Annotated in this window: 51 protein-coding genes and 1 other annotated feature (2 of these 52 cut by a window edge); of the genes, 19 read left to right on the forward strand and 32 right to left on the reverse strand. The window is 42.1% G+C overall.

Annotation, left to right across the window (positions count from 1 at the left end):
* The 3 genes in view from udk to asmA are tightly spaced (at most 58 nt apart) and all read left to right on the forward strand, a layout consistent with a single transcriptional unit that may run on beyond the window.
* A protein-coding gene (gene udk, locus EAE92_RS09560; RefSeq protein ID WP_118985326.1) for a uridine kinase crosses the window boundary here: on the forward strand, nucleotides 1-468 show its 3' portion. The gene continues 174 nt to the left of window position 1, outside the view; only the last 468 of its 642 coding nucleotides appear in the window; its start codon lies off the left edge, out of view; the stop codon is at nucleotides 466-468.
* Nucleotides 469-526: 58 nt separating this feature from the next.
* The gene (dcd, locus tag EAE92_RS09565) at nucleotides 527-1,108 is read left to right on the forward strand and encodes a dCTP deaminase (RefSeq protein WP_214067914.1); all 582 of its coding nucleotides are present in this window, start codon (nucleotides 527-529) and stop codon (nucleotides 1,106-1,108) included.
* Nucleotides 1,109-1,166: 58 nt separating this feature from the next.
* The gene (gene asmA, locus EAE92_RS09570) at nucleotides 1,167-2,999 is read left to right on the forward strand and encodes an outer membrane assembly protein AsmA (RefSeq protein WP_214067915.1); all 1,833 of its coding nucleotides are present in this window, start codon (nucleotides 1,167-1,169) and stop codon (nucleotides 2,997-2,999) included.
* Between the two features lie 149 nt (nucleotides 3,000-3,148).
* Here asmA and EAE92_RS09575 read toward each other — a convergent pair whose 3' ends face one another.
* A complete protein-coding gene (locus EAE92_RS09575; RefSeq protein ID WP_214067916.1) occupies nucleotides 3,149-3,586 on the reverse strand; it encodes a GNAT family N-acetyltransferase in 438 nt (145 codons plus the stop codon).
* Between the two features lie 287 nt (nucleotides 3,587-3,873).
* Nucleotides 3,874-5,445 carry a TerC family protein gene (locus tag EAE92_RS09580; protein WP_036777931.1) on the reverse strand — a complete coding sequence of 524 codons (1,572 nt, stop codon included), beginning with the start codon at nucleotides 5,443-5,445 and terminating at the stop codon, nucleotides 3,874-3,876.
* A 246-nt stretch (nucleotides 5,446-5,691) separates the two neighbouring features.
* Between EAE92_RS09580 and gndA the strand changes: the two genes are divergently transcribed.
* Nucleotides 5,692-7,098 carry an NADP-dependent phosphogluconate dehydrogenase gene (gene gndA, locus EAE92_RS09585; protein WP_214067917.1) on the forward strand — a complete coding sequence of 469 codons (1,407 nt, stop codon included), beginning with the start codon at nucleotides 5,692-5,694 and terminating at the stop codon, nucleotides 7,096-7,098.
* 182 nt (nucleotides 7,099-7,280) lie between these two features.
* Here gndA and EAE92_RS09590 read toward each other — a convergent pair whose 3' ends face one another.
* The 3 genes from EAE92_RS09590 to EAE92_RS09600 all read right to left on the reverse strand — a co-directional run bounded on the left by EAE92_RS09590 (nucleotide 7,281) and on the right by EAE92_RS09600 (nucleotide 10,354).
* Complete coding sequence (locus EAE92_RS09590) at nucleotides 7,281-7,910, reverse strand: beta/gamma crystallin domain-containing protein (protein WP_214067918.1); 630 nt, start codon at nucleotides 7,908-7,910, stop codon at nucleotides 7,281-7,283.
* An 837-nt stretch (nucleotides 7,911-8,747) separates the two neighbouring features.
* Nucleotides 8,748-9,368, reverse strand: a complete 621-nt coding sequence (locus EAE92_RS09595; protein WP_036814691.1) for a beta/gamma crystallin domain-containing protein — start codon at nucleotides 9,366-9,368, stop codon at nucleotides 8,748-8,750.
* Nucleotides 9,369-9,862: 494 nt separating this feature from the next.
* Nucleotides 9,863-10,354 (reverse strand): YbaK/prolyl-tRNA synthetase associated domain-containing protein, encoded by a 492-nt coding sequence (locus EAE92_RS09600; RefSeq protein ID WP_214067919.1) that lies wholly within the window; start codon nucleotides 10,352-10,354, stop codon nucleotides 9,863-9,865.
* Nucleotides 10,355-10,651: 297 nt separating this feature from the next.
* Here EAE92_RS09600 and yiaY point away from each other — a divergent pair, with 297 nt between their 5' ends.
* Entirely contained in the window at nucleotides 10,652-11,803 is a 1,152-nt protein-coding gene (gene yiaY, locus EAE92_RS09605; RefSeq protein ID WP_214067920.1) for an L-threonine dehydrogenase, read from the forward strand.
* Nucleotides 11,804-12,031: 228 nt separating this feature from the next.
* Here the strand turns inward: yiaY and EAE92_RS09610 are convergent, their stop codons facing one another.
* From EAE92_RS09610 to hisG, 9 genes are all read right to left on the reverse strand, one after another.
* Nucleotides 12,032-13,669, reverse strand: coding sequence for a bifunctional metallophosphatase/5'-nucleotidase (locus EAE92_RS09610; protein WP_214067921.1), 1,638 nt, complete (start codon nucleotides 13,667-13,669; stop codon nucleotides 12,032-12,034).
* Between the two features lie 712 nt (nucleotides 13,670-14,381).
* On the reverse strand, nucleotides 14,382-14,987 hold the full coding sequence (gene hisIE / locus EAE92_RS09615; RefSeq protein ID WP_214067922.1) for a bifunctional phosphoribosyl-AMP cyclohydrolase/phosphoribosyl-ATP diphosphatase HisIE: 606 nt from the start codon (nucleotides 14,985-14,987) through the stop codon (nucleotides 14,382-14,384).
* Nucleotides 14,981-15,757 carry an imidazole glycerol phosphate synthase subunit HisF gene (gene hisF / locus EAE92_RS09620; protein WP_214067923.1) on the reverse strand — a complete coding sequence of 259 codons (777 nt, stop codon included), beginning with the start codon at nucleotides 15,755-15,757 and terminating at the stop codon, nucleotides 14,981-14,983. Before hisF ends, hisIE begins: the two co-directional genes overlap by 7 nt.
* The gene (hisA, locus tag EAE92_RS09625; RefSeq protein ID WP_214067924.1) at nucleotides 15,739-16,476 is read right to left on the reverse strand and encodes a 1-(5-phosphoribosyl)-5-[(5-phosphoribosylamino)methylideneamino]imidazole-4-carboxamide isomerase; all 738 of its coding nucleotides are present in this window, start codon (nucleotides 16,474-16,476) and stop codon (nucleotides 15,739-15,741) included. The genes hisF and hisA overlap by 19 nt, the downstream gene beginning before the upstream one ends.
* Nucleotides 16,477-16,481: 5 nt before the next feature.
* Entirely contained in the window at nucleotides 16,482-17,087 is a 606-nt protein-coding gene (hisH, locus tag EAE92_RS09630) for an imidazole glycerol phosphate synthase subunit HisH (protein WP_214067925.1), read from the reverse strand.
* Nucleotides 17,087-18,154, reverse strand: a complete 1,068-nt coding sequence (gene hisB / locus EAE92_RS09635; RefSeq protein WP_214067926.1) for a bifunctional histidinol-phosphatase/imidazoleglycerol-phosphate dehydratase HisB — start codon at nucleotides 18,152-18,154, stop codon at nucleotides 17,087-17,089. The genes hisH and hisB overlap by 1 nt, the downstream gene beginning before the upstream one ends.
* On the reverse strand, nucleotides 18,154-19,257 hold the full coding sequence (gene hisC / locus EAE92_RS09640; RefSeq protein ID WP_214067927.1) for a histidinol-phosphate transaminase: 1,104 nt from the start codon (nucleotides 19,255-19,257) through the stop codon (nucleotides 18,154-18,156). Before hisC ends, hisB begins: the two co-directional genes overlap by 1 nt.
* Nucleotides 19,258-19,259: 2 nt before the next feature.
* On the reverse strand, nucleotides 19,260-20,576 hold the full coding sequence (hisD, locus tag EAE92_RS09645; protein WP_214067928.1) for a histidinol dehydrogenase: 1,317 nt from the start codon (nucleotides 20,574-20,576) through the stop codon (nucleotides 19,260-19,262).
* 6 nt (nucleotides 20,577-20,582) lie between these two features.
* The gene (gene hisG, locus EAE92_RS09650) at nucleotides 20,583-21,482 is read right to left on the reverse strand and encodes an ATP phosphoribosyltransferase (RefSeq protein WP_214067929.1); all 900 of its coding nucleotides are present in this window, start codon (nucleotides 21,480-21,482) and stop codon (nucleotides 20,583-20,585) included.
* Nucleotides 21,483-21,508: 26 nt separating this feature from the next.
* Nucleotides 21,509-21,632, reverse strand: a sequence feature (His leader region).
* 307 nt (nucleotides 21,633-21,939) lie between these two features.
* Between hisG and EAE92_RS09660 the strand changes: the two genes are divergently transcribed.
* Entirely contained in the window at nucleotides 21,940-22,767 is an 828-nt protein-coding gene (locus tag EAE92_RS09660) for an SDR family oxidoreductase (protein ID WP_214067930.1), read from the forward strand.
* Nucleotides 22,768-22,773: 6 nt separating this feature from the next.
* Here EAE92_RS09660 and EAE92_RS09665 read toward each other — a convergent pair whose 3' ends face one another.
* Entirely contained in the window at nucleotides 22,774-23,394 is a 621-nt protein-coding gene (locus EAE92_RS09665) for a glutathione S-transferase family protein (protein WP_214067931.1), read from the reverse strand.
* Between the two features lie 305 nt (nucleotides 23,395-23,699).
* On the opposite strand from EAE92_RS09665, the gene EAE92_RS09670 reads away from it, so the two are divergent.
* Nucleotides 23,700-24,899, forward strand: a complete 1,200-nt coding sequence (locus EAE92_RS09670; RefSeq protein WP_214067932.1) for a serine hydrolase — start codon at nucleotides 23,700-23,702, stop codon at nucleotides 24,897-24,899.
* 92 nt (nucleotides 24,900-24,991) lie between these two features.
* Here the strand turns inward: EAE92_RS09670 and EAE92_RS09675 are convergent, their stop codons facing one another.
* The 3 genes from EAE92_RS09675 to EAE92_RS09685 form a co-directional block, all read right to left on the reverse strand.
* Entirely contained in the window at nucleotides 24,992-25,846 is an 855-nt protein-coding gene (locus EAE92_RS09675) for a hypothetical protein (protein WP_214067933.1), read from the reverse strand.
* Between the two features lie 559 nt (nucleotides 25,847-26,405).
* Nucleotides 26,406-26,744, reverse strand: a complete 339-nt coding sequence (locus EAE92_RS09680) for a hypothetical protein (RefSeq protein WP_036780031.1) — start codon at nucleotides 26,742-26,744, stop codon at nucleotides 26,406-26,408.
* Between the two features lie 1,023 nt (nucleotides 26,745-27,767).
* Complete coding sequence (locus EAE92_RS09685) at nucleotides 27,768-28,082, reverse strand: hypothetical protein (RefSeq protein WP_036814664.1); 315 nt, start codon at nucleotides 28,080-28,082, stop codon at nucleotides 27,768-27,770.
* 889 nt (nucleotides 28,083-28,971) lie between these two features.
* Here EAE92_RS09685 and EAE92_RS09690 point away from each other — a divergent pair.
* Entirely contained in the window at nucleotides 28,972-29,796 is an 825-nt protein-coding gene (locus EAE92_RS09690) for a hypothetical protein (protein WP_214067934.1), read from the forward strand.
* A gap of 77 nt (nucleotides 29,797-29,873) precedes the next feature.
* On the opposite strand, the gene EAE92_RS09695 is transcribed toward EAE92_RS09690, so the two are convergent.
* The 3 genes from EAE92_RS09695 to EAE92_RS09705 all read right to left on the reverse strand — a co-directional run bounded on the left by EAE92_RS09695 (nucleotide 29,874) and on the right by EAE92_RS09705 (nucleotide 33,383).
* Nucleotides 29,874-31,172, reverse strand: coding sequence for an HAAAP family serine/threonine permease (locus EAE92_RS09695; RefSeq protein ID WP_214067935.1), 1,299 nt, complete (start codon nucleotides 31,170-31,172; stop codon nucleotides 29,874-29,876).
* 815 nt (nucleotides 31,173-31,987) lie between these two features.
* On the reverse strand, nucleotides 31,988-32,596 hold the full coding sequence (gene ybjG / locus EAE92_RS09700) for an undecaprenyl-diphosphate phosphatase (protein WP_214067936.1): 609 nt from the start codon (nucleotides 32,594-32,596) through the stop codon (nucleotides 31,988-31,990).
* 526 nt (nucleotides 32,597-33,122) lie between these two features.
* Nucleotides 33,123-33,383, reverse strand: a complete 261-nt coding sequence (locus EAE92_RS09705) for a GrxA family glutaredoxin (RefSeq protein WP_214067937.1) — start codon at nucleotides 33,381-33,383, stop codon at nucleotides 33,123-33,125.
* A 159-nt stretch (nucleotides 33,384-33,542) separates the two neighbouring features.
* Here EAE92_RS09705 and EAE92_RS09710 point away from each other — a divergent pair, with 159 nt between their 5' ends.
* From EAE92_RS09710 to rlmC, 3 genes are all read left to right on the forward strand, one after another.
* Nucleotides 33,543-33,875: a YbjC family protein gene (locus EAE92_RS09710; RefSeq protein WP_246545113.1), complete on the forward strand. Its 333-nt coding sequence runs from the start codon at nucleotides 33,543-33,545 to the stop codon at nucleotides 33,873-33,875.
* 91 nt (nucleotides 33,876-33,966) lie between these two features.
* Nucleotides 33,967-34,479, forward strand: a complete 513-nt coding sequence (locus EAE92_RS09715; protein WP_046395495.1) for a type III secretion system chaperone family protein — start codon at nucleotides 33,967-33,969, stop codon at nucleotides 34,477-34,479.
* 24 nt (nucleotides 34,480-34,503) lie between these two features.
* The gene (gene rlmC / locus EAE92_RS09720) at nucleotides 34,504-35,637 is read left to right on the forward strand and encodes a 23S rRNA (uracil(747)-C(5))-methyltransferase RlmC (protein WP_214067938.1); all 1,134 of its coding nucleotides are present in this window, start codon (nucleotides 34,504-34,506) and stop codon (nucleotides 35,635-35,637) included.
* A gap of 54 nt (nucleotides 35,638-35,691) precedes the next feature.
* Here rlmC and artM read toward each other — a convergent pair whose 3' ends face one another.
* From artM to EAE92_RS09745, 5 genes are all read right to left on the reverse strand, one after another.
* The gene (gene artM, locus EAE92_RS09725) at nucleotides 35,692-36,360 is read right to left on the reverse strand and encodes an arginine ABC transporter permease ArtM (protein WP_036814655.1); all 669 of its coding nucleotides are present in this window, start codon (nucleotides 36,358-36,360) and stop codon (nucleotides 35,692-35,694) included.
* Entirely contained in the window at nucleotides 36,360-37,076 is a 717-nt protein-coding gene (gene artQ, locus EAE92_RS09730; protein WP_214067939.1) for an arginine ABC transporter permease ArtQ, read from the reverse strand. The genes artM and artQ overlap by 1 nt, the downstream gene beginning before the upstream one ends.
* A gap of 14 nt (nucleotides 37,077-37,090) precedes the next feature.
* Nucleotides 37,091-37,825: an arginine ABC transporter substrate-binding protein gene (gene artJ, locus EAE92_RS09735; RefSeq protein ID WP_214067940.1), complete on the reverse strand. Its 735-nt coding sequence runs from the start codon at nucleotides 37,823-37,825 to the stop codon at nucleotides 37,091-37,093.
* Between the two features lie 19 nt (nucleotides 37,826-37,844).
* Nucleotides 37,845-38,573, reverse strand: coding sequence for an arginine ABC transporter ATP-binding protein ArtP (gene artP / locus EAE92_RS09740; RefSeq protein WP_214067941.1), 729 nt, complete (start codon nucleotides 38,571-38,573; stop codon nucleotides 37,845-37,847).
* Between the two features lie 243 nt (nucleotides 38,574-38,816).
* The gene (locus EAE92_RS09745; RefSeq protein WP_214067942.1) at nucleotides 38,817-39,716 is read right to left on the reverse strand and encodes a LysO family transporter; all 900 of its coding nucleotides are present in this window, start codon (nucleotides 39,714-39,716) and stop codon (nucleotides 38,817-38,819) included.
* Nucleotides 39,717-40,057: 341 nt separating this feature from the next.
* On the opposite strand from EAE92_RS09745, the gene macA reads away from it, so the two are divergent.
* Together macA and macB are read left to right on the forward strand one after the other, a co-directional pair.
* On the forward strand, nucleotides 40,058-41,173 hold the full coding sequence (gene macA / locus EAE92_RS09750; protein ID WP_214067943.1) for a macrolide transporter subunit MacA: 1,116 nt from the start codon (nucleotides 40,058-40,060) through the stop codon (nucleotides 41,171-41,173).
* Nucleotides 41,173-43,116 (forward strand): macrolide ABC transporter ATP-binding protein/permease MacB, encoded by a 1,944-nt coding sequence (gene macB, locus EAE92_RS09755; protein ID WP_214067944.1) that lies wholly within the window; start codon nucleotides 41,173-41,175, stop codon nucleotides 43,114-43,116. Before macA ends, macB begins: the two co-directional genes overlap by 1 nt.
* Nucleotides 43,117-43,199: 83 nt before the next feature.
* Here the strand turns inward: macB and cspD are convergent, their stop codons facing one another.
* Nucleotides 43,200-43,421, reverse strand: a complete 222-nt coding sequence (cspD, locus tag EAE92_RS09760) for a cold shock-like protein CspD (protein ID WP_036814644.1) — start codon at nucleotides 43,419-43,421, stop codon at nucleotides 43,200-43,202.
* Nucleotides 43,422-43,764: 343 nt separating this feature from the next.
* Between cspD and clpS the strand changes: the two genes are divergently transcribed.
* Complete coding sequence (gene clpS, locus EAE92_RS09765) at nucleotides 43,765-44,085, forward strand: ATP-dependent Clp protease adapter ClpS (protein ID WP_214067945.1); 321 nt, start codon at nucleotides 43,765-43,767, stop codon at nucleotides 44,083-44,085.
* A 31-nt stretch (nucleotides 44,086-44,116) separates the two neighbouring features.
* Entirely contained in the window at nucleotides 44,117-46,393 is a 2,277-nt protein-coding gene (clpA, locus tag EAE92_RS09770; protein ID WP_214067946.1) for an ATP-dependent Clp protease ATP-binding subunit ClpA, read from the forward strand.
* An 83-nt stretch (nucleotides 46,394-46,476) separates the two neighbouring features.
* Here the strand turns inward: clpA and infA are convergent, their stop codons facing one another.
* The 5 genes from infA to trxB form a co-directional block, all read right to left on the reverse strand.
* Entirely contained in the window at nucleotides 46,477-46,695 is a 219-nt protein-coding gene (gene infA, locus EAE92_RS09775) for a translation initiation factor IF-1 (RefSeq protein ID WP_002211347.1), read from the reverse strand.
* Nucleotides 46,696-46,851: 156 nt separating this feature from the next.
* Nucleotides 46,852-47,544 (reverse strand): leucyl/phenylalanyl-tRNA--protein transferase, encoded by a 693-nt coding sequence (gene aat, locus EAE92_RS09780; protein WP_214067947.1) that lies wholly within the window; start codon nucleotides 47,542-47,544, stop codon nucleotides 46,852-46,854.
* 6 nt (nucleotides 47,545-47,550) lie between these two features.
* The gene (gene cydC, locus EAE92_RS09785; RefSeq protein WP_214067948.1) at nucleotides 47,551-49,299 is read right to left on the reverse strand and encodes a heme ABC transporter ATP-binding protein/permease CydC; all 1,749 of its coding nucleotides are present in this window, start codon (nucleotides 49,297-49,299) and stop codon (nucleotides 47,551-47,553) included.
* Between the two features lie 2 nt (nucleotides 49,300-49,301).
* Nucleotides 49,302-51,071: a heme ABC transporter permease/ATP-binding protein CydD gene (cydD, locus tag EAE92_RS09790; protein ID WP_214067949.1), complete on the reverse strand. Its 1,770-nt coding sequence runs from the start codon at nucleotides 51,069-51,071 to the stop codon at nucleotides 49,302-49,304.
* Nucleotides 51,072-51,205: 134 nt separating this feature from the next.
* Entirely contained in the window at nucleotides 51,206-52,165 is a 960-nt protein-coding gene (trxB, locus tag EAE92_RS09795; RefSeq protein WP_214067950.1) for a thioredoxin-disulfide reductase, read from the reverse strand.
* A 500-nt stretch (nucleotides 52,166-52,665) separates the two neighbouring features.
* Here trxB and lrp point away from each other — a divergent pair, with 500 nt between their 5' ends.
* From lrp to EAE92_RS09815, 4 genes are all read left to right on the forward strand, one after another.
* Entirely contained in the window at nucleotides 52,666-53,160 is a 495-nt protein-coding gene (gene lrp / locus EAE92_RS09800) for a leucine-responsive transcriptional regulator Lrp (RefSeq protein ID WP_011145896.1), read from the forward strand.
* A 147-nt stretch (nucleotides 53,161-53,307) separates the two neighbouring features.
* A complete protein-coding gene (locus EAE92_RS09805; protein ID WP_214067951.1) occupies nucleotides 53,308-56,661 on the forward strand; it encodes a DNA translocase FtsK 4TM domain-containing protein in 3,354 nt (1,117 codons plus the stop codon).
* Nucleotides 56,662-56,739: 78 nt separating this feature from the next.
* Nucleotides 56,740-57,351 (forward strand): outer membrane lipoprotein periplasmic chaperone LolA, encoded by a 612-nt coding sequence (gene lolA / locus EAE92_RS09810; RefSeq protein ID WP_214067952.1) that lies wholly within the window; start codon nucleotides 56,740-56,742, stop codon nucleotides 57,349-57,351.
* A gap of 7 nt (nucleotides 57,352-57,358) precedes the next feature.
* On the forward strand, nucleotides 57,359-57,671 hold the start of the coding sequence (locus EAE92_RS09815; RefSeq protein ID WP_214067953.1) for a replication-associated recombination protein A. The gene runs 1,031 nt beyond the window's last position; only the first 313 of its 1,344 coding nucleotides appear in the window; its start codon is at nucleotides 57,359-57,361; its stop codon lies beyond the right edge, outside the window.

The following is a 57,671-nucleotide window of genomic DNA, read 5'->3' on the forward strand; positions in this document are numbered from 1 at the left end:
GAAGAGCGTTATAAGACTAATTATGACCATCCAAGCTCAATGGATCACAATCTGCTCTTTTCTCACCTGCAAGCGCTGAAAATGGGTGAATCAATTGAATTACCACAATACGATTATGTCGCCCATACACGTAAACTAGAATCGATTCATTTTGCGCCGAAAAGAGTTATTATCCTAGAGGGTATTTTGTTATTGACTGATAAACGCTTGCGTCAGGAGATGGACTTCTCTATTTTTGTTGATACGCCACTGGATATTTGCCTTATGCGTCGTATTAAACGGGATGTGCATGAACGGGGACGCTCTCTGGATTCGGTGATTGAGCAATATCATAAAACTGTGCGTCCAATGTTCCTGCAATTTATTGAACCATCAAAGCAATATGCAGATATTATTGTGCCGCGCGGGGGTAAAAACCGAGTAGCGATTGATATATTGAAAGCCAAAATTGGTCAGTTCTGCGAATAATAAAACTTTGCTTGTCAGGCATTGAATTGATAAGCATCATCGTATTTGAGAGGAAATAATGCGACTCTGTGACCGCGACATAATTAAATGGCTTGATCAAGGTAAATTGATCATTGCTCCACGTCCGCCGATTGAACGCATTAACGGGGCAACTGCTGATGTGCGCCTTGGGAATCAGTTTCGTGTTTTCTGTGGTCATACTGCGGCATATATTGATTTGAGTGGCCCGAAAGATGAGGTCGGCGCTGCGCTTGATCGTGTGATGAGTGATGAAATTATCCTGTCTGACGATGAGGTTTTTTTCCTCCATCCTGGCGAGTTGGCACTGGCTGTTACGTTGGAGTCCGTCACATTGCCGGACGATTTAGTAGGCTGGCTTGATGGCCGTTCTTCTCTTGCTCGTCTTGGGTTGATGGTGCACGTGACGGCACATCGGATTGATCCGGGTTGGCATGGTCAGATTGTTCTCGAATTCTATAACTCCGGTAAGTTGCCTCTGGCGTTACGTCCGGGGATGGTTATCGGCGCTTTGAGTTTTGAGCCGTTGTCTGGTTCCGCTGACCGTCCATATAACCGTCGTCAAGACGCGAAATATAAAAACCAACAGGGTGCGGTGGGTAGCCGTATTGATGAAGATTAATATTTTTATCGGCTACTGAGTTGTATTGACTGTTTTGACAAAAAAAGCTGAGGAAGTCATGAAGAGATTACTGACGACACTGATTATTTTGCTGGTTGTGATTCTTACTGGTCTGGCAGCATTAGTCGTGTTAGTAAACCCGAATGACTTTCGAGCTTATATGGTCGAGCAGGTGCAAAAGAAGAGTGGCTACCAACTCGTCCTGCGAGATGGTATGCGCTGGCATGTCTGGCCAAAACTGAGCATTATTACCGGGCGTATGTCATTAACGGCCCCAGGAGCGGCGCAGCCAACAGTGACGGCAGAAAATATGCGTCTTGATGTGGAGTTGTGGCCGCTTCTTTCTCATCAACTTGCTGTGAAAGAGGTGATGCTGAAAGGGGCGATATTGAGAGTAACCCCGGAGAGTCAATCTCAGAAAAAAGAAAATATCCCTATTGCACCAAAAGGGAGTGCGGCCAATCCTGTTGCGAAGGGTGAGGGTTGGAAGCTTGATATTGCCAGAATTAAAGTCGTGGATAGTTTGCTTATTTGGCAGCGTGATGAGCATGAGCAGTTAAATGTCCGCGATATTAATCTGCTGATGGCGCGGGATAACCAAAACCATATCAGCGTGGAGTTAAGTAGCAAAGTCAGTAAGAATCAACAAGAACTGGCTTTTAATCTTAATGCTGATGTTGATATTACTGATTATCCATATCGTGTTGCTGGTAATATTGACTCTTTTGATTATCAATTCCAGGGCGCGGGTATACCTACGGGGGGAATTAGTGGTTCAGGAAAAGTACATGCTGTTTATCAAAAAGAGACGGCAGATGAACCGCAAATCGTTTCTTTACAGATGTTGAGTTTCACCGCTAATGAGAGTGAACTGCATGGCAGTATAAAAGCCATGTTGGGGACTCACGCAGATTATCAGATAGATTTATCTTCCCAAAAACTGAATTTAGATAATCTGATGGGATGGGATTTGCTTCCTAAAGAGGGTGCGGAAGTTAAACGTTATTACCGGATAGAGAATAGTTCGGCCAAACCGGTGATCGCCGTTTCAAGCCCTGTCCAGCCTGATTATAGCGCTGCATTTCTGAATGATTTTAATGCTAATGTGGCTATTAATGCGGACAAATTTGTTTATCGAGGAATGGAGATCGATAACCTGATATTGAAAGCGGCAAGTAATAGTGGTGTCGCTGAAATTTCTACTCTGAATGGGAAATTATTTGGTGGTGATTTCTCTATTCCGGTTTTTTTAGATGCAACGGGTAATCAACTTAAGTTACACGCAAAACCTTTGCTGCGGAATATAGAACTGGAACCGGTACTCAAAGCATTTTCTTTACCACAGGCATTTAGTGGTAAATTCAATCTGAATGGGGATCTTTCTGGTAAAGGATATGATGGTTATGCGATTTCGCATATTTGGCAGGGTGATCTTAATTTCAGTTTAGTTAATGCCAAAATGTATGGATTAAATATCCCACAATTAGTCCAGCAATCCGTTGCTCGTGTAACGGATAAAGTGAATATTCCTGATAATATGGATAAATTTACCCGCGCTAAAAAGCTTGATGTTAAAGCGGTGCTGAATCGAGGTGATATAAAAATCAGTCGGCTTCATGCGGTATCCGATCTGCTAAATATTGATGGACAGGGTAAGGCTAATCTACTTAAACAAAATGTTGATGTCGCTTTAAAAGTACAGGTAACACAAGGATGGGGCAAAGATAATGAATTGGTTAGCCGTCTGCGAAAAATGAAAGTACCACTGAGAGTTTATGGTCATTGGGATAATCTGCAATACAATTTGGATATTGAACAACTGCTACGTAATGAGTTGGAGGACAAGGTAAAACAGGCTATTAACGATTGGGTTGAACGTAGCAGTCATTAGCTGTATTAATAACTCATGCCTGATTTGACCGCTCAATCTGGCAGTTGGCTATTATGCTTAACCAGGTGCTTAAATGAATTCTTATCGTTGCCTGAGCATAGTTGTCTGAGCAGTCAATTTCAGTACAAGGGTAGATTTCAACTTGTGAGTTAAATTTTAATAATTGCTAACATCTCTTCATTTTTTTCATCCATGCCGACTTCAACAAAGCCAAAACTGGCGTAAAAGTTTCTTGCTACAGTGTTGCTTGGCTTATAACAGATTTCTATTTCTTTTAATCCATTTGTTTGCCTAATTTCATTAAGGGCTAGCAGCATTGCCTGGCGTCCAATGCCTTTGTTTTGATGTTGTTGATCCACCATAAATCGCCAAATTGATGTCTTTTGCTCTGTTTCAGGCACCCACATAAAAAATCCGACAGGTTTGCCATCTAAGCAAATTGCACGTGTTTGGTATGAGGGATTGAATTTTGATTCAACCAGTGACCACACGTTATCTGCGACATATTCATATTGGTCATCGGTTACTGTTAGATCACAGACATCTTCATAATTGTCTTTATCAACATCAGCGAGGGTTATATTCATGTAATATCCTTGTGAGTTAATGAATAATATTATTGATTGGCAAGTGTATATGAAGTTTATTGAATTGAGAAGCTATGGATTTTTTGTTCTAAATACAAAGTTATTTAATTTAGTTAGATAAATCATTAACAGTATTCGCATAGAGTTCCGCATATAATAGTTCCGAATATAGTATTGATAGCAAAGGCTAAAAAAATCCCGGTACAGTTTAAACTGACCGGGTTTTATTTTGTTTCCGAGGAAAAACTCAGTGATGGCAAATATGATTAGTGATCAATAACACTGAGTTATTCTTTATTTTCTTCCTCTGACGCCAGAGGGGTGATTTTTACCTTATTAATTCGGTGACTGGTCACTTCCAACGGTTCAAACAGATAATTATCAATCTGTAATTGCTCGCCTTGTTGTGGAATATGTTGTGAATGTTCCATCAATAAACCTGCCAAGGTTTGATATTCACGTTTTTCATCCAGTTGCAAAGGAACATAAAGGATCAAATCATCCAGCGGCATATAACCATTGGCGATCCAACCACCATTTTCAGTCGCCTGAATATCATGGCGGGCATCAGTTTCTTCGCCATCTACCGGCAAATTACCCGCGATAGTTTCCATTACGTCGGTCAAAGTCACCACGCCTTCCACAGAACCAAATTCATCGACAACAAACGCGAAGTGAGTTTGTGCCTGGCGGAACTGCTCCAATGCCTGAAGTAGTGAAAGCTGTTCAGGGAAAATCAGCGGTTGTTTTATCAGCGAGTGTAAATCGAAAGGCTGTTGGTTAAGCTGTTGATTCAATAAATCAATAACATGGACAACACCTAATGGTTCGTCACTGATATTTTCATCTGTTACCACAATGCGTGTGTGAGGACTTTTACTCAGTATTTGCGTCAGATTTTCAGTTGGTGCATGAATATCAAGGTACTCCACGTCGTGACGGGAAGTCATGATACTGTTGACGTTACGCTGCGCCATACCCAGAACTCTGGCAATCATTTGACGTTCTTGTGGATCAAACACTTCTTGATTATCAGAAATTAGATTAGATGTATGATTGTCCAATTCTGCGTTTTCATGCTTACCACTCAGGATACGTAAAACAGCTTCCGCTGTTCTTTCACGTAGCGAACGGGAAGCAGTAAGAAATCTGCGGCGGTTAAACTGGGCAAATTGGTTTAAGGATTCAATCATAATGGAGAAGCCGATAGCGGCGTACAAGTAGCCTTTTGGTATGTGATAACCAAAACCTTCGGCTACCAGACTGAAACCGATCATCAATAAGAAGCTCAGACAGAGAATAACGATAGTCGGGTGAGCATTGACGAAAGTGGTCAGCGGCTTACTTGCCAGTATCATCAGGAACATCGCAATGGTGACTGCCGCGATCATGATACCGATGTTGTCTACCATACCAACAGCAGTAACCACTGAATCCAGTGAGAATACAGCATCAAGGACAATTATCTGAACGACAACCGTCCAAAATTTAGATGTTTTGCGCTGTTGTCCTGAGTGGGCATCTTTACCTTCCAGCCGTTCATTAAGCTCCATCGTCGCTTTGAACAGTAAGAAAAGACCGCCTATCAGCATAATCAGGTCGCGGGCGCTAAATGGATGTTCCCAAAGCGTAATTAATGGATGAGTTAGCGTTATCAGCCAGGAAAGACTAAAAAGCAGTACGACACGCATCAGTAATGCGCAACTCAGACCTGTAATTCTTGCTTTGTCTCTTAGTTTTTCAGGAAGTTTATCTGCCAGAATGGCAATAAAGACCAAGTTGTCGATTCCAAGGACAATTTCTAGAACGATAAGAGTAACCAGTCCAGCCCATATCGTCGGATCAGCGATCCATTCCATACAGTTTGTTTTACCTTCTAATTATGACGGCTTATGCCGAATAATGAATAATGGGCATTGCCTCATCAAATTTCAATAGTTGATTTTTCATCTTGGGAAGTTTTTTCCAAAAAATGAGGTGTAGCGGCATCGGTGGCACCAATAACTATCCATTAGGACGCATCCTGAGTTAACATGTGATCACATTAACAAATTGCACACTAATATATATTGGTGAGCCGAATTATCATCAGACAGGAGTTATTCATGTCCAAGCAGCAGATTGGTGTTGTCGGTATGGCGGTGATGGGGCGTAACTTGGCGCTAAATATTGAGAGCCGTGGTTATTCCGTATCTATATTTAACCGTTCAAGTGATAAAACTGACGAAGTGATCGCCGAAAATCCGGGGAAGAAATTAGTTCCAAGTTACACTATCGAAGAATTTGTCGATTCACTGGAAAAACCGCGTCGTATTCTGCTCATGGTTAAGGCTGGTGAAGCAACCGATAAAACTATTGCTTCACTGACTCCACATCTGGATAAAGGTGATATTTTGATTGATGGGGGTAATACCTATTTTCAGGATACTATCCGTCGTAATCGAGAGCTTTCTGCTCAGGGTTTTAATTTTATCGGTACTGGGGTTTCCGGTGGTGAAGAAGGGGCATTGAAAGGCCCATCTATCATGCCTGGTGGTCAAAAAGAGGCGTATGAATTGGTGGCGCCAATTCTGCAAGAGATCGCGGCTAAAGCGGAAGGTAAACCTTGTGTGGCCTATATTGGCCCGGATGGCGCCGGCCATTACGTGAAAATGGTTCACAATGGCATTGAATACGGTGATATGCAGCTTATTGCTGAAGCCTATTCCTTACTGAAAAACGCCCTGAATCTGAGCAATGAAGAACTGTCTGAGATTTTCACTGACTGGAATAACGGCGAATTAAGCAGCTATTTGATTGAGATAACTGCTGATATTTTCCGTAAGAAAGATGAAACAGGCCAATATTTGGTTGATGTGATTTTAGATGAAGCAGCAAATAAAGGCACGGGTAAGTGGACCAGCCAAAGCTCTCTGGATTTAGGTATTCCAGTGACATTGATCACAGAATCGGTATTTGCACGTTATATCTCTTCTCTAAAAGATCAGCGAATGGCTGCGGCTAAAATTTTGAGCGGGCCGGAAGCACAACCATTTAAAGGCGAGAAAGCCGAATTTATTGAGAAAGTCCGCCGTGCGCTTTATTTGGGTAAAATTGTCTCCTATGCTCAGGGTTTTCAGCAATTGAAAGCGGCATCTGATGAGTACCAGTGGGATCTCAATTACGGTGAAATTGCCGGGATTTTCCGGGCGGGTTGTATTATTCGCGCTCAATTCCTGCAAAAAATTACTGACGCGTATAACGAAAATGCGGATATTGCTAACTTGTTGTTGGCGCCTTACTTTAAGAAAATTGCTGATGAATATCAGCAAGCGCTGCGTGATGTCGTCTCTTATGGGGTGCGGAATGGTATCCCAACCCCGACTTTCTCTGCCGCGATTTCTTACTACGATAGTTATCGTTCAGCAGTCCTGCCTGCTAATTTAATTCAGGCTCAACGTGACTATTTCGGCGCTCATACTTATAAGCGTACTGATAAAGAGGGAATTTTCCATACTGAATGGATGGAATAAGCCCAGTTATCACCGGTTGATCTAGAGAATGAAGATTTCACATCTGACATGATGTGGTCTTAATTTCGATGATCGTCTGTAATATGCCGTTGCGGTTTTTCTAACAAATGTACCGCAACGGTGTAGCTTAAATTTCAGAATATGACTTGTCTGAGAGTGATGATTGTCACATTAATCCCGGATTAAGCAATAGGATCAGTACTGATAATGTGAAAATCAAAACGATTATTCCCTACATGAACCAGATTCAAGTTTTTAGGGAAATTGAGACCTTCATCGACAGTTGCAATACCGACAGCATCATAAGAAAAATAGAATGACCCGTTACCAATATATTCTCCGGTGTTGACATTTCTTACATAAATTGAAGTGACTATCTCTTTCTGTACCAATAGTTCGTTAACGACAGTATAATTATCATCTGTTGTTGCGTTAACGTCGATTGTTTCTTGTTCTTCTCCATTAAATATCTTAACGGTCATAGAGAATTTTATATCTGAATGAGTATCATCGATGATTCTTAGTGCAACCAGTTTCGTATCTTTCTGCATAATTCTGAATTTAGATAATCCTCTAATTTCTCTATCGATATCTGGATTATCGACTACCCACTCATAATATTTACTCTCTGGATCGTTGTAATGGCGCCACGCATGGACTTTTGATAACTTGCCGATTTTTACTGAACGGAATTTATCGTTAAGGTTGGAAGGGAGCGATATAATTTTATCAAGTTCTGGGTAATCATGTGACTTACCCTGATAGTTTTTCTCTTCGAAAAATGTGACTCCTGTAATTAATTCTTTTGTCATTCTTTTACTCCTTAAAGTTAATGTAAGTAATATATAGGTTGCCAAGAAATAATGTTTCTGCTAATAAACTCCTATGTAATGTTTTTCTGGAAGTATACTTGGTTGTATTAATGCGAAGTATATAGTATTTGCTTGTTTCTATTATTTTTACAAATTGGCTTTTCCTATGTGATATTTGTTACTAATAATTCATTAGTTCCTCATTTTTAGATGTGATATATCCAGTCAAGAAAGGAATAATATTCGATAGATTAATATTAAAATTAGCATAAAAATTCATAAAGTAAAGCTGTTTAAAAAACGCCGAATAATATCTTGATAATAATATTAATATAGTCAAACTGACTGTTTGAAATATGAAAATTTGATACTTATAGTGAGTCTTGTATCTTAAGCTTAGTATTCAATTTAATTGTGAATATTTTTCATGTTTGGTGTTTTGCGCAGATATTATAAGATTGTTTTTTATTAATAATATTATGAAAATATCTATAATTGGATATGTAATAATGTAATGGTTGGACATTTCTATAATTTTTAGAATTAATCGTTAGGGAGGTATTTATCTCAAAGGAAATAGCTTATGATCATTGTTCCTGATGGATCTTAATTTAATGTTTTTTTAGATTAAATTATTATTTAACTTTTTAGTTATAAATTTTTATCAAAAAAGACAAAGAAAAGTGAATGGCAAACTCATTGTTAAAAATTTATTTTATTGGCAAAAATGAATACACCGTTGCGGTTTTTGATGATGTTCCGCAACGGTGTTGCTTAAATTTTCAGAACGTAGCCTGTCTGAAAACAATGGTTAATTATTGTTACATTATGACCGGATTAGTTAGAAAAATCGGTACTGATAATATGAATATCGAAACGATTGCCACCTACATTAACTATTCTGAGATTTTTAGGGAAATTAGCTTTCTCATCAATAGTAACAACGCCATTTGCATCACGATAGAAATAGAATGATCCGTTATTAATATATACTCCAGTACTGGTATTTCTTATTGCAATGGCAGTGACTAACTCGGTCTCAAATGGCAGTATACCAACCAGTGCATAATCATCATCAGTTGTTGTTTCAACTGGACCCACACAATGTGTATTCGTGAACATTGAGAATTTAATACCTGAATAAGTATCATCAATAAGTCTTAATGCAACCAGACAGGTATCTTTTGGTGCTACTTTGAACTTAGATAGTCCTCTAATTTCTCTATCAATATCTGGGTGATCGTATTCCCATTCACGATAGCGTTGACCTGGTTCACAATCGCTCTGATGACGCCATGCATAAACTTTTGATAGTGTTCCAATTCTTACTGAGCGGAATCTGTCGTTGAGATCATAAGGCAATGGAATAATAACATCATTTTCTGGATAATGGTGCGCTTCACCCAGAAAGTATTTTCTATCGAAAAAAGTTGCACCTGTAACTAACTTATTAGTCATATTTTTCTATTCCTTAAACTTTATTTTAAAAAAAATGTCATCTTTCTTTTTGAAAGCAATATGAGAATACAGTGAGTGTGGGTTCTTGTATTTAATAAAATATAATGAATAGGCATATTAAATTGTTGCCGATATAACACCAATATAATTGACATATCATTTTATGCTGATAATTGAAATAAAGATTCTGAAATTAAAAATAATTGAAGATTCCTATCAAAAGACACCTTTATTGGGGTAGGGAATTATCCCCTAATGTAATTGATAATTTTTTGTATATGGCTCAGTAGTGAATAATTAGATATTCATGGTATTTGATAATTATACCTCTCTGTTTAATGTTTAGATAATGTGGAAATAAGAATGGCTTTATCTCGTGATATAAATTTATGGGGGCGGGATAGTTACCACTTTAAATGAATATGTTTAAAATATTATCTTAAATAGCCTATTTCTATAGGCTATTTGACAAATATCATTTTTCACAATGGTATTTATTCTACCCGGTGAAAACTCACTAATTCAGGTTTTGCGATTCGGTGATAATCTTGAGTGTTAAGAATCACTGAGCGTTCAAGACTGCCAGCATTGAAAGCTAGTTCATCGAAACGTTCAAACAATAAAGGGTCTGCGACTAGTTTCAGATTTGGATGGAAACTAAAAGGTGGAATAGCGCCAAACACACATTGAGTCAGTTCAAAAACTTCTTTAGGGCTTGCCAGTGAGGCGCGGTTGCCACCGATCTGTTTTGCCAGTGAAGAGAGGTCGGCTTGTTGATCCGCAGGTAGTACAGCGAGTACGTATTGACGGAACCTTTCCCCTTTAACATGGCAAACTAACCCTTTTGCCCCTTGTCCAAGTTGCGTACCACGGATTTTTGCAACTTCTTCGGAACGTCCGGCGGTTGGATGTTCCACCACCCGATAACTGGCATGATGATTATCGAGTAATGCAGTCAGGCGGTTAAATATTTCGTTAGAGGGCAAAATAAACTCCTAAGTAATAATCTTGTGAATTGATATATTAATCTTATCGATTATTGTATTTATTATATTGCTAATTACATATATTACCAATAGGAAAAATTATCAAATACTATTTTAATAAACATCATCTAACTCTACCGATGTATATATTTATATTTTTTGAATTATGTGGTTTAAATAGAACTATTATTTATGTTTATTGCAAGAGCAATGATCTGTAGTTCTATTAGGTGATTTTTAAATTTTAATTTTCATATATTTTCATTCTAAAACTATTTTAATATTAAGGAATTATCAATGATGACTACGACTTTTTTTATGGCATCAGTAAATATGTTTGGTGCGGGTTGTTTGGTTAAAGCGATAAATACGATGAAAGTTGATGGTTACAAACGAGCATTGATTGTGACTGATCGTGTTTTAAGTAAAATTGGAGTGGCGGCAAAAGTTCAAGCTCTATTATCTGATGTTGATATTGAGAGTGAAATCTATGATGGAACCCATCCGAATCCGACGACAGTTAACGTTGAGGAAGGTTTGGATATTCTGCGTCAGCATAATAGTGATTGCGTTATTTCTTTAGGCGGTGGGTCGTCACATGATTGTGCAAAGGCGATTGTGTTAGTCGCTGCTAATGGAGGAGATATCCGGGATTATGTAGGTATTGGTCGTTCATCTAAACCGCATTTGCCATTAATCTCTATCAATACGACTGCGGGTACTGCGTCAGAAATGTCACGTTTCTGTGTCATTACCGATACTGAAAGCCATATTAAAATGGCCATTGCTGATAAGAAAATAACACCTGTTTTGTCTGTGAACGATCCAGAATTGATGGTGGGAATGCCGAAAGGGTTAACCGCCGCAACCGGAATGGACGCAATGACTCATGCGGTTGAAGCCTATGTTTCTACTGAGGCTAACCCAATAACGGATGCTTGTGCACTGAAAGCAATCTCGATGATTAGTCACTCTTTACGCCAGGCAGTCGCAGATGGGAACAATATAGAAGCACGTGAAAACATGGCTTATGCACAATTCTTGGCGGGTATGGCGTTTAATAGTGCATTACTGGGGTATGTTCACGCCATGTCTCACCAATTGGGTGGTACTTATAATTTACCACACGGTATATGCAATGCTGTTTTGCTACCACACGTTCAAGAGTTCAACGCTAAAGCAGTTGCGGGGCGTTTGAAAGATATCGCCGCCGCGATGGGGGTAGATGTAAGCGCTATGAATGATCAGCAAGGGGCTGCGGCATGTATTGCTGAAATTCGTAAGTTATTAAAAGATACTGGCATTCCGGCTGGTTTGGCTGAATTGAATGTCAAACTAGAAGATTTACCAGAGTTAGCAACTAATGCCTTGAAAGATATATGTTGTTTGACTAATCCGGTTCAGGCTACCCACGAGGAAATTGTTGCAATCTTTAAAGCTGCTATGTGATTTTGGCATCCTTTTTCAGATAGGGGAGCAGTGCCTAAAAGGCGACGTGGACGTCTACGTCGCCTGATAGTCGTTTTTCGTGTGACTGTTTTTGCCTTTTTCATCTACCGGAAAAGGGCGGTGGATCGCGGTTACAGGGGACAACGAAAAATATAAAATTGTATGTATCCGCTGTACCTATTTCGTTGGGCGTGATTAATAAAATAACCTAACGAAATAGGCTGTTAATTATTCTTCGCTCACATTAACGATACGATCTTGTTTAGGATAAGCAATAGGAGATTTTTCAGCGAAATATTTCATTACTGCATCAACGTCAGGCACGCTATATACAGGATCAATACCTTCGTTAAACACAGAAAAGTTACTTCCCCCTGTTGCTAAAAATTCGTTAGCAACCACACGGTATTTTCGATTGAATTCAACAGGTTCACCATTGATTTTTATTGAGCTGGCAATAACACGATCGCCTATTGGTTTGGTGCTATCCCACTGATATTCAAAACCATTAGAAACCGCTAAAACTTGCGAACGTGAGCGCTCCCATTGTTGTTCCAGCAGACGTTTAATTTGTTCACCGGTTAGTGTCTTAATTAATAATATATTGGAGAATGGCTGAATAGCGTAGATAGCATTGTAAGTTACCTCACCGCTAGTCATGTCAGCACGAATACCGCCGCTGTTCATAAATGCAATTTGGGCGCCGCCACTCTCTTTAGATGCAGCAGTATACAAATGTGCATCTGCAATCACTTTACCCAATGAAGATTCACCAGCACGATTAGTTTGCCTATTCAGGTCGCTATCCAACTTACCAATGATCCGGTTTGCCAATGGAGCGGCTATTTTTTCATATGCATCCAATATTTTAGTTACTTCTGGATCTTTTTCATATTTACGGTTATCAACCCAAATATTTTTTGCTTTAAAATCCACAATATCCTTAGTGTATTTGTCTAGTTTTAGATCCAAATTGGTTATTAACGCGCCGTTAGCTTGTGCGGAAGTGACTGGCTTACCATTAACCACACAGTTGTATGCTTGATGCGTGTGACCAGTAATGACGAAATCAATTTCTTTATCCAATTGGTTAACAATGTCTAGAACCTTACCGGTTAGATCATTACAGGCATTCACATTAATACGCTTTCCATCACGTTTCTGTTCAGCGCCTTCATGAATCAGAACACCTATTGCTTTAATACCTTGTTTCTGTAGTTCAGGCACTAAAGCATTAATGGTTTTAACTTCGTTAGCAAAGCTTAAACCTTCGGTTCCGCTTGGTATCACGATCTTTGGCGTACCTTCCAGAGTCAGACCAATGAAAGCCACCGGAATGCCTTTAAATTTTTTAATGATATATGCAGGAAATAGGGTTTTACTCGTTTGATTGACGGTGACATTTGCTGCCAGATACTGAAATTTCGCCCCCGTAAATGGTTCTGGCCCTTGACAACCAGTTTCGGAATGACAGCCGCCATTTTGTTTACGCAACAGCTCATCCTTACCTTTATCAAACTCATGATTACCGACAGCAGTTGCTTCCAAACCTACTTTGGATAGTGTTTCAATCGTTGGTTCGTCATGGAACATTGAAGAGAGTAATGGGCTTGCACCGATCATATCACCAGCACCAACGACAATATTGTTAGGTTTCTCTTTCTTTAACTCCTTGATTAGCGTGGACATATATTCAATGCCACCTGATTTGTTGGGATCTGGTGCTTTCAGGGCGCCATGAAAGTCATTCATAGCCAGCACACGAACATCAATAACATCTGTTTTATCGTGACCGGGTTTAATGACACATCCGGTCAATAGGGTACTGCCAATCGCCAAAAAAATTAATTTATGCTTATTATTCATCTTATTATCTCTTGGTATTGAGTTCACGTTTTGGACAGTCAATCACTTTTAAGTCTTTGCTGTAATAAATGTAAAACTCATCACGATTGATCTGAATGGTTTTATCTTTAATATGGTACTTCGACGAACAAAAGCAGATTATTGTACTTGGAAATTGCAAAATATTTATTTAAATCAATAGCGTAGGTTTGTTTTTTATAATTAAAGGTATTTGTATTTACATCATGCAGGTAGTAACCCGCAGATAGATTACTTTCGATGCGATTCCAGTGCTATTTCACATCAATACCATACAAATCCATTTTCTAAATAAGATCGGTTTTTGTGGGGGAAGATTTTGATCTTGAAATAGGCAATTGGTTCGATTTTTTATCCAGAATTCAGGTTAGTAATTCAAATCCTATTTGAATGAAACCTTCTCTTACTGAGAAGGTTGTATTTAAATGAAATCATATAAATTTTAAAAAACTATTCGGGCCAAATACCTATCTTTTTATTTAATGTGGAATTAATTGTCTCCCCACAAACCTATTAATGGGCTGTGTCTAAAAATAACAGCCGATTCGCAAATCGGCTATTTTCGGGCGAAGTTGTTTTTCAATGGTGAAGCTGGAATGGAAAATCAATTGTATTGACGGGATAAGGAGCTAAAATTAGACTGTCCTCTGTCCTCTGTCCTCTGTCCTCTGTCCTCTGTCCTCTGTCTTCTGCTTCATCTTTCCCGTAATCGACGAATAACACAGCTGAGATCCAGCTCTTGATCCTGTAGTAGAACCATCAGGTGATACATCAGATCTGCCGCTTCATTCGTTAGTTCTTCTCTGTTATTAACTACCGCTGCCAAAGCAGTTTCTACTCCTTCTTCACCCACTTTCTGAGCGATTCGTTTCGTACCGCTGGCATATAATTCTGCGGTGTATGAGTGGTCAGGATCGGCTGCTTTGCGACTTGCCAGCAATTTTTCAAGCTGATAAAGAAATCCCCATTCAGTTTGTGCCGGAGCAAAGCAACTGCATGTACCAAAGTGGCAGGTAGGGCCGATTGGGTCTGCAAGTGCCAACAGGGTATCATTGTCACAATCAGGATAGATATTGACTAAGTTAAGGAAGTGGCCGGAGCTTTCACCTTTGGTCCACAGACGTTGTTTACTGCGGGAAAAGAAGGTTATTTTGCCTGAACTGATAGTGATATTCAGTGCTTCTTTATTCATGTAACCCATCATTAGGACATCGCCGGATATAGCATGTTGCACAATAACCGGCATCATATAAGCGACTTTTTCCCAATCCAGTTTTTCGATTTGTTGTGCGGTCAGCAAGTTCTTATCTCCACGCCTTGTTGTGAAAGGTAATGTTTTAATTCACCAATATTGATAATGTGTTTATGGAATACAGATGCTGCTAGTGCGCCATCGACATTTGCCTGTTTAAAGGCATCAAGAAAGTGTTCTGGCGCGCCTGCGCCGCCAGAGGCAATGAGAGGGACATGGCAAACGTCGCGTACCTGTTTTAGTTGAGTCAGATCGTAGCCATTGCGGATACCATCCTGATTCATCATATTGAGTACGATTTCACCTGCGCCTCGGCGTTGCGCTTCTTTTACCCAATCGAGGGTTTGCCATTGAGTGGCCTTTGTGCGTTTTTCGTCACCGGTAAACTGATAAACATGATAGCGGCCGGTGTTTTCATCAAACCAAGTATCAATCCCTACGACGATGCATTGAACGCCATAACGATCGGCTAAACGGGTAATTAAGGTAGGATCAGTCAGGGCAGGGGAGTTGATAGAGATTTTATCTGCCCCAAATGAGAGGATTTGCCCTGCATCTTCGACGGTTTTAATTCCACCGGCAACGCAAAAAGGAATATCGATCACTTCCGCAACTTTGGCGACCCAACTTTTATCAACTACCCGTCCATTAGATGAAGCGGTGATATCATAGAAAACCAGTTCATCTGCCCCTTCCTCCGCATAACGTTGAGCGAGTGGCACAATATCGCCAATAATTTCATGATTGCGAAATTGAACACCTTTAACCACTTGCCCATCACGAACATCAAGACAAGGAATTATGCGTTTTGCCAGCATTGAATTGCCTCCGTCAGGGTAAATTTCTCATCAAGTAATGCACGACCAATAATAACCCCGGCTACACCGCTGGCTGGCAGAGAAGCGATATCATTTAATGTGCCGATGCCCCCCGAAGCCTGAAACGCGATTTGAGGATAGTATTGGCAAATTGCCCGATATAATTCGACATTTGAGCCAGTTAGCGTGCCATCGCGGGAAATATCTGTGCACAGTACATATTTCAACCCGTAAGGCAGATATTGCTCAATAACCTGTTCCAGTGTGACAGAGGAGTTCTCTCGCCAGCCATTGATGGCAACCTGTTTTATGCCTGTATCGTTAATACGGATATCCAGCGCCAGCACAATATTTTCCGCACCATAACGTTTAAACCATTGGGTAACCAGCGCCGGTTGTTTTACGGCGATAGAGCCAATCACGATCCGGTTGGCGCCTGCATCAAGTAATGTTTTCACATCTTCTTCTGTACGGATGCCGCCGCCAACTTGAACAGGTATAGAAACCGCTGCAAGTAATTTGCGCAGTAAAGGGATCTGGCGGGCGGATGGATCTTTAGCACCGGTCAGATCGACCAGATGGAGCCGTTTTGCTCCCTGTTGTTCATATTGTTGAAAGTGGGACAGAGGATCGTGTTTATAATCCCGTTGCCGAGCATAATCCCCCTGATGTAACCGTACTACTTTGCCATCAATCAAATCTAATGCCGGTATGATCATTGTGCTTACATCTCCAGAAAATTCTTTAATAGTCTGGCTCCGGCAGCACCGGAACGTTCAGGGTGAAACTGCACGCCAAAGAAGTTATCTTTGGCGATTGCGCTGCTGAAAGTATTGCCATATTCAGTTTGCGCGATGGTGTAGGTATTCAGTGGGATCGCGTAGCTATGGACAAAATAGAAATAGGCATTGTTTTCAATACCACGGAATAATGGGTGTCCGGCTTTTGGCAGAACTTGATTCCAGCCCATGTGTGGCAATGGAAGCCCATGAGTAGCCATTTTTTGGACGGGGGAATCAATAATTTCGAGTAGGGTGATATTATCACTTGTAACATTATCGCTTTCTTCGCTGGTAGCAGCGAATAGCTGCATGCCGAGGCAAATGCCTAACACAGGTTGGCTGAGTACTTTAATTAACGGTATAAGCTCCCGTTGTTTCAATTGATCCATTGCGGCGCTGGCGGTGCCGACGCCAGGCAAAAGTAGTTTATCTGCTGCCAGGATCGTCGCTGCGTCCTGACTGATTTGAGGTTGATAGCCTAATTTTCGGATGGCATAAGCTACCGATGATAAGTTGGCGCAGCCAGTATCGAGAATGACGACTTTCATCACAGAACCCCTTTGGAACTAGGCAATGTATCGCCTTCTACCCGAATCGCCTGACGTAGTGTGCGGCCAAAGGCTTTAAACAGGCTTTCTGCTCTGTGATGATCGTTGCTGCCTTTCGTTTTCAGATGCAGTGTACAGGCCATTGCATAAGAGAGTGAACGAAAGAAGTGCTCAATCATCTCGGTACTTAGATCGCCCACCCGCTGGTGTTTGAATTCAGCTTTATATTCCAGATGAGGGCGACCAGAGATATCGAGAGCACAGCGGGCAAGGCATTCATCCATTGGCAACACAAAACCAAAGCGGCGGATGCCTCGTTTATCTCCCAAAGCCAGCTTCAATGCTTCCCCCAATGCCAGACCGGTATCCTCAACGGTATGGTGGTCATCAATACAGAGATCGCCTTTAACCTGAACATGCATGCGGAAACCGCCGTGGGTAGCAATCTGATCCAACATATGGTCAAAGAATCCAACACCGGTATTGATATCGCTGCCGCCTTCATGATCGAGCCAAACGTCAATATTGATGGATGTCTCTTTCGTGACACGTTGGATGTGAGCGTGGCGATCTTTACGGGTCAGTTGTTCACTGATAGCGGGCCAGCCAAGGTTTTTCGGATGATAACGTAATCCCTGAATGCCCATATTTTTTGCCAGTTGCAGATCGGTTTCCCGGTCGCCAATTACATAGCTGTTAGCGGTATCCATCGAACCTTCTGCCAGATATTTTTCCACTAGTTTGATTTTTGGCTTACGGCAATGACAGTTCTCTTCTGGTTTGTGAGGGCAGATTAAAACTTCATCAAAGTGGATGCCTTGAGAACTGAAAATCTGCATCATCAGGTTATGTGGCGGTTCAAACTGTTCTAATGGAAAACTGTCTGTGCCAAGACCATCCTGATTGGTGATCATAATTAGCCTGAACCCCGATTTTTGCAGGGCAAGCAGCGCAGGAATAACCCCGGTTTCCAGTGCCAGTTTATCCAGATGATCAATCTGAAAATCTGTTGGCGGTTCAGTGATCAGCGTACCATCCCGATCAATAAAAAGGAGTTTCTGGTTCATCAGTTTGTTGTCTCCTTTGGTTGTTCATTTATAGTGGAAAGGTTGTTGATGGCTTCAACCACCTGCTCACACTCTTTACGGCTGCCGATGGTGATCCGCAGACAACCCTCTAAACCGGGCTGTTTGCGCTGATCGCGCAGGATAATGCCCTGATGCCATAATGTTTTGAAAACAGTTTCTGCGTCATAAAATTTCACCAATATATAGTTGGTTTCACTGGGAAATACCTTTTCAACAATAGCCAATTTACTCAAGGTTTGTTGCAAATAATCGCGGTTCTTCCTGGTCTCAATGACGCGTTTTTGCATAATGGCGATGCCTTTTGCTGTCAGTGCTTGTGCTGCAATATCCGCAACGGGAGTAGAAAGCGGGTAAGGTGCGATCACTTTTAACAACAGAGTGATGATATCCACAGACGCGAGAGTAAATCCACAGCGCAGACCGGCTAAAGCAAAAGCTTTCGAGAGGGTTCGCAAAATGACTAAATTTGGATAGTTTTTTAGCCAGCTTGCGATACTATTTTCCGGGCAAAATTCAATATAGGCTTCATCGATAGTGACAATTGCACGATTGGCGGTCAGTTCCAGAATTTTACGCAATGAATCAGGATTAATTGAGTTTCCTGTTGGGTTATTAGGGCTACAGATATAGATTAATTTTACCCGGTCAAGGTTGTTTTCGATCGCTTCGATATCCAGTTGCCAATTTTCCAGTGCGGCAATTTTCTTTTGTTCGACACCAAAAGTTTCAGCGCTGACACTGTACATACCATAAGTCGGAGGGCAAAACAGAACCGCATCTTGTCCGGGTTCACAAAATACGCGGATGAGAAGTTCAATGGATTCATCAGCACCCCGACAGGCTAGCACTTGCTCAGGTTGTAATCCGACATAAGCGGCATAACGACGGATAACCGAGGCTGGCTGGCAGTCGGGATAGCGGTTTAACGTTCGCTCTGTGAATTGGAAATCAGGCGCTAGTGGATATTCATTGGCATTCAACCAAACATCGCCATTGCCGCCAAGGCGACGGGCAGACATATAAGGTGTTAATTTGCGGATATTTTCTCGTGCCAACAGATTGGCATCAAAAATGTTATTCATGTTCACTCCTTATCTGCAATATTTAGCGCGGCCACACGTAAAGTGACGGCGTTTTTATGGGCGGTCAGTTGTTCTGCTTGCGCCAGTGTTTCAATGGTCTGAGATAGGTTCAGTAGCCCTTGCGGCGTTAGTTTCTGGATCGTCATACGTTTTAGGAAATCTGCCAGACCAAGGCAGGAATAGGTTGAGGTGTAGCCATAAGTTGGTAATACGTGATTGGTTCCTGATGCGTAATCTCCCGCAGATTCCGGCGACCAGTCACCGAGGAAAACAGAACCGGCGTTAGTGATTTTTTCAACCAATTGTTCTGGCTGACGGGTTTGGATAATCAGGTGCTCTGGGCCATAGCGGTTGCTGATTTCTACGCACTGTTGCAGGCTTTTTGTCACAATAATCCGGCTGTGCGCTAGTGCTTTGGCGGCAATTTGGTTGCGGGGAAGCAGGGGAAGCTGTTTTTCGATTTCCGCTATCACTTTCCTGGCTAACGTTTCATCAGGTGTAACCAATATCACTTGTGAGTCAGGGCCATGCTCTGCTTGTGAGAGTAAATCGGCAGCTACAAAGATGGGGTTTGCTTCCATATCGGCGATAATAAGCAGTTCCGATGGGCCGGCAGGCATATCAATGGCGGCGCCATCTACGCGCTGACTAACTTGTCTTTTGGCTTCGGTAACATAAGCGTTACCTGGGCCAAAAATCTTATCTACTTTGGGCACGGATTCTGTTCCAAATGCCATAGCGGCGATGGCTTGAGCGCCACCAATCTGGAATATTTCCGTAATTCCACACAGTGCGGCTGCATAGAGAATTTCATTGGCAATCGGTGGTGGGGAACAAAGTACGACTTTATGGCAACCCGCTATTTGAGCAGGTGTTCCAAGCATCAAAACGGTAGAAAGTAATGGTGCGGAACCGCCGGGGATATAAAGCCCGACAGAATCAATAGGCCGTGTTACTTGTTGACAATAGACCCCGGGTTGGGTTTCTACTTCGATCTTTATAGGCTTCTGTGCTTCGTGGAAGACGCGGATATTATTCATTGCCCGTTGCATTGCCTGTTTAATGTCGTCATTCAGGCTGTTTTCCGCGGCGGCGATCTCTTCCGGCGAAATACGGATATTTTCAATAACCATTTTGTCGAAACGGCGGCTGAATTCACGCAGAGTGTGATCGCCGTACTCTTTTACCTCATGCAGAATTTGCTCCACTGTACGGGAGATTTCTTCGGAAGCTGAAATAGCAGGGCGTGTCAGTAAAGCGCTTTGCTGTTCATCATGGCATTTTTGCCAATGGATCAGGGTATCGAAACGGCTAGTCATTTTCGTTTACTCCATCATCTTTTCAATTGGCAATACTAAAATGGAGCTGGCGCCAAGGGATTTAAGTTTCTCCATCGTTTCCCAAAACAGTGTTTCACTGCTTACCATGTGCATGGCAACGCGGTTCTGATCCCCCGCCAGCGGTAGAATCGTTGGTCGTTCTGCCCCTGGTAGCAGAGCAATCACTTCTTCCAGCTTTGCACTTGGTGCGTGCAACATGATGTATTTGGATTCACGGGCCTGAATCACCCCTTGAATGCGAGTCAACAGTTTCTCAATCAATTGCTGTTTATCGGCGGGCATTTCACCATCACGTTGAATAAGACAGGCTTTGGAACGGTAGATAATTTCTACTTCCCGCAGGCCATTCGCTTCCAGTGTTGCGCCAGTTGAAACCAGATCACAGATAGCGTCTGCTAACCCGGCGCGTGGGGCAACTTCAACTGAGCCATTTAGCAGACAGGATTTAAAGTGGACTTTTTTCTGATCGAGATAACGTTTTAGCAGGTGAGGGTAAGAGGTTGCGATACGGGCGTTTTGTAAACATTCGGCGCCGGTATAGTTGTAGTCTAGAGGCGCGGCCAATGAAAGGCGGCAGGTGCCGAAATCAAGGCGGCGTAAAGTGAAATAACGTGGATCTTCTCCTTGAGCGCGGCGGTTTAATAGCTCTTCTTCCAGCACGTTTTCACCGATAATACCCAGATCGACAACGCCATCCATAACCAGTCCTGGAATATCGTCATCACGTACTCGCAAGATATCAATTGGCATATTCTCTGCGAATGCAATTAGGCGCTGTTGTTGCAGATTGATTTTAATACCACAGCGAGCCAGTAATTCTCGTGAATCTTCGCTTAATCGGCCTGATTTCTGCATTGCGATACGTAAACGTGATTTATCTAACATTTTTATCCCCACTTAAAATCGTAAACATAAAAAAACCCTCGGAAGGATTCTTCCGAGGGTTTTCATCGCATTCATGCCACCGGAAGACCCGCTAAACGTCTTCCAGCACACAACCGCCTGAAAGACTAATCAGGATGATGATGGTGGTAATGGCTAAATTGAATGCGGATCATAATGGTTTCTCTTTATTTATTATTGCTATTGGTGACTGTTTGCTGCCGGTTGCTTTTATTCACTGACCAGCAGAGGTTAAATTTTTTGTTCGCTATTCAACCTATACGATTTGACGGCCTAAAAGCAATCTATTTTTTTAACAATCAATTTATATTGTAATAATGTTTTGTTTTTACTCGAAATATTGTTTTCTTTGAGAGAGATACAGGACCAATAATAACAGTGGCTTAATGTTCGAATTATTTGCATAATCAAAATAATATCAGGCATATAAGGAGTGGTGATGAAAAAAGTTTCCATTATCGGTCTGGGGTGGTTGGGGATGCCATTAGCCAAGGCATTGAGTCGCAGTGGTATGCAAGTTGTTGGCAGTAAAACGACGCCAGATGGTGTAGAGGCAGCACGTATGTCTGGTATCGAATGTTATTTGTTACAACTGGAACCTCAGATCAATTGTGCGCTTGATGCTTTAGAGCAACTGATGGTAGCCGATGTGATGATCATCACTTTACCGGCAAGCCACACGGCGGGGGGCAGTTATAACTATGTTAAGGCAGTTCAGTTAATTGTCGATACCGCTCTTTCATACTCCGTGCCAAGGATTATTTTCACCAGTTCTACCTCTGTTTATGGTTTTGTTGCTGGCGATCTCAATGAAGATGCGCCTTTTTGCCCTGAAACGCCTTCCGCTCAGGCATTGGTTGAATTAGAGAATTGGTTGCACAAACTACCAAATATTTCCGTTGATATTTTACGTTTAGCCGGTTTGGTAGGCAGTAATCGTCATGCCGGGCGTTTTCTGGCGGGCAAAAAGGCAGTTAAAGGGGGGAATCAGCCGATCAATTTAGTTCATCAGGATGATGTGATTTCAGCCATTAACTTATTAATTCAGAGGAGTAACGGTGGGCATATTTATAATTTATGTGCGCCTGTTCACCCAACCAAAGCTGAATTTTACCCTAAGGCCAGTAATCAGCTTGATTTAGTTCCACCTGAGTTTTCCAGAGAAGAAACTCAGGTGCGCGGCAGAATTGTTGATGGCAGCCGTATTTGCCAGGAGTTAGGATTTAAGTATCAATATCCCGATCCTAGATGGATGCCAATGAGCTGATTTTTCTCAACTTAACTCAATCATAACAATTTCTTTGAACGCTGGTCTTTCTGCCATTAATTGATACCAGCGTTCAATATTTGGCAGAGATGGACGTTTGATTGGGATGTTAAGCCAAGGATAAATCATGGGTCCTAATGCAATATCAGCCATGCCAAATTTATCGCCAGAAAGATATTTCTGTGCTGCCAGGGTGTTATCGAGCACTTTCATCAGTTTTTCGATTTCAATCAGGGTTTGTTCTATTTGTTTTTGATCCCGCTCTGCTTCAGGTGTGCGAATAAAACCTATCACGAGTTGTCTGATATGAGGAAACAGATGTGAACCAACCCAATCCATCCATTTATCTGCATTTGCTCTTTCCTGTAAATCTTGCGGATAAAGCACATCTTTACCAAATTTCGCCGCAAGATAACGAACGATTGCGTTAGATTCCCACAGGGCAAAATTATCTTCTTGCAAACAGGGGATTTGCCCATTTGGGTTCATTTTCAGATATTGTGGGTCATCCAATTTGCCAAATTTACCACCAATATCGATCTGGTTGTACGGTACATTGAGCTCTTTCAGACACCAGAGCACTTTTTTTACATTGGAAGAGTTTTTACGGCCCCAAATGGTCAGCATGGGCTTCTCCTTGAATTGGAATAATAATAAAGTCGGTTATTTGCTACCAATATGTTTTATTGGATTACATGAAAACCAATGATCAGCACAATCTTTACACTGTTTATGTTGGTTTATTGTCGTACAACATTTTATATTAATATACCCGTCATCTTTCAAGTTGCTTCTTTGTTGGCTGCGCTCACTCACCCCGGTCACATAGTTCTCTATGTTCCCGGGGATTCGCTCCCTTGCCGCCGCGATGCATCTTGAAATCCATAGGGTATAAGAATTTGACATTTTTTCTTATTAAATAAAGGGGAACGATGATGAAGAAAAGTCTGGCGATGAAATGTGCTACTGCGGTGCTGATAGTGGCATCAATGGTAAGTGCCTGTGTTTATGCATCGGATGAACCTGTCGTTCCACCAGTGGACGCTAGAGCTTATGTGTTAATGGATTATGACAGCGGTAAAATCTTGGCAGCGGGAAATCCCGATGAGCGGCTCGATCCAGCCAGTCTGACAAAAATTATGACCAGTTATGTTGTTGGTCAGGCGATAAAAGCGGGAAAAATCACGCCGGAAGATATCGTTACTGTGGGAAAGGATGCTTGGGCGACGGGTAATCCCATATTGAAAGGTTCTTCTCTCATGTTTCTTAAACCCGGTGATAGGGTAAAAGTGATCGATTTGAATCGTGGCGTTGTCATTCAGTCTGGCAATGATGCCAGCATTGCTTTAGCTGATTATGTGGCGGGTAGTCAGGATGTATTTGTTAGTCTGATGAATAATTATGCAAAAGCGCTTGGGTTGACTAACACCCATTTTCGCACGGTTCATGGATTGGATGCTGAGGGTCAATTCAGTACTGCGCGTGATATGGCGATATTGAGTCAGGCCATGATCCGTGATGTTCCTGATGAGTATGCCCTGCATAAAGAGAAAACATTCACCTTTAATAAAATCCAACAGCCTAACCGTAACCGATTGTTGTCGAATAAGAATATAAATGTTGATGGTGTGAAAACCGGATATACCAGCGGCGCTGGTTATAATCTGGTTGCTTCAGCGACAGAGGGACCTATGCGGCTGATTTCTGTTGTACTAGGTGCGCCAAGTGATCAGGTTCGTTTCGCCGAAAGTGAAAAATTACTTGCATGGGGACTCCGTTTTTATGAAACAGTGACTCCCATTAAGGCTAGCGAACCGTTTGTTTCAGAAAAGGTTTGGTATGGCGATCGTTCAGATGTTGTTCTTGGCGTGGAAAAGGATGCGGCGATCGCCATTCCTCGCGGGCAGCTAAAAAATCTGAAAGCCAGTTACACGTTAAATCAGACGCCATTGACAGCGCCTTTGGCGAAAAATCAGGTTGTCGGCGTGATTAATTTCCAATTGGGGGATAAGGTGATTGAGCAACGTCCTTTGGTGGTTAAAGAGGCGGTGGAGGAAGGCGGCTTTTTTAGTCGCATTTGGGATTTGATTGTGATGAAAGTGAGTGGTTGGTTTAAGGCGATTTTTGGTTGATTTGACGTCAATGTGTGGTTTATGCGGCAGGTTGGGTGGAGTTATATTCTGCCTTGCTTAGGGCGCGGCATTTTGCCGCGCACGTTTTACACTTATTTTTTTTCATCCAGAGAGCAACGTTTGTTGTTTTTTACAGCAGATCCGTTGTACCGGCCTTTGAATAACAAGGCACCATCAGGTTTATCTTGCCAGTAAGCCCATAATTCAACTTCAGTTCTAACATGATGGCCAATATTTTCGTAGCGAATATGCGTAGGTGATAAACCTCGATAATTGCGGGTTGATGTTCCTTCATATCGGAGTTCATAGCTATTAGCGAATCCTGTTAAATCGCCACTTCTGAATAGAATACAGGTTGCTACGTCATGAAACTCTACCCATCCATTAAGCGGTTTATTTTCACCTTCAGTTTCTATTTCAAAGACAATGACATTTTTGCCAGTTTCAGTTTTACCAAATACCATCAGTTTTCCATCTTCAATGGGGCGCAATAAGGATATTGAATTCTTTTCTGGATCTATAATCAAACCACCATATTCAACCCCATTGACACTGGCTGTGTAGTTGGGAAAACGACTAACATTGCCTCCGCCGAAAATAACGAGAGGTTCTTGATGATTTGAAACATCAAGTTCACCAGCAAAAGGTCGGACAGCATCACCGTCAGAGAAAATCTTTTCACTTTCTCCAGAGCCAATAGCACCGTATATTTCTATTTTACTGTTCCAGGCGACTTCATCTTTTGCTATGGGAACAACAATGAGATTCTCAGAAACTAAGATCGGTGGAGACTGGTAAGTAATCCCCTCAAAGATAACATCATAAACATCAAAAAATTCAACACTGCCCTCAACAAATTTGACGGCTCTATGCCATGCTCCATCGTAGAAATAATCTGTTGCATAACCTGAGGATGGCTTTTTAATACGTTGGCTTTCTTCTGACATTTTATCACCTATTATGAAGAGAAATGAGTGAGAGAAAAATAGATATTCAAGCATTAAAAATAGTAGTAAGCATTATTGATATTTGTCAAGAAAATGGGTTTTAATTGGATTTTTATTATTTTATAGGTAATATTAGATAGGAAATTAATTTGTAAAAAATTAAAATATCCATGTTCAGAAATAGATTTAATATAATTGTTTTAATATGTTGTTATTGGGTGTGTTAAATATATGATCAATAAATTTATTGGAGTTAATTTTAGGTCTATTATTGTCTATTTGAAATGATTTTTAGATTCATTGCATATAGATTAATGACACCAAAATAGCATTATTGAAATAAGATATTGTTTATTAATTATTATGAACTTAAAGCTGTGTTGTCAGAACAGGCAGAACCTTGTGATTAAGGTCCTGCCTGGAGAAGGGAATTTCTGGTAGAAAATACTGTTAGTTTTTACTCAACATCAGTTTTGTTCTACCAGAGAGATACTACACTCAATTTCTATTGTAGCAATAAGGAATTAGGTGCAGCTATTTAGCAATTTATGACTTGATATTAAGAAGCCAACAATGTTGCGTTGTAGATATAATTGTAACCACCAGGAGAAACTGCTGATGAAGAAGTTATATTTACACGTTTGTTATTACTGCAAGCGTTCAGAAGAAGATGATACAGTGCAGCACCTCTGTAGTCCTGCGCATTCCACCATAACAGATAGTTAAATTTGCCGTTAGGGAATTGCATAGTTACAGTCACTTGCAATTGGTTTTGATCAGGTGCAGCCTGAACTGAAGTTACTGTACCAACAGCGAAATAGTAATTAGGAGTTGGAGAAGTGTTTTCAGGTTTATTTTCTGTTGCCGCTTCATTAGAAGCAGGATTTGCGTAGTTCATCGTGTTAACCTTTTAATTTAATGTAATTGAACAATAGAATTTTTTACCAAAATGTGCAGAACAGTAATTTGTCCGCCGAAGAAATATAAGATAATTGGTAATTGTAATCCATATTAAAAGTTTATCTGTGTTATATAATTATTGATGCTGTTAAAATGTTGCCAATAATATATTTCCTCTAAATGGTTATAATAATCAAAGGTATCACTCTAATCAAAAAATAATATTGATATTTATTTCGTGTCGTTGAAATTAAAAAATTAACAATCTGCTCTGGTAGGTATTATTTATGCAGGATGTTCTTATTAATAGAGTATGGGTGAGAAATAAGCCGTAGGCATTGAAACGAACAGCGAGTATGTAGTGAATGATTTAAATTTCTGTTTTCTAGTTAATATTCAGATAAAACATTATGAAATTATTATTATCCTATAATATTTCGCATAGATATATATAACTGCAATGTTTGGAATTAATTAATTTGAATCTATTTTAATGTTAATAGTGCCTGAGTGTATGATATTTTATTAATAATTATATATTACGAATGTTATTGATGTAATTACATATATTGTTAATTATTCACAGTGTACAATAATAGGATATTGTTATTCCTTGTTTTTTTAAGATTGAGTGAGGGCTGTGTTCTATCCTAAAGGTGGTTTTTATAAGAAATGTTTTCGGACGAAATTAAATTTTGATAATAATATATTGATATTGTCTGTATAAAATAGATAACTGGTTAATTAATTATAATTTTCTGGAGTTTTATTTCACATTATTTTTATGAATTTATATTTTTATATTAAATACAACCAGGCAGGCAGAGCGTTAATATTACGCTCTGCCTCAAATAGGGTAAAATGTGCTGTTGTAAAAGTCAGCTTCATTATACCAAAGAAATGTTGTGCCAAACTCCTATCACAAAAGTACTGTATGTTGCGATTAATGAAACCGCTTCAATCAGGTTGCGTTTCTATTAGGAATCTATTATTTGGCTCAAGCATTTCATAGGCGATCATTTTACATAGAGATTTCTACGCAATTAATATAATCGCAACCGAGAGGACCAACTTTTCCTACGGTTCCTATTTTCACATCTTTCTTCGCGCAAAGTGCTTCCATCAGGACTTTATAAATCGCCATGCCTCTATTATCTAGCAGATTCCATTTTAAAAGCATTTCTTCAGATGTGCCATCAAGCATTAATACAGTCACCATGACTTGCATAACTTTGTCTGGCATAACTTTCATTGCAATGACTTTACAGCTACGTAACATTACGTCGTCTATCATATCTTTGTCTTTGATTAAAGAAGGATGCATGTCGTTAATCATAATATAAACTCCAAAATATAAATTAATTAATAAATGACTTATATTGTCTCTGAATAATTAACGGAAAACCGTTTGTTTGAGAAATATAAGGTGGTTGGTACTTCTACTATAAAAGCAATCTACATAAGAAATTTTTTTCGCACTAAAAATATAGGACATTTAACATTTTTAATTGGCATATAACATTTTCTCTAACACATATAACTATAGGTGCCATTTATAGGTTGTCAAATAAATTTGAAAAAATAATGTAATTAATTGATAAGTAGAGTTATATTGCTAAAAATAGAAAATAAATTGTCAACATGATAAATATAAAATAACCGGAAGTTTTTATATTTCATATAATTAGATCAAATTAAAATGTTATTTGTAATTTATTTGTTTTGAATGATTAGCTTGGTAATTAAAAATTTAAATTATATTTTTAATTGTTGTAAATAAATATGGTTAATTTATTTATTTGAAATTTATATAAATATTAATGTAAATGAGATATTGTATGTGTTTTTTATAAAAAAAACTTTTCTTTATGAAGTATTGGTCTATTATTTAAAAAACTCAATAGTAAATAAAATAGCCATGCAAATAACTATTTCAATATTAAGGCTAAATTGTATTAGAGCAATTTTCTATTTATCAATAGAAGAATGTTATTAGAAATAAAATAATTAGAATTCATTATTCTATTGAATATAGACGTAGATTGCTTATTCTTGGCAGGGAGTTAATATGTGCATTTAGTGCCTTAGCAGTAACATATTTGAGATAATGTCTGGGAGGTAGTTATCAATTGGCATGACAATATAGCGTTAAGTCGTTGTTGGAAAAATAATTATCGTTTTCTAATGGGCGTATAGGCTCACTGTTCTATGATGAAGGTGGTTATATGTCATATCTTGATCCGTTAGCGCTTTCTATCCGTTTCGGAAATCGCAATAACTTAAGTACTGACAAGCGATGGACGGATAAGCCTAATCCTCTCCGTATGCTTAATCAGGAGCAATTTACTTACATTTATGAAGATAGTTTGCATTTTCTTTATGGTCGATATAGATTCAACCCAAGTAATGGACGCGATAATATTTTGACCGATATACAGGTGTCGAAAATCAAGACTGGGAAATATATTGATCAATATGGTCATGATGAACAGTATGAAGTTCTTGGTCTCCTTGGCGGTATGGGAACATTTCCTTTACATTCAATATTCGGTACGTTCAGAACAGAAGAAGTCGATCTGATTAGTTACTATTTTTATATTGCATATGTATTGACGGGTAATTATTCCGTTCATAATCGTTATTTTTATCAAGGTTATCCAATGGGTCCTAATAACGATGAGGGGTTAGATTATCATCTTATGTGGAATGCCGTTGATATCATTCCGCCGCCGTATAAACCGGGTTTACCACGATATTTCCCGCTGATTAACGGTTATATTCTCTTTCCTTCAACAACCGAGGCTGTGGTTATCTCTAATATTCCTACCGATGCTAGATTTATCCGTCTTGAACAGACAGGCAATAGGTTTCCTTTTACCGGGGAGATTGCGACCAAGACGCCTTATATCCTGACAGATAAGTTGCGGCAACAATGGGACGAAGAAGAGGAGCAGGGGGTGCCAATAGACGAACGCGGATATTTTAACGAGGACGATTTATGGCAATATGATGAACAGCGAGGGGATTGGGTGAAATGGAGGGAAGCTTAAATTTTTCCGCCGGTTAGTTTATGTCATTAATTCGGCTGCTGTTCGTTTAAAGAGAACAGCAACCAAGTCGTGTTTATCTATGCAAACAGTGAATAGAGGACCGCGGAGATAGCAACCAATCCCATAAAGATGACAAATAGGTTACTTAGCTTGCCGCCATATTTGCGCATTGCAGGAACTTTGCGGATTGCATACATTGGCATAATGAACAGCAGCATTGCGATAATAGGACCGCCCAATCTTTCGATCATTTCCAAAATACTTGGGTTCAGAGTCGCAACAATCCAAGTCGTGACTAACATGAAAATGGACGTGATACGATTCAGCTTTTTAGGCTCAATAGTTTTGCCTTGGTCACGCAACGTCTTAATAACCATACCATTAAAGCCTTCACGCGCTCCCAGATAATGACCAAGGAAAGATTTGGTAATGGCTATGAATGCAATAAACGGAGCAATGTAGGCAATCACTGGCGTATTAAAGTGGTTAGCCAGATAAGACAGGATAGAAATATTTTGTGCTTTGGCTTCCGCCAGGTTTTCTGGAGACAGGCTCAATACGCAGCTAAATACGAAGAACATCACGGTGGCGACCATCATGATATGGGCGTATGCCAGGATGCGGGAGCATTTTTTCTCAGCATTCTCACCGTACTCTTCACGTTTTGCCACGGCAAACGCCGAGATAATTGGCGAGTGGTTGAAGGAGAATACCATTACCGGGATCGCCAGCCATAGCGTAATAAGCAGCCCATGACTTGCGCCTGATGCAGAGACGGTGATGTTTTCAAAGATTGCGGTGTTCCAATTAGGGATCAGATAGAACGCCAGCAGCATCAAAACAGCAACAAATGGGAATACCAGCACACTCATCGCCTTAACAATAGCCTGTTCACCGAAACGGACGATGGTCATTATACCAATGATTAGGATCAGAGCCAGCAGGGCGCGAGGAGGTGATGGCAGATGTAATTGGTGAACAATAAAGCTGTCTACGGTGTTGGTAATAGCAACGCTGTAAACCAACAGAATCGGGTAGATAGCGAAGAAGTAGAGCAGAGTGATAAGTTTGCCTGCCAGGTTGCCAAAGTGCTCTTCTACGACTTCGGTAATATCTTCACCTGGGTTTTTACCAGATAGAACGAAACGACACATCCCGCGATGGGCGAAGAAAGTCATTGGGAAAGCCAGCAGCGCCATCACCAGAAGAGGCAACAGGCCGCCAATACCAGCGTTGATGGGTAAGAATAATACACCGGCGCCAATCGCGGTGCCGTATAAGCCAAGCATCCATACTGTATCTGATTTACGCCAGGTTTTATAATCGCTTGGGCTGGTCGCCTGCGATGCGATTGTACCTGTTTGAGTCATGTCCATAGTTATCTCCGAGAATAACGCGGTAAATTAAAAAATGAAATTACAATGCCGCAAGTATGCAATAAATGCAAATATATGTGGCCTAACTCTTTCTTTATAAAAAATAAATTCTTTAAATATCTTTGGTGTTTATTTAAACGTTTTTATTACCACATTAACATCTTGGTCGAAAATTGGACTTTAAATTAACAGTCCAAAATTTTCGCTTTACTTTCTTTTTTGAAAGAAAGTCTGGAAATTTTAAGACCAGACTTTTGATAGCGGCAAGATAGCGATTTTTAGTGAATAGTACCGTGATCATAGTCTCAAATGCGGAATATATCTCGAGAAGTCATCATGTTGCGAGATTTAGTGTAATTGTTGCCTAAATATTGCGAATTTTAATGAGGTCAAATTATAACCTCAATTCTCCCATTATTCAACTCTCATTATTATCTTATGTTTCTGTTATTCCCTGTCTGTTTGTTTACATATTAATGAGTGGAAATAACAAATAGAAGGAATGGTTAATAAGTTGATAAATATCAATTTGTTACTGGATTTTAAAAATAAATATCTTTGATGTAATATTTGTATTTTTGTGAAAGAGATATATATAACCAGGATAATAGATTAATGGCATCAATAATATGCATGAAAGATGTACTCACTATACTTTGATCAAGTCTTAATAATCTCCTTCGTTGTATATCTATTTACATAGTGATTTATACAGATTTATTGATTTATATGAAAATCGTTGAGCTGAATTTAAGCGCAAATAAATGTTAAAATAGGGTTTGTTTATCTCAAGTTATTAAGTTGCGTTTATGTTACTAGCTTTTTATCCAGCCTTTACGGATAGGAAAAGCGCAGCAACGTTGGTACAGTCTGTTCAATCTTTTTTGTAAACTTTCACCAGACAGGCTCCATATTATTTGCGCAAAAGCGCATCCCATTAGGCTGACGATAAATGCTCCTACCATATCCATCGGCCAATGAACGCCTAAATAGACTCTGGCCCATGCGATAGCCAGTGCAATTGCCATCATACATAAGCCTGGCCAAATCCTATACCAGAACAAAAAGGATAAAGCGAAAGTGAAGACAGTTGTTCCGTGATGACTTGGGAATGAGGTTGTTGGTGCGTGAGGAAGAAAATTATAACCAAAACCTTCTGCAAAAGGGCGGTCGTGAGGGCAGAGTAAACCGATACTGTATGAGGTTAGCATGGCAAAACAGAAGGCAATGGTGGTTTTACTGACGATAGTCCGATGATAAGGGAGAGTACGCTCTGAACCCCAGAACCAGAAACTAACCAATGTTAGAGGGAAAATAAGAACCAGATATTTTGCAATGAACACCGCCATTGCAATCATGGCTGGTGATGATTCAGGTGTAGCATTGAAAAAAGTAAACAGATCATGATTTATTTGTTCTAACAAATCGGGCCTCACATATAGTCACTTATGTACATCACGATAGTCGGACGCAAGAGAGTAAAGTTGGCCGCCTTGTGAGTAAAGCGTAATTGTTGTGTTATTTATGTTTGGTTTATATTTCCGTCAAGGAAATATCTGGCAGTCATCATGATAAAAATCAGACAACCTATTGATATATATGATGATAACCTCTGGGTTATTGAAGTAATGGTACAAGTGGTTAATAGTTTGAACATCTGTAGAATCGGTTATGTGTTTATGAGAAGCATGTTCTTCAAACGATAAAAAAACCCGATAGTCTTGAACCAAAATGGATGACTATCGGGTTCCTCAATATTGGGATATCAAAGAAAAGCAGTGGCATTAACTCAGACTACGATTTGGCAAGAAAGTTCTTCGTGATAAGAAAAAAAATCAGATTTTTTTTCAGTTTGATGAAAATAACATTTTTTGCACAAATCAACCGAGTCCACTACGGCTAATAATCAACGGCGATTTTTACCACAACAAAGCAGAACGGGAAGTTCGATTATTGTAGCAGTTGGTGTTCCTTCACGTATGCTTCGAAGTCTGTGCAGCCACCAATATGTTGCTCGTCAACGAAAATCTGTGGAACAGTTTCTACGGGTTTACCAACCGTTTTTTCCAAATCGGCTTTAGTAATACCTTCTGCGTGAATATCAACATAACGGAAGTCAAAGTCATCACGTTGTTCTTTCAGTCGTTCCGCCAGCTCTTTCGCGCGGACACAGTATGGGCAGCCAGGACGACCAAAAATCACAGTAAACATATAAACTCCTCTTAGTTATATTAAAATAATGCGGTTTGATGTGTTGTTCATGCTTATTTGAACGCTACTATGCCTGCATAGATCTGTAAAAAAAAGCAGAAATTGCCTTTTGTTTTAATTCAACATACCAATTTTGGTAACAGAGTTTCCGGTAGTATAATGCAGCGTCAGGTTGTTAGAGAGGATGTGATGAAAAGTCATCAAAGCAGTATGAGTTCATTGGCAGATATGCCAAAACAGGTTATCCTGCTGGAAATTGTCGGCATTGGCTGCTTGCTCCTAGCATATTTGACTATTAATGATATTGTCGTCTTAACAGATTTACTAATGACGCCAGAAGCACATGTTGTTATGATTTTCACCGGCGTGGGCTGTTTGGTCCCTGCTGCGGTTAATATCATTTGGCGTGCAGTGTTCGGTCTCTCTTTTCTGGGAATTGATCATAAAAAAGAGAGTAAAAATAAGGCAGAAGGTAGTGATAACGGTAGATAAAAATAATTTATCAGTTATTGGTGATAGCGCGATAAAGAATTATTTCGTAAGCTATAGCGCTTTTTCATTTTCCGTTGTATGGGGTTGTTAGATGAGTTCACTTGTCATTCCTGACTTATCGGTATTGCGTGAGTGGTTGGATCAGCTCAAAATTTCTTACTTTGAGTGCGATTCATGCCAAGCGCTGCATCTACCTCATATGCAGAATATTGATGGTTTATTTGATGCCAAAATTGATCTGTTAGACAATGTAATCCTGTTTTCCGCATTGGCTGAAGTTAAACCAACCGCCATTATTCCTCTGATGGCTAATCTAAGCCAGATTAATGCCAGTTCCCTGACAATCAAGGCTTTTCTTGATATTCAGGATGAAAATTTACCGAAATTGGTGGTGTGTCAATCTTTCCTTATTTCAGCCGGGCTGACTTTTTCCCAGTTTTCTCATTTCTTGCAACAAAGCGAAGAGCAAATTGCAGGTGTGATTTTTGAAATTCACAGTAATAACTTGCTGTATATTAATCGTGATATCGAAATCGAGGGTGACATTGAAGAGGAAGAAGAAGCACAAGCTTCTGCTAAGGCGCCGACTTTTACTTTGCACTAATATTTCCAACACGGTCATCCTACAATGCAATGTACGCATTATTCTGCGGGGCATTGTCACTCTTGTCAGTGGCTTGAAAAACCCTATTCTCAGCAGTTAGAAGATAAACAGCAGAATCTAAAACAGTTATTATCTCAAACCTTTGTGAATCAATGGTTACCTCCAATCGCCAGCCAACCAGGCGCCTTTCGTAATAAAGCCAAAATGGTCGTCAGCGGCAGTGTAGAACGCCCATTACTAGGTATGCTGCATCGTGATGGCACGGCGGTTGATCTGTGTAATTGTCCCCTCTATCCAGCGCATTTTCAGCCTGTATTCGATGTTGTTAAATCGTTCATTGCTTATGCCGGGTTGACGCCGTATAACGTTGCTCGTAAGCGGGGTGAACTAAAATATTTGTTGCTGACAGAAAGCCGTCATAGCGGTGAAATGATGTTGCGTTTTGTACTGCGTTCTGAAACGAAAATTGCTCAATTGGAGCGAGCCTTACCCCGATTGCTTGAGCAATTGCCGCAGCTTACGGTGATCTCTGCGAATATTCAGCCGATCCATATGGCGATCTTAGAGGGGGAGAAAGAGATCCTATTTACTGAGCAAAAAGCGCTCAAGGAACAGTTCAATGGCATTCCGCTTTACATCCGTCCACATAGCTTTTTCCAGACTAACCCGAAAATGGCTTCTGAATTGTATGCGACAGCAGGGTGTTGGGTTCGTGAACTGAAAATCAGTAGCATGTGGGATCTATTCTGTGGTGTTGGGGGTTTTGGTCTGCATTGCGCAGATAAAAACACCTGTTTAACCGGAATCGAAATCAGCCCCGAAGCCATTGATTGCGCCCGTGATTCGGCAAAAATACTGGGTTTGGAAAATATCGAGTTTCAAGCTTTGGACTCGACAAACTTCGCCGTGGCGAAAGAGCAAATTCCGCAATTGGTTTTGGTAAATCCGCCTCGCCGGGGAATTGGTAAGGGGTTGTGCGATTATCTCAGTAAAATGGCGCCGGATTATATTCTTTATTCAAGCTGTAACGCTCAGACAATGGCGAAAGATATTGCGGCACTCGCCAACTATCGTGTAGAAAAGACACAGTTGTTTGATATGTTTCCCCATACCGAGCATTACGAAGTTTTAACGTTATTGAGGTTAAGTCACGATTAAATAACCAAAGAATATGTGAGGAATGGGGGTTCTACAAGAACCGCCCTATCCCGTTTAGTTATGGCGCTCAAAAGCGAGTGCACGGCGTTCAATCATCCGCATCAGCAAAGTCAGGATGCCGTTAACACATAGATAAATCACCCCTGCGGCGATAAAAACCATCACATCATAATTACGGCCAAATAGAAGCTGACTGTATCCCATGACTTCCAGCAAAGTAATCGTACTTGCGAGAGAAGTACTTTTGAAAATCAATACGACTTCGTTGGAATAGGAGGATAACGCCCGTTTAAAAGCATAGGGCAGCAGTATCCGCATAGATTGTGCTTTAGACATGCCCAAGGCTTGACAGGATTGCCACTGACCGGTAGGAATGGCTTTTACTGCGCCATAGAATAGCAGAGTAGAATATGCCGCACTGTTAAGCGCCAGCGTTACCATTGCGCACAGCCAAGGCTCAGACAGTAATTGCCAAAGCCACGGGTACGCTTTTATGGCTGGAAATTGCCCAGGTCCGTAATAAATCAGAAAGAACTGCACCAGCAAAGGCGTACCGGTGAACAGAGTAATGTAGGTTTTTACCAGTTGTGTCAGTACCGGCAATTTCATGGTCAGAACCATAGTGAACAGAACGGACATCATGAACGCAACAAAAAGCGCTGTGACGGTCAGGCTCAGACTGGTTGTCAGCCCCGGCAAAATCTGTTGAATATACTCAAGCATCAGGAAACACTCCGATCAAAGCGGGTGGTATGCATCTCAATTTTCTTTAGAATAAATTGACTGAGTAGAGTGATAGCCAGATAGATAAGCGCCACAATCATATACCAAGTGAAAGGCTCCTGAGTGCGTGTGGCGATACTTTTGGTTTGCTGCATCAGATCATTCACACTGATAAGCGATACCAGCGCGGTATCTTTCAACAAAACTAACCACTGGTTGCCTAGCCCTGGTAGAGCATGTCGCCACATTTGGGGCATGATCAGGCGGAAAAATATTGCAGCGCGACCAAGACCCAATGCTTGACCAGCTTCCCATTGACCGGCAGGAATGGCTTTTATCGCACCACGGAGTGTCTGGGATGCGTAGGCAGAGTAGAGTAGGGAAAGGGCAATGACGCCACAAAGAAATGGGCTGGCATAAAAGTCTTGAATATCTATCTGAATCTTGGGATGCCAGAAGATAAGATAAACATCAAAGCCATCAGCCAGTGTCATGAGAAGTTGTGATGCGCCGTAGTAGACGAACAGCACGACCAAAATTTCCGGCAATCCTCTGAACAGAGTGACCCAACAGGTGCCAAGTATGGCGAAGGGTTTCCAGCGGGCTGATTCCCAGGCGGCAAATAGCATGGCTAAAATCAGACCAAGCACTAATGCGGATACGGCAAGGCCGACGGTGATGCCGGCGGCGCTTGTTAGAGATTGGAATTCATTCATGGAGATTCAGTGACTTATTTAAACCATTTTTTATAGATGATGTCATAAGTGCCATCTCGTTTAATGTCAGCGAGAGCTTTATTCAGCTTATCTTGTAGCGCTTTGTTACCCTTACGAACGGCAATCCCTAAACCGATGCCAAAGTAATTTTTGTCGGTGACTTTGTTACCGATGGTATTTAAATTTTCATTCTTTTTCAGCCACTCGTTAACAACGGCAGTGTCGCCGAAAACGGCGTCCAGACGGCCATTTTTCAGATCCAGAATCGCATTCTGATAGCTGTCATAAGGAACGGTTTTAATCTCTTTTCGTTGTTCCATCAGATACTTCTGGTGAGTTGTCCCATTCTGGATACCCACAAGTTTGTCTTTCAGCTCTGCGACGCTGGAGACTTTACCTTTAACGGAAATAAAAACCGCTGAATTGTCGTAATAAGTGTTAGTAAAATCAACCTGCTTTTGGCGCTCAGGAGTGATATCAATACCGGCGGCTAAAGCGTCGAAGCGACGGAATTTCAGACTGGGGATCAGGCTGTCAAAGGATTGGTTAGTGAAGGTACATGTTGCGTTAATTTTCTCACAGAGAGCATTGGCCAAATCGACATCAAAACCCTGAATTTTATTATTTGCATCGATGTACTCAAACGGAGGATAAGTGGCTTCTGTGGCAAAACGAATAGTCTCTTTTTCCGTGGCGGTTGCAGATAAAGTTACTGTGCCTAGGAGGGCCGCAAAAAGTAGTTTTTTCATCGCTATATCCTATTAATAGTTAGTGTGATAGATAATTAGCAAAGGCTTTGGTTTGTGGTTGGGTAAAGTGGCTGATATCACCTTGTTCTACAATGCGGCCGTTTTCCATATATACGACACGGCTTGCGGCCTTGCGAGCGATTTCCACTTCATGGGTAACGATAATCTGTGTAATGCCCGTTGCAGATAATTCATGGATGATGTTAACAACCTGTGCTGTAATTTCTGGGTCCAGTGCTGCGGTTGGTTCATCAAATAATAAAACCTGTGGTTCCATCATTAATGCGCGTGCGATAGCAACCCGTTGCTGTTGTCCTCCAGATAAATGTTGTGGGAAGCGGCCGGAAAAATCATCTAAGCGCAAACGGGAAAGGAGCTTATTCGCTTTTTCCTGTGCTTGTTGCTTGGATAAACTTAATACGCGACAAGGTGCTTCGATCAGGTTATCCATAACAGTAAGATGCGGCCATAAGTGATATTGCTGAAAAACCATACCTACATTCTGGCGTAGAGAACGAATCTCCTTTGTTCCTGGCGTTTGTTCGAAATTGAATTGATGATTAGCAATATGTAACTGGCCGGATCGTGGTATTTCCAGCAGGTTTAATACTCGCAACAACGTACTTTTACCTGCGCCGCTTGGCCCTAGCAAAACCATCGTTTCCCCTGGAGAACACTCAAGATTAATATCAAACAGTGCTTGATGGACGCCGTAATAGCAATCAATGTTTTTTAATTGAATACTCATGCTTTAATTCTGAATAGTCAGTGGTTTAGTCAGATGCTAAACCCGTTGGCATAATTATGCAACATCTTATGCGCAGAATATTATTAATTGATATTTCAATTACATACCTGATTAACGCGCTCTGTTTCCTCCTTGTACAGTTTTACAACAAAAGCTTATTTATTCTGTTACCATGCTGAGGAAAGATGAAGCGTCTGAACCGTTATTTATGACATCAAGTATTAATTGTGGCTCAAATTCTGGTTAAGTAAAGAATGCCATCAGCAAGGGCGCTAGCAAACTCAGCACAAAACCGTGGACTATCGCTGCCGGAACAATACTGACTCCACCACACCGTTGTAATATCGGCAAAGTGAAATCCATGGAAGTCGCACCGCTTAACCCTATTACGCTTGAGCGATATCGATTAATCAAAACAGGAATTAGCATAATTACTGCTAGCTCACGCGCCAAGTCATTAAAGAATGCGGCACTGCCGATTACCGGCCCGTAAGCATCAGAAAGTAAGATACCAGAAAGGGAATACCAGCCGTAGCCGGAAGCCAATGCTAAACCTGTTTTCACTGGCAGCCCAAGGATAAGTGCCGCAATCGCACCGCCGGCAAGCGCACTGATCGCGACAATAATTGCAATAATCATACCTCGGCGGTTTAGCAATATTTGTTTCAGGTTCATACCGCTGTTACGTAATTGAATACCGACAAGTAATAGTAAAACGATTAAGGCAATTTCACTAGCATGATTGGAGAAGCGTAGCCATGACCAGCCAGTGAGTCCAAATAGGAAACCTAAAATCAGCACGCCGCATAATTTCAGTGATTCAAAAATCATATGCAAACGGGAAGGGGGCTTTTCTTGTTTATGTGGACTAATAACCCAAGGATCGCATTTTTCAAGAAGGAATAGCGCTAGCATATTAGCTGTAAAAATACATAAAAAAAATGTCATCGCGTATTGAAAGATAGAGAAGAGGTTACGGCCTAAATCGTCCAACAAAGCCAGGCTGGTTCCCATTAAAAACAGAATGACATAGACCATCGCGTTAAGAAGGCGATGAATAGCATTTAACAATGCTTTATTATTCAAATGGATAAGATAGCCTAGCGTTAACGGCAAAAGAATGATCAGCAGCCCAGAGTACATAATTAACATCCTGTAAAACAGTTAATGTCTTTTTATCCAAATCTAGTATAAAAATCGGTTGTAAAGACTTTCAAAAATGGTTGTAAAGACCATGAAAATAAAAGATAACAATTTTTTTACATTAAGAGAATAGTCAGGATAGAGAGAAATATGCTATTGCTCAAAGAATTTTTTATTCTTAAGGTGAGTGTGTTATTAATGAATTGCAATGGGTATAAAACGTAAAAAGAACGGCATCTATCTGGAATGAGTAGAAGTCCTCGGTTTTCAAAGTAAAGTATTGCAAGAAAATCAGTTTTTACCATTTCTCTGAATCCAATGCTTAATATGGTGATATTTAAATGAATTTTATTCGTCCGAAACGTCGATGGGTTGTATTGTTAGCTATTGCGGCTGTTATCACATTGGTTCTGGGGTATTTTCTACATGGGACGGAAGCGATTAAATATCAAACAGTTACTGCCATTAAAGGTGATTTGGAAAAGAATGTATTGGCAACAGGGAAACTGGATGCGGTCAGAAAAGTAGATGTTGGCGCACAGGTAAGCGGTCAGTTGCAGAATTTGTATGTTGAGGTGGGTGATAAGGTGACAAAAGGCCAGTTATTGGCATTGATTGATCCTAAGCCAGCGCAAAACCAGGTTAAAGAAGTTGAAGCCACGATCAGAGAGTTGAATGCTGATCTGATAGAAGCCAGGGCGCAATTGAAATTGGCGCGGCTTACATTACAGCGTCAGAACAATCTGGCAAAAGTGCAGGCGGTCTCGCTCCAGGAATTGGATCAGGCTAAAACGGATGTTGAAGTGAAAAGAGCGAAGGTAGAAACTTTATTGGCGCAAATCAGTAAAAATCAGGCCAGCCTTGATACTGCTGAGACGAATTTGCAATATACCCGGATTACCGCGCCAATGGATGGTATCGTTGTCAATATCAAAACGCTTCAGGGGCAAACAGTCATTGCGGCACAGGAAGCCCCGACCATTCTGACGCTGGCTGATTTGGGCACGATGTTAGTAAAAGCAGAAGTATCAGAGGCAGATGTTATTTACCTGAAACCGGGTCAGAAAGCTTCTTTTACCGTATTAGGCGCCCCGGATAAAAATTTTCCAGGGGTGTTGAAAGATATTTTGCCGACGCCAGAAAAGATTAATGATGCAATTTTCTTCTATGCCCGTTTCGAGGTGGCTAATCCTCAGCAACTTTTGCGTTTGCAAATGACCGCCCAGGTGAAAATTCAACTCGATTCCCATCGTGATGTGTTAATGATCCCAATCTCGGCTCTGGGTAAACAGATTACGCCAACCCGTTATGAGGTGGATATCCTGAATGGAGATAAAGAAGAGAAACGAGAAGTGACCATTGGCGTGCGCAATGATGTGAATGTACAAATTCTGTCTGGTCTGAAAGAACATGAGCAGGTGATTACTGGTCTTAGTGATGCAGCAGGGGATGAGTAATGAATGCGCTACTTGAGCTGAAAGGTATAGAGCGCAGCTATCCCGCGGGTGAGCAACAGGTAAAAGTACTGGATGATGTCACCTTGTCTATTTACGCCGGTGAGATGGTTGCGATTATCGGCGCGTCAGGCTCGGGTAAATCGACACTGATGAATATTCTTGGATGTCTTGATCAACCTAGTAATGGTGAATACCGGGTCGCGGGACAGAATGTTGCTGAACTGAGTAATGATGAATTGGCCGCACTGAGACGGGAGCATTTTGGCTTTATTTTTCAGCGTTATCATTTACTGACTCATTTAACCGCTGAACAGAATGTGGAAATTCCCGCTATTTACGCAGGAGCCGCTAAAGCGGCACGTCGCCAGAGAGCAATCGAGTTGCTTGGTCGTTTAGGGCTTGAAGAGCGAATTGACTATCAGCCGGGGCAGCTCTCAGGCGGACAGCAGCAGAGGGTCAGTATCGCCAGGGCGTTGATGAATGGCGGTCAAGTCATTTTGGCTGATGAACCAACCGGAGCGTTGGATAGCCATTCTGGCGAAGAGGTGATGGCAATCCTCAAACAACTGTGTGAGCAGGGGCATACCGTCATTATTGTCACTCATGATCCAAAAATTGCAGCGCAGGCACAGAGGATTATTGAGATCAAAGATGGTCGCATTATGAGTGATTCTGGCACACAAGTGAGTAGAAAAATCACTAAAACTCCGTCGTTAACGTCAAAAATATCGTCAATACGCCAGACCCTTGGGCGGTTTAATGAAGCTTTATTCATGGCATGGCGGGCGATGGTCGCCAACAAGATGCGAACTTTACTGACCATGTTGGGGATTATCATTGGTATTGCTTCTGTCGTGACTATCTTGGTTATCGGAGATGCGGCCAGGGCATCGGTGTTATCCGATATTAAAGAGATTGCGACCAACACTATTGATATTTATCCGGGCGAAGATTTTGGCCTTGATGATCCAGCCAATATGCAAGCGCTGAAAATAGAGGATGCCGACGCGATTAAAGCGCAGCCCTATATTCTGGCGGTTTCACCGGAAATTGAGGGACAAATGCGCCTTCGTAAAGGGAACATTGATGTTGCTTCGAGGGTGACTGGCGTGGGTGATGAGTTTTTTCAAGTTTATGCTCTGCGTTTTTCCCAGGGAATGGGATTCTCATTGGATATGATACGCCGTCAGGGGCAAGTTGTGGTTATTGATAAAAATGCCCAGCGTAAGCTGTTTCCTCACCAGAAAAATGTGATTGGAGACGTGATCTTGGTGGGTAATATGCCGGCCACAATTGTGGGAGTGGTATCTGATAAGAGAGCTACATTTGGCAGTAGCAAATCACTGCATGTCTGGTTGCCTCATAGCACGATGACCAGCCGTCTGATGAACCGAAATTATCTGGATTCAATTACTGTCAGAATAAAGGATGGTTATAACTCTAAGGATATAGAAAAGAAGATTGTTCAATTGCTCGCTTTACGCCACGGGAAAAAGGATATTTTCACCTATAACGTGGACATGATGGTAAAAACGGCGGAAAAAACGGCTCATACTTTACAACTGTTTTTGACGATGGTGGCGGTAATTTCGCTGATAGTTGGCGGTATTGGCGTGATGAATATTATGTTAGTTTCGGTGACTGAACGTACGAGAGAGATCGGTATCCGTATGGCAGTAGGCGCCAGAACCAGTGATGTGATGCAGCAGTTTCTGATAGAGGCTATTTTGGTTTGTCTGGTTGGCGGTGTTTTGGGCATTGTACTCTCTTATACGATTGCATTGATTGCACAACTGGCGCTGCCTGGTTGGCATTTTGTCTTCCAGCCGATAGCCTTACTCAGTGCTTTCGCCTGTTCTACCGCAATTGGCGTGATATTTGGATTTCTACCTGCCCGTAATGCTGCTCGGCTTGATCCGATAGAAGCGTTGGCAAGAGAATAAGCGGAAATGAAATAGTGTTACGCCGCAGGCAATGACCGGCGGCGTGTGAATAATACCTGGTTATGACCCACAGGCCAGGCTATTTAGCCTTTGGGTTCGTTTTCAAGGGGAACAATAATACTGGCATGATTTCCCTTTGGGCCTTGGTGAACGCTGAAATTCACCTTCTGGCCCGCTTTCAGCGTCCGGTAACCGTCCATCTGAATGGTTGAGTAATGAGCGAATATATCTTCTCCGCCGCTTGCCGGGCAAATAAACCCAAAGCCCTTCGCATTATTGAACCACTTAACAGTACCTGTCTCCATACTTCTACATCCCTCGTTTAATAATTTCGGTTGAGATGAGCCATTAATATAACAGTTGTAAACAATCACATGTAATCAGTGACATTATCTATGTTTGTTCACAAAACATACTGTAGTAAAAATCAAATTCTCGTCAAGCACAGAACAAATGTCTGGTTGTTTTGAATGACTAAAGTTTGATATAGATAACGATATGAGTTTCGTTCATTCACTTTTATGCCGAGTTTTCATAGGGGAATAGTCTGTGGTAAAAGGAGTTGCCCAGAGAATGATAAGATAAACGGCAACATAATTTATTTGCTGGTCGTAGTTGGTATTAGAGATTAATCCTGTTGGGAAAATAATGAGCGAGTATCATAACAGTTTGAAAACTAAGGAATCTGTTAAGGATGAACGACAGCAAAAATTGCAGCCGCCGTCAATGTATCAGGTCATTCTTAACAATGATGATTACACTCCGATGGAGTTTGTAGTTGACGTATTACGAAAGTTCTTTTCTTATGATATTGAACGGGCAACGCAATTAATGTTGGATGTCCACTATCAAGGGAAGGCTGTTTGTGGGGTTTATACTGCTGAAGTGGCAGAAACTAAAGCGGCTCAGGTAAATATGTATGCCAGGGAGCACGGGCATCCATTACTTTGTACGCTGGAAAAAATCTGACCAGGTATACTGATTTTAGGGGGAGGTGCCTATGCTCAACCAAGAGCTTGAACTTAGTCTTAATATTGCCTTTGCTAAAGCACGGGATAACAGACACGAGTTTATGACTGTGGAGCACCTATTGCTGGCGTTGTTAAGTAATTCATCAGCGCGTGAAGCATTGGAAGCCTGCAAGGTCAATCTGGCTCAATTGCGTAAGGAGCTGGAGAATTTTATTTCACAAACGACACCGTTGTTACCTGAAAATGATGAGCGGGAGACTCAGCCGACGTTGAGTTTTCAACGTGTTCTTCAGCGCGCGGTATTTCATGTTCAATCTTCTGGGCGTTCAGAAGTTTCTGGCGCTAATGTGCTGGTGGCTATCTTCAGCGAACAGGAGTCTCAAGCTGCCTATTTGTTGCGTAAACATGATGTTAGTCGTCTGGATGTGGTTAATTTCATTTCTCATGGAACGCAAAAAGAGGACACTGAATCGGATCATCAGGAGACAGGCTCGCAATCTGCGGAAGAGCACTCTACAGGTGAGGATCGGTTGGAAAATTTCACAACTAATCTGAATCAACTCGCTCAAAGAGGGCAGATTGATCCATTGATTGGCCGTCAGGATGAGTTGGAAAGAACAATCCAGGTGTTGTGTCGTCGTCGGAAAAACAACCCATTGTTAGTCGGGGAGTCGGGGGTCGGTAAGACCGCCATTGCAGAAGGGTTGGCATGGCGGATTGTGCAAAAAGATGTACCGGAAGTGATGGCTAATTGTACGATTTATTCGCTGGATATTGGTTCATTGCTGGCGGGAACTAAATATCGTGGTGATTTTGAGAAGCGCTTCAAAGCATTGTTAAAAACCCTTGAGCAGGATAAGAAAAGTATTCTATTTATAGATGAAATTCATACCATTATCGGTGCAGGCGCCGCGTCAGGGGGGCAGGTCGATGCGGCTAATCTGATTAAGCCATTGTTATCTAGTGGACGTATCAGAGTGATTGGTTCTACGACCTATCATGAATTCAGTAATATTTTTGAAAAAGATCGGGCGTTAGCGCGTCGTTTTCAGAAGATTGATATTGTTGAGCCTTCACCCGAAGAGACGGTACAGATTATTAAAGGGTTGCGGCCAAAATATGAGGCGCACCATGATGTACGTTATACCACGAAAGCGATCCGCGCTGCGGTTGATTTATCAGTGAAATACATTACTGATCGCCACTTGCCGGATAAGGCGATCGATGTAATTGATGAAGCCGGGGCGCGTACCCGTCTGGTGCCGGTTAGTCGCCGTAAAAAAACGATTAATGTGTCGGATATTGAATTCGTCGTTGCCCGGATTGCCCGTATCCCTGAAAAAACTGTTTCTGCCAGTGATAAAGATGTCCTGAGAACACTGGATGAGCGGCTGAAAATGTTGGTATTTGGTCAGGATACCGCGATTGCGGCATTGACCGAGGCCATTAAGATGAGTCGTGCAGGGTTGGGGCAGGATAATAAACCGGTGGGTTCTTTCCTGCTTGCAGGTCCGACAGGCGTGGGGAAAACGGAAGTCACCGTACAGCTTGCTAAAGTGCTGAATATCAAATTATTGCGTTTTGATATGTCAGAATATATGGAGCGCCATACCGTAAGCCGTTTAATTGGTGCGCCGCCGGGATATGTTGGTTTTGATCAAGGAGGATTGCTTACAGATGCTGTGATTAAACATCCTCATTCAGTATTGCTGCTTGATGAGATTGAAAAAGCACATCCGGATGTATTTAACCTGTTATTACAGGTCATGGATAACGGTACTCTGACTGATAATAACGGCCGCAAAGCGGATTTTCGTAACGTCATTTTAGTCATGACAACGAATGCGGGAGTACGTGAAACACAGCGCAAGTCCATTGGATTTAAGCAGCAGGATAACAGTTCTGATGCAATGGAAGAGATTAAGAAAGTGTTTACACCGGAATTCCGTAACCGTCTTGATGGCATCATCTGGTTTAATACGCTTTCTATCGAGGTTATTCAACAGGTAGTTGATAAGTTCATTGTCGCCTTGCAAGCACAATTGGATGACAAAGGCGTTTCGCTGGAGGTCAGTGCGGATGCTCGTCAATGGTTATGTGACAAAGGCTATGATAAAGCAATGGGTGCTCGACCAATGGCGCGGGTTATTCAGGATAGCTTGAAAAAACCGTTGGCAAATGAGCTTCTGTTCGGCTCATTAGTTCACGGTGGCTCAGTAAGTATTGGCTTCGATAAGGCAAAACGCGTACTGACCTACGATTTCAGCAGTGCGTATAAGCAGAAGCCAGAAGATGTAGTGCACTAATAAAGAGCGACACCACAGGTGAAAACAACGTTGTTAAATACAAAGTTGCTACCTGTGGTGTAATACCTGAAAACGGTAATGAATCAGCGGCTACGGAAGACGATACGGCCTTTGCTCAGGTCATATGGGGTCAGCTCAACTGTAACCTTGTCGCCTGTCAGGATGCGGATGTAGTTTTTACGCATTTTACCTGAGATGTGAGCAGTGACTACGTGCCCGTTTTCTAACTCAACGCGGAACATAGTGTTTGGTAGCGTGTCTAGCACGGTACCTTGCATTTCAATATTGTCTTCTTTGGCCATCTAATCCTCTAAGTTTAATAACCATCGTTTTTAACGGGCAAGATAATGCCGAAAAACCCTCATTATGTAAAGGAATGTTGTATTTTAACCCGTTATTTTGCAAATGGTGCATGGTGATATTTACGTTATCATCAACATGAATCGGTCAAATGTTGATTATAATTCCAGTACTTGTTGTGACCAGCAACCGGGTTTTAATGACCGATTTCTGAATTGATAAAGATACTGAATAAATTCTTCTCTGGAGATCTCTTTTGCGCCTAATGACGCTGTGTGATGGTTAAGCACTTGGCAGTCCAGTAGTTCACCGCCGTGTCGCAGAAAATGGTGATAGAAAGCAATAAGCGCACATTTGGATGCATTTTCCATTCTGCTAAACATAGACTCTCCACAGAATAGTGTGCCGACGCCGACACCGTACAAGCCGCCAACAATCCGCTCATTGTGCCAGACTTCTATTGAATGCGCTTGTCCTGCTTGATGTAATTTTTGATAACCTTGTTGGATATCCCGGCCTATCCATGTTCCTTCCTGCCGTTGAGCGCAGAAATAAACTACCTGTTCAAAGGCATGATTCACCGTAATACAGTATGGATCATTGCGCAGAAACCGGCGTAATGTTCGGCCGATATGCAATTCACCGGGAATGATTACCGCACGCGGATCGGGAGACCACCAAAGTGGCGCTTCGCTGGGTAAAAACCAAGGAAAAATGCCTTGATGGTAAGCTGCATTTAATCGTTTAGCGGATAAATCGCCTCCTATCGCCAGTAGACCATTAGGCTCCGTTAATGCTTCTTTCGGATGAGGGAAATCATATGAATCATCATTCAGTTGAATTATTGGCATCGTGTGTTACTGCTCCGGTTCAAGACGAATCTGATGTTGCCGTTGATGAAATTGATAATAGCGACCTTGCTGGGTCAGTAATTCATCATGTTGCCCTTGTTCAATAATGGTGCCGCCATCCATGACGTAAATACGATCCATATGATCAAGTCCGTACAGACGGTGGGTGACAATAATTAATGATTTATGCTGACAATGTTGACGCAGTAGAGACAGAATTTGCTGTTCAGTGTCCGCATCCAGCCCTTCAGTAGGTTCATCCAGCAGCATCAATGGAGCCGAGTGCAATAACGCTCTGGCAATTCCCAAGCGGCGCTGTTCACCACCTGACAACTGACGACCACCTTCGCCCATCCAGCAGTTTAGCCCTGCGTCGGTTTCCAGTAGATTGCTTAAACCTACCTGTTTCAGCACAGTTTCCAGTTCATTATCGGCTGCGTTTGGTTTTGCCAGTAATAAATTCTGACGCAAAGTATGACTGAACACATGCACTCGTTGTGGAACAACCGATATCATACTGCGCAGAGTGGATTCGTCATAAGCAGTAATGGGCTGTTGATTCAGACAGATTGTGCCTGAATTAACATCCCAGGCCCGGGTCAGTAATTGTAGTAAGGTAGATTTACCACAACCGGTTTTGCCTAACAGCGCGATATGTTCTCCCGCTTTCAAGCAGAGAGAAATGTTTTTCAGGACGGCTATTGGCTGATCAGGATAGGTGAAACTGATATTTTTGATATCAATGCTGGCTTGTGCCGAACTTTCCGGCCCTGATGCAGGAAATGTAATTTCCGGTTCTTGTTGCATCAATTGAGAAACATGGGTTGCAGAGGTAATGACTTGCCCTAGATGTTGGAATGCAACCGTGACAGGCCCCAGGCTTTCAAACGCGGCAAGAGAACAGAAGACAAACAGTGCGATTAATGCCCCTGGCTGGCTGTTTCCCCCTACGCCGTTAGCAGCCAGCCATAAGATCAATGTGACAGTCATACCGGTGGCGAAAATCATGATTGCCTGTGACAAACCGGTCAGATTGGCTTGCTGTTGTTGACGTCTTAACCAACGTGACTCAATATCAGCCATTGACTTGCGGAAACGGCCAACAGCGCCAAATACCATCAATTCAGCTTGCCCTTGTAGCGCCGCTGTGAGTTGGGCGCGGTATTGACCACGCAGAATAGTCAGATCGCGGCCGACGGATTTACCTGCGTTATAAAATACCAATGGCAACAGGATCAACAGCGCCAGCATAATACCGCCAAGAGTATAGGCTAGTGAGAGATCCAGAAAACCAAGGCCGAAAGTGAGAACGATGATAACGATAAAAGCTGATAATATCGGTGAAATCACCCGTAAATAGAGATGATCCAATGTTTCAACATCAGCGACTAACCGGTTTAATAATTCGCCCTGACGAAAACGAGCCATTCCTCCCGGTGAAAGCGGCAAAATTTTCTGAAAGGCAAAAACTCGTAAATGTGCCAGTACCCGGAAAGTGGCGTCATGGCTAACCAACCGTTCAGCATAGCGCCCGGCAGTTCGAAGAATGGCAGAGCCACGAACACCCGCGGCCGGTAGCATATAGTTGAATGTATAACCGGCAAAACCTGCTAGTGCCGCGCCTGCGAGGAACCAGCCAGAGAGGGTCAGTAAACTTATACTGGCGAGTAGCGTAACAACGGCCAGAACCATACCTAAACTGATAAGAAACCAATGACGGCGATAGAGCGCCAGAAAAGGAAGCAATACCCGCATAATTACAGCTCCTCACTTCGATGGGATAACAGACGGGTGAACACCCCTTGAGATTGACTTAGCGTCTGGTAATCTCCCTGTTCAATGATTAACCCCTTTTCCATGACCCAAATCTGATCATATTCCAGAGTTTCTTCTAATTGATGAGTAACTAGCAGAGTCGTCTGGTGATGAGATGCCTGGTTGAGTGTTTCCATAACCCGTTGTTCGCTATGCGCATCCAGGCTGGCGGCAGGTTCATCCAGTAATAACAACTGACAGGGCTTCAATAGGGCACGGGCAACCGCGACACGTTGGGCCTGACCAACGGATAATCGTGCTGCATTATCACCGATAATGGTATTCAGCCCATCGGGTAAATCATGAATGAATTCGGTGACGTATGCTTGCTCCATAACCTGATGGATTTGTTGTTGATTGGCATTAGGCTGGTTTAGACGAATATTATCAAGCAAAGTTTGCTCGGGCAGATGTGGATTTTGCCCAACCCAACTCAGTTGGTTACGCCATCTCTGTAGATCCAACTCACGCAGCTCAGCGCCATTAATTTGTATTGAGCCACGATAGGGCAGGAACCCTAACAGTAAATTCAACAGGGAGCTTTTACCTGCTCCGCTTGGACCAACTAATGCCACCCGCTGATTTTTCTCTATAGTAAAATTCAACGGGCCAGCAAGCCGGTTGCCGTCATGGGCCAGAATTTCCAGATTATTAGCAATGATGGTTAATGAATCTTGAGGATTTAGCGTCTTATCACCACCGGTAGGTTCATGTTCGCCATCACTGCTCAATAAAGTCACTAATGCTTCTGCGGCGCCAACCGCTTGTGCTTTGGCGTGATAGTAAGTGCCCAGATCGCGCAATGGTTGGAAAAATTCCGGCGCGAGGGTTAACACCAGAAAACCGGCAAACAGGGTCACGCCCATCCTGTAACTGCCAAAATTAAGTTCCCCCAGATAGGAGAAACCGAAATAGACAGCGACAATGGCAATAGAAATGGCAGCAAAGAATTCCAGCACCGCGGAAGAAAGGAATGCTAATCTCAGCACTTCCATCGTCCTGCGACGGAAGTTTTCGGTGGATTCGCTGATTTGTTGTGCTTCTGCATTGCCGCGATAAAACAGGCGCAGCGTTTCCAGCCCGCGTAGTCGATCCAGGAAATTACCACTTAACCGCCCTAGCGCGACAAAATTACGCCGATTAGCGTCTGCGGCGCCTAAACCAACCAGCGCCATAAACAGGGGAATCAGCGGAGCCGTCGCGAATAAAATTAGCCCGGCAGCCCAGTTAACAGGGAATAGGGTGATCAGGATAAGAATAGGGATCATGACGGCAAGAGACATCTGCGGCAGATAGCGGGAGTAATAATCCTGCATATCTTCTATCTGCTCAAGGATAATGGTCGCCCAGCTACCGGCTGGTTTGCCTTTAACCCACACCGGGCCAAGTTGTTCCAGCTTATCCAATACCATAGCGCGGATTTTCTGACGTACAACCTTGCCACAGATAAAACCGATCCGTTCCCGAATAGCGCTGATGATTGCCCGTAGAGCAAAGGTGGCCGCTAACAACCAAAATTCATTCGAGATGTACTCGCGCGGAAGGTTATCCATGATTAAAGCTTGCAAAATTGAGGCAAGTAACCAGGCTTGAGTGATAATCAGCAATCCACTGATTAAGCCGAGTAACATGGACAGGCGGAGCCAACGTTGGGCCGGGGCGCTTTGCTGTTTCAGCCAGCGAACCAATTCGTACTGTCTTGTTTTGTCCATAGAAAAAAATTCTAATCTAGCAGGTGAGGGTAATGGTGTACCAAAAGGCTGGACATATCCTATGTGTCAGCATCCTGCCGATATGTTACATGTTAAAAGGCGCTACCGAAATAGCGCCTTGAAAGAAAAAGAATTTATCCAGCGGCTAGCCCATCCAGGAAACGTTCTGCGTCAAGGGCTGCCATACAACCTGTACCGGCGGACGTAATTGCCTGACGGTAGGTATGGTCCATGACGTCACCGGCGGCGAATACACCGGGAATGGAAGTCTGAGTGGCGTTACCTTGCAAACCGGATTGAACCTTGATGTAACCATTATCCAGATCTAATTGGCCTTCAAAGATAGCGGTATTGGGAGTATGGCCGATAGCAATGAATGTGCCGGTAACCGCTAATTCTTCTGTAGCGTCACTTTTGGTATCGCGTAGGCGAACACCGGTAACGCCCATATCATCACCGAGTACTTCATCCAGAATACGATCGGTGTGCAGGATGATATTGCCATTTTTTACTTTATCCATCAGGCGACCGATTAGGATCTTCTCTGAACGGAAAGTATCGCGGCGATGAATTAGGTGAACTTCTGCTGCAATATTTGCCAGATATAAGGCTTCTTCCACGGCGGTGTTACCGCCGCCGACAACGGCGACTTTCTGGTTACGGTAAAAGAAACCATCACAGGTTGCACAGGCTGAAATACCACGTCCTTTGAATGCCTCTTCAGAAGGTAAACCTAAATAACGGGCAGAAGCGCCTGTTGCGATAATCAGTGCGTCACAGGTATATTCTTGTTCATCACCATAAAGGCGTAAAGGTCGGTTTTGCAGATCAACTTTTTGAATATGGTCAGAAATGATTTCGGTTTGGAATTTTTCAGCATGTTGATGCATGCGTTCCATTAACCCTGGGCCGGTCAGACCTTCAGGGTCACCAGGCCAGTTTTCGACCTCGGTGGTGGTAGTCAACTGACCGCCTTTTTCAACCCCGGTAATAAGAACCGGATTTAAATTTGCTCGGGCAGCGTAAACCGCGGCGGTATAGCCTGCTGGACCGGAGCCAAGAATAATGAGTTTGTGGTGTTTGGCGGCGCTCATGAATACCTCATTTCCATTTATCACCTAATCGAATATCGAGGGATTGTAGGAGAAATAGGAGGGTAAAAAAAGCTAAAAGACTCATGTTACTAACGATTTTACCGATAGATATTAACTAATAATGACTTTAACCTGAGAAAAGTGTTCTTTTAGTGCTGTTTGTATTTCATTTGTTCGTTTTCAATTAATGGTAGACTATCGAAACGATTAACTGAAAATTTGTTCCACAGGTTGTTCTGATTTTTGCTCATTTACTTTGACAATCGGCTGTGCATTTGCGAAAACATCACTGTAAGAGATAATTATCCACCTCGCTAAATTCGTTTCTATAAAAATCGACATGCGGATAATCCTCTTTTGTGTAGCATTAAAAAAATGGCCTGTGAGTTGCTTTACGCTGATAGAGCGAGGCTTTAACTTTAAGACATCTTTTCCAACTCAAACTCAGAGAGATAGGGGAAAATGTTATGGGTGTAGGAAAATAAAGAGAGATCAACAAGATGATAGATAATAAAAAACGTCCGGGAAAAGATCTTGATCGCATAGATCGTAATATCCTAAATGAGCTACAAAAAGATGGGCGAATTTCTAACGTAGAACTGTCCAAACGGGTAGGTTTGTCTCCAACTCCGTGCCTGGAGCGTGTTCGTCGTCTGGAACGTCAAGGGTTTATTACTGGATACACGGCATTGCTGAATCCTCACTATTTGGATGCGTCTTTGCTGGTATTTGTTGAAATTACTTTAAACCGCGGCGCTCCAGATGTTTTTGAACAATTCAATGCTGCGGTACAAAAATTGGAAGAGATTCAGGAATGTCACTTGGTTTCCGGTGATTTCGACTATCTGTTAAAAACCCGTGTACCAGACATGTCAGCTTATCGTAAGTTGCTGGGCGAAACTTTATTGCGTTTGCCAGGTGTTAATGACACCCGCACATATGTTGTAATGGAAGAAGTTAAGCAGAGCAACCGTCTGGTCATTAAGACGCGCTAAAATCTTACCAAAAATGTACAGGTGCAAAACTGGAAAAACTTAGGTACACTCCTGTTTATGCATACAGTTTCAACGCTGAGCTATCTCGGCGTTGTTCCGTTAAATCAATTGTTCCGTTAAATCAACAGGAAACCTAGAGAGCCTTTCTTGAGCCAGGAATATACAGAAGATAAAAATATTAAGTTAAAGAGACTGAGTAGTGGGCGCAGGCTGTTAGAAGCTGTGTTGCTTGTTATTGTTATCCTGGCGGCTTATTTGATGGTCGCGCTTGTCAGTTTTAACCCTTCTGATCCCAGTTGGTCTCAGACTGCATGGCATGAACCGGTGCATAATTTGGGTGGCGGGGTTGGCGCATGGTTGGCCGATACGCTGTTTTCTGCATTTGGTATTCTAGCTTATGCCATTCCCCCGGTGATGATATTGGGTTGCTGGACGGCTTTTAAGCAACATGATGACAGAGAATATGTCGATTTCTTCGCGTTGGCTTTGCGCGTTATTGGCGCACTGGCAATTGTCTTGACTTCATGTGGATTAGCGGCACTGAATGTTGACGATCTCCATTACTTTGCTTCCGGTGGGATTATTGGCAGCCTGTTTAGCAGCGCAATGTTGCCCTGGTTTAATGAATTGGGCGCGACTTTAGTCTTGCTGTGTATTTGGGCGATTGGGTTTACGTTATTTACTGGCTGGTCATGGTTAACTATTGCTGAAAAAACAGGGGCGGTGATTCTGGGAGCAATAGGATTTATTACCAACCGCAGCCGTAATGAACAAGAATATACGCCATATGATGAAACGGCTATTGCGCGGGAAGCTCTCGCCTATGATAAAACAGAACCTGAATTGACAACGGCTGATATTGATCATGATGATGTGCTATTTACAGCACCGTCAGCCGCAGAATTAGCAAAAGCTGAACTGGATGAACCAGAATCAGTGAAAACAGAAATCGAACAAGAACAACTAACAGACATTCCTACCATTAATATGGCTGATATTGATGCTGAACCTGAAATTCCGGTCAATACATCTGACGATGATGTTGAACAGCCTCAGACATTAGTGGAAGAGAGTGAAAAGAATAATAACGACGACCCTGTTCGTTATATGTTTGAAACTCCTGCTGAGTACCATTTTGAACCTATATCTGAACTTAACCGTCAAGCGACGCCAACATTTGAATCCGTCGAAAATAGCCAAAATAGTAGTGAGACTTTCACTTTTATGCCTGAAACAGAACTAAAAAATACAGAGCAAAAAAGTGTTATAGCAGCAACCGCCGCAACGGTTATAACGGGTAACTCTCAGGTTAAACAAGGAATCGGGCCGGAACTACCTCGTCCTAATCCCGTCCGTATTCCAACCCGCCGTGAATTGTATGGCATCAAAGTTCCTTCACAACGTCTTGCAGAACAGCAGCGTGAAGAAGAGGTCAAACAGCAAGTAGATGGATCGGATGATGATATTGATGTTGATGAACAGCAAGAAGCGTTGCTGCGTCAGCAGTTTCTTGAACAACAGCGCGAGCGTTATCATATTACGACGGATACAGAAAAACAGGTCTCAATTCAGCCTCAAATAAGACAGAATTTATTTGAGCCGGAAAATCGGCCTTCGGTGGAAGAACAGGCTCAAACAGCGACAGAGATTGTTAAACAGACAGTTGAGCAGTCGCAACATAAGCGTTATCAAGAGCAAAGTCACCAAGAGAAAAAAGAGTTCTCGGCTCTGGAGAGTTTATCGATTTTAAATAACTTCTCGCCGGTTGAAGATTTAGTTGAAAAGGAGCCAACAGAGCCGCTGTTTATGCCTTCTGTTCAATCCGCGCCGAAAAATCAATCAGAACGGCCCACAGAAATTGCTTTTGCGCCAGCACCTGTACACAATGTCGCGCAGCAACCGCAGCAACCGCAGCAACCGCAGCAACCGCAGCAACCGCAGCAACCGCAGCAACCGCAGCAAAATAGCTTATTTCATCCATTTTTGGTTCGTAACGATCAACCGTTGCCAAAACCAACGACACCAATGCCTTCGCTCGAGCTGCTAACCAGTCCTTTAGCAGAAGAAGAACCCGTTGATATGTTTGCCCTTGAGCAAACGTCCCGTTTGATTGAAGCGCGTCTGAGTGATTATCGAGTTAAAGCTGATGTCGTGGGCTTTTCACCCGGTCCGGTGATTACCCGGTTTGAACTGGATTTGGCTCCGGGTGTTAAAGCAGCACGTATTTCCAATTTATCAAGAGACTTAGCACGTTCTCTATCCGCGGTCGCTGTGCGTATTGTTGAAGTGATCCCGGGTAAACCTTATGTTGGTTTGGAATTGCCGAATAAAAAACGCCAGACGGTCTATTTGCGTGAAGTATTGGATTGTGAAAAATTCCGCGATAATCCATCGCCGCTAACCATTGTGTTGGGTAAAGATATTGGTGGTCAGCCGGTTGTCGCTGATTTAGGTAAAATGCCGCACTTGCTGGTGGCGGGTACAACCGGTTCGGGTAAATCTGTTGGCGTCAACGCCATGATCCTCAGCATTCTCTATAAAGCGAAACCAGAGGATGTGCGCTTTATTATGATTGACCCGAAAATGTTGGAGCTATCGGTTTATGAGGGCATTCCGCATCTGTTAACCGAAGTTGTTACCGATATGAAAGATGCTGCTAATGCACTGCGCTGGTGCGTTGGTGAAATGGAGCGCCGTTATAAACTGATGTCCGCGTTAGGGGTGCGTAATCTGGCGGGTTATAACGAAAAGGTTAAACAGGCGGAAGAGATGGGGCGCCCAATCCCTCACCCATTCTGGAAGCCCGGTGACAGCATGGATATTACTCATCCAGTACTGAAAAAAGAGCCATACATCGTTGTCATGGTCGATGAATTTGCTGACTTAATGATGACCGTCGGCAAAAAAGTCGAAGAGCTGATTGCCCGATTAGCACAGAAAGCGCGTGCTGCCGGTATCCATCTGGTTCTGGCGACTCAGCGTCCATCGGTCGATATAATTACCGGCCTGATTAAAGCGAATATTCCGACGCGTATTGCCTTTACGGTTTCCAGCAAAATTGATTCCCGCACCATCCTTGATCAAGGCGGCGCTGAATCCCTATTAGGCATGGGGGATATGCTTTATCTGGCGCCAAACTCCTCGATTCCAGTGCGTGTTCACGGCGCCTTTGTTCGGGATCAGGAAGTTCATGAAGTGGTGAATGATTGGAAAGCCCGTGGTCGTCCAGAGTATATTGACAGCATTCTCAGTGGTGGTGATGATACTGAGGGTGGCTTAGGTTTTGACAGTGATGAAGAGCTAGACGCTCTGTTTGATCAGGCGGTGCAATTCGTGACGGAGAAACGACGAGTTTCGATTTCTGGTGTCCAGCGTCAATTCCGTATTGGTTATAACCGAGCGGCGCGTATTGTGGAACAGATGGAAGCGCAACAGATTGTCAGTGCTCCAGGTCATAATGGCAATCGTGAAGTATTGGCCCCGCCGCCACATGAGAGCTGATAGTAAGTAAATATTGAGCGTTGAAGACCCTGATAATAAATCACTTTAAGTAATAACGTTGAGAAAGGTATCTCTTACATGAAAAAGCTGATATTGATTGGTTGTTTAATGGCTGGCATGAATATCAATGCGGCATGGGCGAATGCTAGCCAGAATTTGCAGGAACGTTTGGGTAAAGTAAACAGTTTTCATGCCAGCTTTACTCAGACAGTCACCAGTGATGATGGGGCAACAATTCAGGAAGGTGAAGGGCAATTGTGGGTTAAGCGTCCAAACCTATTTAACTGGCATATGACATCGCCTGATGAAAGCGTCTTGGTATCGGATGGTAAAACGTTGTGGTTTTATAATCCGTTTGTTGAACAGGTAACGGCCAATTGGCTGAAAGATGCCACAGGCAACACGCCGTTTATGTTAATTACTCGTAACGATGCTAAAGATTGGTCTCAATATAAAATTAGCCAGCAAGGAAATGATTTTGAACTGACGCCGAATAATGTCGCTGGCAATCTGAAACGCTTCTCGATTACCGTCACGACGGATGGCACTATCCAAAAATTTTCTGCCATAGAACAGGATGGACAAAAGAGTGCTTATCAATTAAAAGGGCAGCAAAATACCCATGTGGATGCGGCAAAGTTCAGTTTTACGCTACCGAAAGGCGTTACGCTGGATGATCAGCGCCAGTGAGGTTTAAGTGAATAACCTGTCACTCGATTTTTCACAAAATGAATTCCAGCCGTTGGCCGCGCGTATGCGGCCGATGACATTAGAGCAATATATCGGCCAGCAGCATTTACTGGCAGAAGGAAAACCACTTCCAAGGGCTATCCGGGCTGGACAACTTCACTCCATGATTTTATGGGGGCCGCCGGGGACAGGCAAAACAACATTAGCTGAAATTATTGGGCATTATGCTCAAGCTGATGTTGAACGGATATCTGCGGTCACTTCCGGCATCAAAGAGATACGTGAATCGATTGAAAAGGCGCGTCAGAACCGGAATGCAG

This window comes from Photorhabdus hainanensis (genome assembly GCF_018448965.1).
In the GTDB taxonomy this organism is placed as follows: domain Bacteria; phylum Pseudomonadota; class Gammaproteobacteria; order Enterobacterales; family Enterobacteriaceae; genus Photorhabdus; species Photorhabdus akhurstii.

What these genes read in the sequence shown, in the direction of transcription:
- macB (WP_214067944.1), top strand. Translation starts at nt 41,173, where the DNA reads ATGAATGCGCTACTTGAGCTGAAAGGTATAGAGCGCAGCTATCCCGCG.
- EAE92_RS09660 (WP_214067930.1), top strand. Translation starts at nt 21,940, where the DNA reads ATGAAAAAAGTTTCCATTATCGGTCTGGGGTGGTTGGGGATGCCATTA.
- aat (WP_214067947.1), bottom strand. Translation starts at nt 47,544, where the DNA reads ATGCCAATAATTCAACTGAATGATGATTCATATGATTTCCCTCATCCG.
- lrp (WP_011145896.1), top strand. Translation starts at nt 52,666, where the DNA reads ATGATAGATAATAAAAAACGTCCGGGAAAAGATCTTGATCGCATAGAT.
- EAE92_RS09675 (WP_214067933.1), bottom strand. Translation starts at nt 25,846, where the DNA reads ATGTCAGAAGAAAGCCAACGTATTAAAAAGCCATCCTCAGGTTATGCA.
- cydD (WP_214067949.1), bottom strand. Translation starts at nt 51,071, where the DNA reads ATGGACAAAACAAGACAGTACGAATTGGTTCGCTGGCTGAAACAGCAA.
- EAE92_RS09710 (WP_246545113.1), top strand. Translation starts at nt 33,543, where the DNA reads ATGCAGCGTCAGGTTGTTAGAGAGGATGTGATGAAAAGTCATCAAAGC.
- asmA (WP_214067915.1), top strand. Translation starts at nt 1,167, where the DNA reads ATGAAGAGATTACTGACGACACTGATTATTTTGCTGGTTGTGATTCTT.
- EAE92_RS09695 (WP_214067935.1), bottom strand. Translation starts at nt 31,172, where the DNA reads ATGGACATGACTCAAACAGGTACAATCGCATCGCAGGCGACCAGCCCA.
- hisD (WP_214067928.1), bottom strand. Translation starts at nt 20,576, where the DNA reads ATGACTAGCCGTTTCGATACCCTGATCCATTGGCAAAAATGCCATGAT.
- macA (WP_214067943.1), top strand. Translation starts at nt 40,058, where the DNA reads ATGAATTTTATTCGTCCGAAACGTCGATGGGTTGTATTGTTAGCTATT.
- EAE92_RS09580 (WP_036777931.1), bottom strand. Translation starts at nt 5,445, where the DNA reads ATGGAATGGATCGCTGATCCGACGATATGGGCTGGACTGGTTACTCTT.
- dcd (WP_214067914.1), top strand. Translation starts at nt 527, where the DNA reads ATGCGACTCTGTGACCGCGACATAATTAAATGGCTTGATCAAGGTAAA.
- clpS (WP_214067945.1), top strand. Translation starts at nt 43,765, where the DNA reads ATGAGCGAGTATCATAACAGTTTGAAAACTAAGGAATCTGTTAAGGAT.
- EAE92_RS09595 (WP_036814691.1), bottom strand. Translation starts at nt 9,368, where the DNA reads ATGACTAATAAGTTAGTTACAGGTGCAACTTTTTTCGATAGAAAATAC.
- cspD (WP_036814644.1), bottom strand. Translation starts at nt 43,421, where the DNA reads ATGGAGACAGGTACTGTTAAGTGGTTCAATAATGCGAAGGGCTTTGGG.
- EAE92_RS09665 (WP_214067931.1), bottom strand. Translation starts at nt 23,394, where the DNA reads ATGCTGACCATTTGGGGCCGTAAAAACTCTTCCAATGTAAAAAAAGTG.
- EAE92_RS09610 (WP_214067921.1), bottom strand. Translation starts at nt 13,669, where the DNA reads ATGAATAATAAGCATAAATTAATTTTTTTGGCGATTGGCAGTACCCTA.
- hisG (WP_214067929.1), bottom strand. Translation starts at nt 21,482, where the DNA reads ATGTTAGATAAATCACGTTTACGTATCGCAATGCAGAAATCAGGCCGA.
- EAE92_RS09715 (WP_046395495.1), top strand. Translation starts at nt 33,967, where the DNA reads ATGAGTTCACTTGTCATTCCTGACTTATCGGTATTGCGTGAGTGGTTG.
- EAE92_RS09685 (WP_036814664.1), bottom strand. Translation starts at nt 28,082, where the DNA reads ATGATTAACGACATGCATCCTTCTTTAATCAAAGACAAAGATATGATA.
- cydC (WP_214067948.1), bottom strand. Translation starts at nt 49,299, where the DNA reads ATGCGGGTATTGCTTCCTTTTCTGGCGCTCTATCGCCGTCATTGGTTT.
- hisC (WP_214067927.1), bottom strand. Translation starts at nt 19,257, where the DNA reads ATGAATAACATTTTTGATGCCAATCTGTTGGCACGAGAAAATATCCGC.
- hisA (WP_214067924.1), bottom strand. Translation starts at nt 16,476, where the DNA reads ATGATCATACCGGCATTAGATTTGATTGATGGCAAAGTAGTACGGTTA.
- lolA (WP_214067952.1), top strand. Translation starts at nt 56,740, where the DNA reads ATGAAAAAGCTGATATTGATTGGTTGTTTAATGGCTGGCATGAATATC.
- EAE92_RS09690 (WP_214067934.1), top strand. Translation starts at nt 28,972, where the DNA reads ATGTCATATCTTGATCCGTTAGCGCTTTCTATCCGTTTCGGAAATCGC.
- EAE92_RS09680 (WP_036780031.1), bottom strand. Translation starts at nt 26,744, where the DNA reads ATGAACTACGCAAATCCTGCTTCTAATGAAGCGGCAACAGAAAATAAA.
- hisF (WP_214067923.1), bottom strand. Translation starts at nt 15,757, where the DNA reads ATGCTGGCAAAACGCATAATTCCTTGTCTTGATGTTCGTGATGGGCAA.
- trxB (WP_214067950.1), bottom strand. Translation starts at nt 52,165, where the DNA reads ATGAGCGCCGCCAAACACCACAAACTCATTATTCTTGGCTCCGGTCCA.
- EAE92_RS09575 (WP_214067916.1), bottom strand. Translation starts at nt 3,586, where the DNA reads ATGAATATAACCCTCGCTGATGTTGATAAAGACAATTATGAAGATGTC.
- EAE92_RS09705 (WP_214067937.1), bottom strand. Translation starts at nt 33,383, where the DNA reads ATGTTTACTGTGATTTTTGGTCGTCCTGGCTGCCCATACTGTGTCCGC.
- hisB (WP_214067926.1), bottom strand. Translation starts at nt 18,154, where the DNA reads ATGAACCAGAAACTCCTTTTTATTGATCGGGATGGTACGCTGATCACT.
- hisH (WP_214067925.1), bottom strand. Translation starts at nt 17,087, where the DNA reads ATGAAAGTCGTCATTCTCGATACTGGCTGCGCCAACTTATCATCGGTA.
- EAE92_RS09590 (WP_214067918.1), bottom strand. Translation starts at nt 7,910, where the DNA reads ATGACAAAAGAATTAATTACAGGAGTCACATTTTTCGAAGAGAAAAAC.
- rlmC (WP_214067938.1), top strand. Translation starts at nt 34,504, where the DNA reads ATGCAATGTACGCATTATTCTGCGGGGCATTGTCACTCTTGTCAGTGG.
- yiaY (WP_214067920.1), top strand. Translation starts at nt 10,652, where the DNA reads ATGATGACTACGACTTTTTTTATGGCATCAGTAAATATGTTTGGTGCG.
- EAE92_RS09670 (WP_214067932.1), top strand. Translation starts at nt 23,700, where the DNA reads ATGATGAAGAAAAGTCTGGCGATGAAATGTGCTACTGCGGTGCTGATA.
- EAE92_RS09745 (WP_214067942.1), bottom strand. Translation starts at nt 39,716, where the DNA reads ATGTACTCTGGGCTGCTGATCATTCTTTTGCCGTTAACGCTAGGCTAT.
- infA (WP_002211347.1), bottom strand. Translation starts at nt 46,695, where the DNA reads ATGGCCAAAGAAGACAATATTGAAATGCAAGGTACCGTGCTAGACACG.
- gndA (WP_214067917.1), top strand. Translation starts at nt 5,692, where the DNA reads ATGTCCAAGCAGCAGATTGGTGTTGTCGGTATGGCGGTGATGGGGCGT.
- clpA (WP_214067946.1), top strand. Translation starts at nt 44,117, where the DNA reads ATGCTCAACCAAGAGCTTGAACTTAGTCTTAATATTGCCTTTGCTAAA.
- artQ (WP_214067939.1), bottom strand. Translation starts at nt 37,076, where the DNA reads ATGAATGAATTCCAATCTCTAACAAGCGCCGCCGGCATCACCGTCGGC.
- artM (WP_036814655.1), bottom strand. Translation starts at nt 36,360, where the DNA reads ATGCTTGAGTATATTCAACAGATTTTGCCGGGGCTGACAACCAGTCTG.
- artJ (WP_214067940.1), bottom strand. Translation starts at nt 37,825, where the DNA reads ATGAAAAAACTACTTTTTGCGGCCCTCCTAGGCACAGTAACTTTATCT.
- artP (WP_214067941.1), bottom strand. Translation starts at nt 38,573, where the DNA reads ATGAGTATTCAATTAAAAAACATTGATTGCTATTACGGCGTCCATCAA.